Source organism: Pseudomonas sp. 43A (assembly GCF_013363935.1).
In the GTDB taxonomy this organism is placed as follows: domain Bacteria; phylum Pseudomonadota; class Gammaproteobacteria; order Pseudomonadales; family Pseudomonadaceae; genus Aquipseudomonas; species Aquipseudomonas crudilactis.
Map to the genome: position 1 here is coordinate 1,403,090 of NZ_CP054880.1, position 57,671 is coordinate 1,460,760.

Below are 57,671 nucleotides of genomic sequence, written 5' to 3' on the forward strand. Positions count from 1 at the left end.
AGAGTCAGCAAACAAATGCCGCAAGACCTCCGGACGTCGATAGGGTGTCAGGCGCAACGTACCCTCACTGCATAAGCGGCAATCCGCCCAGTCGTCACCCTGCTGAAGGCCGATCACATCGCCCTCCTGCCAATAAAACAGTGGGCGGCTTCCGATGTAGCCGTTGATCACACCGTCATTCAGCAGAAACAACTGATCAGCGGGTAGTTGCATCAGTAAATCATCCGTTGCCTGCAGCTCCAGGGGCGGGCCGCAAGGCGTCAGATCGAGCAGCCACAGCGCGGGCAAACTCTGCAAACGGTTGATCATGGCATCGGCGTACGCCGATTGTTCCCCCAATAAATACATGACGGTCAATGCCCGTTCAGTTTTTGTGGCGCGAGGAAATGGCTTCGAGTTGCTTGTTCAGAGCGTCCTTGCGCTCAGCGGGAATGTCGTTCCAATGCACGTCCATCAACGCGCCCTCGATTGCATACAGCAACACCTTCGATGCACGAAACCCGCGGGTACGCACGGCCCGGTAGGCGTCCACCGCGCCCAGGCGACGCAAGTCCGAGGCGCTGTGGATGCCCACGGCATGCAGCCATTGCGCCGACGTCTTGCCAAGATTCTTCAAGTGTTGCAGTTCATCATTCATCAAGCCTCCTTGCGACGGCCGAATGGTGCGTTGGCGAGCTTCTCAGGAGTGTAGCCATCAGTAGGAAAAGCGTGGTTGTTTGGTCGGATTCAACGCAAACGCTTCTAAGAAAGGGCGCTTGAACGGCCTGCGAACGCAGAAAGAAGGGGAAAAACACATATCAATGTAGGAGTGAGCCTGCTCGCGATGATGGACTGACGGGCAACATGCTTGTTGAATGTTGAACCGCTATCGCGAGCAGGCTCACTCCTACAGGGGAGGCGTCGTGTCAACGAGGGATATGCCTGTCAGCGAGTGCGATAACGCAACCGCGTACCGAAATTCATCGACATCAGAATCTCATCAGCACTCAACTCCGGCGGGAAATACGCCCCGGAAATCTGTGCGTGGGCCAGGCTTGCACCTTCCAGCGATGCATTGCGAAAATCGATGCCACGCAAATCGGCGGAACGGAAGTACGCGTCCCGGAAATCCACGCCATCGGCATTCAGTTCACGCAAATCCAGACCGCGAAAATCGCCACCGACCATGTCGATCGGGCCATCTTGCGGGCGCTCTTTGTTGAAGCCTGTGATGTCGTCTTTGTGCAGCAAGGCATACAGCGGGGTGTCGAGAAGTTTCGGCTGGCTCATGTCATATCACCGTTGGTTTTATGACGCCAGTATAGTGCCACTATTTGACGGCCGTGAAGCAAGCGAGGGCTTCACGGCCGAAATAGTTTCTTACAGGCCTGGCAGGCGCTGACGGATCTGCGCAACCACGGTGTCCAGGGTGCCGGATTCATTGGTCTGCACGCGTTTGCTGCGCAAAATTTCTTCCGGTGTCAGCGCTTCGCGGTTGGCCTGCTGCGCTTCGATCACGGCCAGTGTGGCGTCGGACGGATCCTGTTTGTCCGCCTGACGAATCGCCAGCCAGCTCTCGATCACCGCTTGCGGCGCGTTGCAGTCGAGGATCAGGAACGGTGTGCCGGTGGCTTCGGCGATCTTCGCCGCGTTGTCGCGCTGTTCGCGTTTGAGGTAAGTCGCGTCAATGACCACCGGGAATCCGGCGTGCAGGATCACTTCAGCGATTTCATGCAGGCGCGCATAGGTCGCGGTGCTGGCGTCGGCACTGTAAATACCGGCCTGCACGTCGTTGGCGACGGTTTGCTCACCGAACAGGCGCTTGCGCTCAACGTCCGAGCGCAGACGAATGGCGCCCAGTGCTTCGACCAGACGCATGGCCACGTGGCTCTTGCCGACCGCGGAAACGCCGTGGGTGATCGCCATGAAGCGCGAAGGAATGGTGCTGTAGCTTTCCGCCAGGTTGGCGTAGTTGCGGTACTGGCGCAGGGTGGTGGCGCGCTGCACCGGCGTCGCGTCCGCCGGCATGCTGAAGAGCGCAACCTTGGCGCGCACCAGTGCACGGTAGGCTTTATAGAAGTTCAGCACTTCCAGGCCCTGATAGTCGCCGGTCAGCTCCAGATACTGGCTGATGAAACGGCGCGCCAGGGACTTCAGGCCACGGTCTTCCAGGTCCATCGCGAGGAAGCCGGTGTCAGCCCACACGTCAGTGAAGCGGAAGGGTTCGTTGAACTCGATGCAGTCGAAGATCACCACTTTGCCGTCGATCACGGTGGCGTTGCCCAAGTGAATATCGCCGTGGCATTCACGGGTGAAACCGTCGGCCTTGCGCTTTGCGAACAGCGGCTTGAGACGCTCGAAGCTGCTTTCAGCCCAGGCCTTCAGCGCGTCGAGTTGCAGCAGATCGTTTTTGTCGCTGAGGAACGGCAGGATCTGCTCGAAGTTTTGCGAGACCGGCGCCATCACACTGTCCGGGGTGCCGGCATCGTGTTCGGCCGGGACTTTTGGCGCGGTGAGATGGAAGCGGGCGATCTGCTCGGCCATCTCATCGATGTGCTGGGTAGTCAGCTCGCCATTGGCTTGCAAGGTGCTGAGCAAACCGCTCTGCGGGAACTGGCGCATTTTCAGCACGTATTCGATCGCTACGCCGTCGCCACCCAGTTGCGGTGCTTCAACGCTGCCGGTCACTGGCAACACTTCCAGATACAAATCGTCAGTCAGACGCTGGTTCAGACGCAGCTCTTCAGCGCAGAAATGCGCGCGCGACTCGAGGCCGGTGAAGTCGAGGAAGCCGAAATTCACCGGCTTCTTCACTTTATAAGCGAACGGACCGGTGAGGATCACCCACGAGATATGCGTTTCGATGACCTGAAACCCTTCGACAGGGTGCGGGTAGAGGGCCGGGTTTTGCAGGGCAGCGATCAGTGACTGGCTCACGGGCGATCCTTCAGAGACTGGGGGAAATTCGAGGTCGCCATTATGGCCGCTCGCCAGCCTGACGCAAACCTCGGAGCGCTCCTGTTGAGGATGAATAAAGTGCGTATAATCCGCCGCCATGACTCGAACTCGATCCCCCCGTACCAAGAAAAAACCACCCTCCAAGGGCCTTAGCCCGTGGTTGAGCTGGGCCATTAAACTCAGTCTGGTCGGCCTTGTGGTGCTGGCCGGCTTCGCCGTTTACCTCGATGCCGTGGTGCAGGAGAAGTTCTCCGGCAAGCGCTGGACCATCCCGGCGAAGGTCTACGCACGGCCGCTTGAGCTGTTCGTCGGACAAAAACTCAGCAAGGACGATTTCCTTACCGAACTCGATGCCCTCGGTTATCGCCGCGAAGCCGTGAGCAATGGCCCCGGCGCCGCAGCCGTCAGCGGCAATACTGTCGATCTGAATACCCGCGGCTTCCAGTTCTATGAAGGCCTGGAGAAACCGCAGCCAGTGCGCGTGCGCTTCTCTGGCGATTATGTGGCTGAGCTGTCGGCGACCAACGGTTCGAAACTGTCTGTGGTGCGTCTTGAACCGCTGATGATCGGCGGCATTTATCCGAAAAATCTCGAAGACCGCATTCTGATCAAACTCGATCAGGTGCCGCCGTATCTGCTCGAAACTCTGGTCGCTGTCGAAGACCGTGATTTTTACAGCCACTGGGGCGTGTCGCCGAAGTCGATTGCCCGCGCAGTCTGGGTTAACACCTCTGGCGGCAAGATGACCCAGGGCGGCAGTACGCTGACCCAGCAGTTGGTGAAAAACTTCTACCTGACCAGCGAACGCAGCCTGACTCGCAAGCTCACCGAAGCAATGATGGCGATGCTGCTGGAGCTGCATTACGACAAAAAGGAAATTCTTGAGGCTTACCTCAACGAAGTCTTCGTCGGCCAGGACGGTCAGCGTGCGGTGCACGGTTTTGGTCTGGCCAGCCAGTTCTTCTTCGGCCAGCCATTGTCCGAGCTGAAACTGCATCAGGTGGCGTTGCTGGTCGGCATGGTCAAAGGCCCGTCCTACTACAACCCGCGTCGTAATCCCGAGCGTGCGCTGGAACGGCGTAACCTGGTGCTCGACGTGCTTGAGCAGCAAGGCGTGGCGACTGCCGAACAGGTCGAAGCGGCGAAGAAAATGCCGCTGGGCGTGACCACGCGCGGCAAGCTCGCCGACAGCTCGTTCCCGGGCTTTATCGATCTGGTCAAACGTCAGTTGCGTGAAGACTATCGCGACGAAGACTTGACCGAAGAAGGTCTGCGCATTTTCACCAGCTTCGACCCGATCCTGCAGATGAAAGCCGAGGCGTCGGTCAACGACACCTTTAAACGTCTGTCCGGGCGCAAAGGCTCCGATGATGTGGAAGCGGCGATGGTCGTGACCAATCCGGAAACCGGCGAAGTCCAGGCGATGATCGGCAGCCGTCAGGCCAGTTATGCCGGGTTCAACCGCGCACTGGATGCGGTGCGGCCGATCGGTTCGTTGATCAAGCCGGCGGTGTATCTGACCGCGCTGGAGAAACCGAGCCAGTACACCCTGACCAGTTGGCTGTCCGACGATCCGTTGTCGGTCAAAGGCGCGAACGGTCAGGTGTGGAAGCCGCAGAACTATGATCGCCGCTCACACGGCACCGTGTTCCTCTATCAGGGCCTGGCGCATTCCTACAACCTGTCGACCTCGCGTCTGGGTCTGGAAGTCGGTGTGCCGAATGTGCTGAAAACACTCGGTCGTCTGGGCGTAACGCGTGAGTTCCCGGCGTTCCCGTCGATGTTGCTGGGTGCTGGCGGCATGACCCCGATCGAAGTCGCGACCATGTATCAGACCCTCGCCAACGGCGGTTTCAACACGCCGATGCGCGGTATTCGCAGCGTGCTGACCGCCGAGGGCGAGCCGCTCAAGCGTTATCCGTTCCAGATCGAGCAGCGTTTCGATCCGGCGTCCATTTATCTGATCCAGAACGCCATGCAGCGCGTGATGCGTGAAGGTACCGGCAGCTCGGTTTATAACGTGCTGCCCAAGACTCTGACGCTGGCGGGCAAGACCGGTACGAGTAACGATTCCCGGGACAGCTGGTTCGCCGGTTTCAGTCAGGATCTGCTGGCGGTGGTGTGGCTGGGACGCGACGATAACGGCAAGACACCGTTTACCGGTGCCACTGGTGCGTTGCAGGTGTGGACCAGTTTCATGCGCAAGGCCGATCCGCTGCCGCTGGACATGCCGCAGCCGGACAACGTCGTGCAGGCGTGGGTCGATTCGCGTACCGGACAGGGCTCCGATGCCAACTGCCCAGGGGCAGTGCAGATGCCGTATATTCGCGGCAGCGAACCGCCACCCGGCGCCGCGTGTGCGGGCGAAACGCCCGCTTCCGGCGAGTCGGTGATGGATTGGGTCAAGGGCTGGATGAATTAAGCAAAGAGGGTTTCAAGTGAACAAGTGGTTGATTCCAGCGGTGACGGCCGTGGCTTTGCTCAGCGGCTGCTCTACCGTACAGCGTGGTTCGATTCCGGTGGTTGACTCCGGTACTGCGGTGTCCAACAGCGAACGTATTTCGGCCAATGGCGGTTTCCGCCAAACGACGGTCAAGCGTCCTGCGCAGGGCCAGACTCAGGCGATTCCGCAAGGTGATACCGGCGTGGTGGTGATGGTGCCGGGTGGCGGCGCAACAACCTCTGCACCGATCAGCTCTTCGCCGATCGTGCCGGGTCCTGCGTCCGGAGGTATCACGCCAGGCCCTTACAACCCTTCAGCGGTTGAGTCGGCGCCGATCAACACTGGCAGTTACAGCATGCCGTCGACCCCGAGCGGCATTCCTTCGGCGAGCAGTGGCGGCGGTCTGTCGGCCGACGAGCAACTGGACGGCCCGGTACTCGCTTTGCTGACCACCGCGCAACAGCAACAGGCCGGCGGCGACCTCAACGGTGCGTCGTCCAGCCTGGAGCGCGCCCAGCGTGTCGCACCGCGTGAGCCGCAAGTGCTTTATCGTCTGGCGCAGGTACGCATGGCTCAAGGCGATGCACCGCAGGCCGAGCAGTTCGCCCGTCGTGCGCTGACCATGGCCAATGGTCGTCCGGACCTGCAAGCCAGTCTGTGGGAAATCATCGCTCAGTCTCGTGAGAAACAAGGTGATTCGGCCGGCGCCGCTCAGGCCCGTCAGAAGGCCAAGGTTTCGCTGTGATGGATGCCCGTTTCCCGAAAATCGCCGATCAGTTGCTGCTGATCGAGCGTGAGCTGCGTACTCAAGGCTGGTGGGACGAGGTGCAGCCGTCGGCCGAAGCCCTGAGCAGTGTCGAGCCGTTCTCGGTCGATACACTGGACTTCGAGCAGTGGCTGCAATGGATCTTCCTGCCACGGATGAAGATGATCCTCGAACAGGATCTGCCGTTGCCGAACGCCTCGGGCATTCAGGAAATGGCTGAAATGGTCTTCGCCCAGCGCAACCTGCAGGGCAAGGATCGTCAGCTTCAGGTGCTGCTCAAAGAGTTTGACCTGCTGATCACTGCCTCGCGTTGAATTGGAAACTGCCAGTCGCTACTGGCAGTTTTCACTTATCTGTTTCTGCGCCTCGACAATGCGCTCCTGCCGCTGTGCATCATCCAGCCTTCGCAACTGTCCCTCGACCTCTTCCCTCAATCGCGGATTGTTCTGCAACTGCGCAAGGTTCGTCCGTGCCTGCTCACAAAACTGTTTGAGCTGCGCCTGCTGATCCGCAATCTGCTTCTTCACCTTGTCATCAATAGCCTTCTGATCACCGAGCGGGCCACTGCCCGGCATTGCCGCAGGCTTTGGCGGGGGCGAGGAGGGCGTTTGCAAGGTCGTCGACGGCCGGCCCGGTGGCGGCTGCGCATCGAAGTGCGTGACGCCTTGGGCATCGACCCATTTGTAGATTTGAGCGGCCGTGCACCATGGGCTGAGGCCGATCAGCAGTGTTAGGAGGAGCGTTCGCATGCTGATTCCTTGGCAAAATTGCGCAATTGACACTAACAGAGTAGCGGTTTTCAGGTTTTTTCTTGCGTTCTCATGTGCTTACCCACAATTAACCTCACAGACGACTTGACTTGGAGAGGGCGAAACAGAAGAATCCAAAGTCCGCTGTAGAGGGACTGCCAGAAGCAGACCCACTCGGTAGATCATGAGGCGCACATCCGCGCCGACCTGTTACACCCGCAACGCGTTACCTCGCGCTGGGTGGGAAAGGCCCGCAACACTTGGGACGATCCCAATACTTGCTCAGTCAGTGCTGACGTAGTCGGCGACCACCGTCGCTCATGCTCTGCCGAGAAGTAAACCTATTAAGACCCGCCCCTTTTTTGTGGACGGTATTCTGGCGTTTTAGAGGTGAACAACGTGGAGCTTTTATCTGGCGGTGAGATGCTCGTCCGCTTTTTGCGTGACGAAGGCGTCAAATATATCTACGGGTACCCGGGTGGTGCTCTCCTGCATGTTTACGATGCCCTGTTCAAAGAACCGGAAGTGACTCACATTCTGGTTCGTCACGAACAAGCGGCAACCCATATGGCTGACGGTTATGCCCGTGCCACCGGTAAAGCCGGCGTGGTATTGGTGACGTCCGGTCCTGGCGCCACAAACGCCATTACCGGTATCGCGACCGCCTATATGGACTCGATTCCAATGGTGATCATTTCCGGTCAGGTGCCAAGCACCATGGTCGGCACCGACGCGTTTCAGGAAACCGACATGATCGGTATCTCCCGGCCAATCGTGAAGCACAGCTTCATGATCAAGCACGCTTCGGAAATCCCGGAAGTCATGAAGAAGGCCTTCTACCTGGCGCAATCCGGTCGTCCGGGCCCGGTCGTGGTCGATATCCCGAAAGACATGACCAACCCGGCCGAGAAGTTCGAATACATCTTCCCGAAGAAAGCCAAGCTGCGTTCCTACAGCCCGGCCGTTCGCGGTCACTCCGGGCAAATCCGCAAGGCGGCAGAAATGCTCCTGGCGGCCAAGCGTCCGGTCATGTACTCCGGTGGCGGCGTGATCCTCGGCAACGGTTCCGCACCGCTGACTGAACTGGCGAAAATGCTCAACCTGCCAGTGACCAACACCTTGATGGGCCTGGGTGGTTTCCCTGGCACTGATCGTCAGTTCATCGGCATGCTCGGCATGCACGGCAGCTACACCGCCAACCTGGCGATGCACCATGCTGACGTGATCCTCGCGGTCGGCGCGCGTTTCGACGATCGCGTGATCAACGGCGCGGCGAAGTTCTGCCCGAACGCCAAGATCATCCACATCGACATCGACCCGGCTTCGATTTCCAAGACCATCAAGGCCGACGTACCAATCGTTGGTCCGGTCGAGAGCGTCCTGACCGAAATGGTTGCGATCCTCAAGGAAATCGGCGAGACCCCGAACAAGGAGTCCGTGGCCAGTTGGTGGAAGCAAGTTGATGAATGGCGCGGTGATCGCGGCCTTTTCCCTTACGAAAAGGGCGACGGCAGCAAGATCAAGCCGCAGACCGTGATCGAAACCCTCTGCGAAGTGACCAAGGGCGATGCCTTCATCACTTCCGACGTGGGCCAGCACCAGATGTTCGCGGCGCAGTACTACACGTTCAACAAGCCGAATCGCTGGATCAACTCCGGCGGTCTGGGCACCATGGGCTTCGGTTTCCCGGCGGCCATGGGCATCAAGTTGAGCTTCCCGGATGACGACGTTGCCTGCGTCACCGGTGAAGGCAGTATCCAGATGAACATCCAGGAACTGTCGACCTGCCTGCAATATGGCTTGCCAGTGAAAATCGTCATCCTGAACAACGGTGTTCTGGGGATGGTGCGTCAGTGGCAGGACATGAGCTACGGCAGCCGTCACTCGCACTCCTACATGGAATCGCTGCCTGACTTCGTCAAGTTGGCTGAAGCCTACGGCCACGTTGGCGTACGCATCACCGAATCGAAAGATTTGAAGTCGAAGATGGCAGAAGCGTTCGCCATGAAGGATCGCCTGGTCGTGATCGATATTTCGGTCGACACCAGCGAGCACGTCTATCCGATGCAGATCAAAGACGGCTCGATGCGCGATATGTGGCTGAGCAAGACGGAGCGTACTTAATCATGCGGCACATTATTTCCTTGCTTCTGGAAAACGAACCCGGCGCTTTGTCTCGCGTAGTCGGCCTGTTCTCGCAGCGCAACTACAACATCGAAAGCCTGACCGTGGCCCCGACCGAAGACCCGACCCTGTCGCGTCTGACGCTGACCACCGTTGGCCACGATGAAGTCATCGAGCAGATCACCAAAAACCTGAACAAGCTGATCGAAGTGGTCAAGCTGGTGGACCTGTCGGAAAGCGCTCACATCGAGCGCGAACTGATGCTGGTCAAGGTCAAGGCCACTGGCGCCCAGCGCGCCGAGATCAAACGCACCACCGATATTTACCGTGGACAGATCGTCGATGTCAGTGCCAGCGTGTATACCGTTCAACTGACCGGTACCAGCGACAAGCTCGACAGCTTCATTCAGTCCATCGGCACCGCATCGATTCTGGAAACCGTCCGTAGCGGCGTGACCGGCATTGCCCGCGGCGACAAAGTACTCAGCATCTAAACCAAATTAGCGAATGGCCTGAACGGCCTGGATATAAAGGGGAAATTCATGAAAGTTTTCTACGATAAAGACTGCGACCTGTCGATCATCCAGGGCAAGAAAGTTGCCATCATCGGTTACGGTTCCCAGGGCCACGCCCAAGCGTGCAACCTGAAAGACTCCGGTGTCGACGTTACCGTTGGTCTGCGTAAAGGTTCGGCCACTGTTGCCAAAGCTGAAGCTCACGGCCTGAAAGTGACCGACGTTGCTTCCGCTGTTGCGGCTGCCGACCTGGTCATGATCCTGACCCCGGACGAGTTCCAGTCCTCTCTGTACAAGAACGAAATCGAGCCGAACATCAAGAAAGGCGCCACCCTGGCCTTCTCCCACGGCTTCGCGATCCACTACAACCAGGTTGTTCCGCGTGCCGACCTCGACGTGATCATGATCGCGCCGAAAGCACCGGGCCACACCGTACGTTCCGAGTTCGTGAAAGGCGGCGGTATCCCTGACCTGATCGCGATCTACCAGGACGCCTCGGGCAACGCCAAAAACGTTGCACTGTCCTACGCTGCTGGCGTTGGTGGCGGTCGTACCGGCATCATCGAAACCACCTTCAAGGACGAAACCGAAACCGACCTGTTCGGCGAACAAGCCGTTCTGTGCGGCGGTACCGTTGAGCTGGTCAAAGCCGGTTTCGAAACTCTGGTTGAAGCTGGCTACGCGCCGGAAATGGCTTACTTCGAGTGCCTGCACGAACTGAAGTTGATCGTTGACCTCATGTACGAAGGCGGTATCGCCAACATGAACTACTCGATCTCCAACAACGCGGAGTACGGCGAGTACGTGACTGGTCCGGAAGTGATCAACGCCGAATCCCGTCAGGCTATGCGCAACGCCCTGAAACGTATTCAGGACGGCGAATACGCCAAAATGTTCATCAGCGAAGGCGCAACCGGCTACCCTTCGATGACCGCCAAGCGTCGTAACAACGCCGCTCACGGCATCGAAGTCATCGGCGAGCAACTGCGCTCCATGATGCCGTGGATCGGTGCCAACAAGATCGTCGACAAAGCCAAAAACTAAGTCGTTCTTCTTGTACGGAAAACGCGGCCTAGGCCGCGTTTTTTCGTTTGGGCCGGTGGTTCTGGTATAAAGCAGCAGCGTTTGTGGCCGAACTGTCGTCCCCAAGCACCTGTCGAAATTTCTCCAAACCGTTGCAAGGTAATGTCCATGAGCGAACGTCCCGAAGAGCCGAACAAGGCTTCTGACGCCGAAAGCCTGCTGCCCATCGATGAACACATCGAAGAAGGGCACGACGCAGAAGGTCGTAAAGTCCGGCATCGTGGTATCTATCTGCTGCCGAATCTGTTCACCACTGCGAACCTGTTTGCAGGCTTTTATTCCATCATCAACTCGATGAGCGCTCAGGCTGCGTTGAGTGCCGGTGATTCGGCGAATGCGAGCAAGTATTTCGCTTTCGCCGCGATCGCGATTTTCGTCGCCATGGTGCTCGACGGCCTCGACGGTCGTGTCGCGCGCATGACCAATACGCAAAGTGCCTTTGGCGCCGAGTACGACTCGCTGTCGGACATGGTCGCGTTCGGTGTCGCACCGGCGCTGCTGGCATTCGGCTGGGCACTGGGCGACATGGGCAAGGTCGGCTGGATGGTCGCCTTCATCTATGTAGCGGGCGCGGCGTTGCGTCTGGCACGTTTCAATACTCAGGTCGGCACAGCTGACAAGCGCTACTTCATTGGTCTGGCCAGCCCGGCAGCAGCCGGTGTGGTTGCGGGTATTGTCTGGGCGTTCAGCGATTACGGCATTCAGGGTTCGAAGATGTCGTTCCTGGTCGCGCTGATGGTCGCGGCTGCTGGCATGCTGATGGTCAGCAACATCAAGTACAACAGCTTTAAAGAGCTGGACTTGAAAGGACGCGTGCCGTTTGTGGCGATCCTTGCAGTGGTGCTGGTGTTCGCCGTGGTCTTCAGCGATCCGCCGCGCATTCTGCTGCTGGTGTTCCTCGCCTACGCCGCTTCTGGCCCGGTGCAGTACCTGTTGCATCTTCGTCGCCACAAAAAAGCCGAGTGATGTAATTTCCCGCATACTCCGCAGTCTATGGGTGCATCTGTCCTCCAAAGCTGCGGAGTTGTCATGCTGATCAAAATCCCCAAAGCGTCCGACTGCAACGAGTCGGATGTCACGCCTGAATCCATTTATCTCTCTCGCCGCCAATTGTTGGGGGTTACTGCTGCCGGTCTTGCCGTCAGTAGCCTGCCGCGCTGGGCCAATGCCGAGGATGCGTCTAGATACGCCGATGTCGAGCCGGGCAAGGCGCCTGCATGGTTTGCAGAAAAGCTTCCCTCTACTAAGTGGGGGGCGGTCAACGTCAAGGATGAGGCGATCACGCCTTATAAAGACGCCACCCACTACAACAACTTCTATGAGTTCGGTACCGACAAGGGTGACCCGGCGGCGAATGCTGGCTCGCTGAAAACCGAACCGTGGAGTGTGGTGGTAGACGGGGAGGTGGGCAAGCCGGGGCGGTATGCGCTGGAAGATTTCATGAAACCGTACCAGTTGGAGGAGCGCATCTATCGCTTGCGCTGCGTCGAGGCGTGGTCGATGGTCATTCCGTGGATCGGTTTTCCTATCTCGGCGCTGCTCAAGCAGGTCGAACCGACATCCAATGCCAAATATATCCGCTTTGAGACGCTGCAAGATCCCAAGAGCATGCCCGGTCAACGCTCCGGTTTTGCATTGATCGACTGGCCTTATGTAGAAGGTTTGCGACTGGATGAAGCGATGAATCCGCTGGCGATTCTGGCGGTGGGCATGTATGGCCGCGAATTGCCGAACCAGAATGGCGCGCCGCTGCGTTTGGTGGTGCCGTGGAAGTATGGCTTCAAGAGCGTCAAATCCATCGTGCGTATCAGTCTGGTCAGCGAGCAGCCGAAAACCACTTGGCAAAGCATTGCGGCAGATGAGTACGGTTTTTACGCGAACGTGAACCCGACAGTTGATCACCCGCGATGGACGCAGGCACGGGAGCGGCGTCTGCCGAACAGTCTGTTCAAGCCGAATGTGCGTGATACGCAGATGTTCAACGGCTATTCGGATGAAGTCGCTTCTTTATATACAGGGCTCGATCTGCGGAAGAACTACTGATGCGATTTCCGTACTGGCGTATAGGCGTTTTCATTGCTGCGGCTGTCTGGCCGATCTTGTGGTTGTATCAGGCGCTTGAGGATTTGCTTGGGCCGGACCCCGGCAAAGTGTTGGTCGATCGGCTGGGGTTGGGAACATTAGTATTGTTGCTTATCACCCTGAGCATGACGCCGCTACAGAAGCTCACTGGTTGGGCGGGGTGGGTTGCGGTTCGCCGGCAGTTGGGGCTTTGGTGTTTTACCTATGTGGTTTTGCATCTGTGCAGCTATATGGCGTTTATCCTGGGGTTCGATTGGTCGCAGCTGGCGGTCGAGTTGCGCAAGCGCCCCTACATAATAGTGGGGGCGTTGGGCTTTCTCGGATTGTTGGCGCTGGCGGTGACTTCGAATCGCTACAGTCAGCGTCGTTTGGGTGTGCGCTGGAAGAAGTTGCATCGTCTGGTCTACGTGATTCTCGGCTTGGGTTTGCTACATATGCTGTGGATCGTGCGTGCTGATCTCGAGGAGTGGGCGATCTATGCCTTTATAGGTGTAGTCCTTCTGGTGTTGCGTATTCCGTCAGTGACGCGTCGGATCCCGCGTTTGCTGGCAAAAAAACAGGTTTTGCAAGAAAAGCGAAATTAACGGTTGACGGCAGATTTCAGATGTCTATAATTCGCCCCACTTCCGGCGCAGTCGAAACGGAAAACTCCTTGAGATTCAATGAGTTATGTAAGTTTCGGCAGCAGGTAGCTTCAGGTCATCGAAGCCAAAAGGAAGTTGAAAAAGAGGTGTTGACAGCAGCGTGTAACGCTGTAGAATTCGCCTCCCGCTGACGAGAGATCGGAAGCGCAAGTGGTTGAAGTTGTTGAAGAATTCTTCGAAAGCTTCTGAAAATAATCACTTGACAGCAAATGAGGCTGCTGTAGAATGCGCGCCTCGGTTGAGACGAAAGATCTTAACCAACCGCTCTTTAACAACTGAATCAAGCAATTCGTGTGGGTGCTTGTGGAGTCAGACTGATAGTCAACAAGATTATCAGCATCACAAGTTACTCCGCGAGAAATCAAAGATGTAACCAACGATTGCTGAGCCAAGTTTAGGGTTTCTTAAAAACCCAAAGATGTTTGAACTGAAGAGTTTGATCATGGCTCAGATTGAACGCTGGCGGCAGGCCTAACACATGCAAGTCGAGCGGATGAGAGGAGCTTGCTCCTGGATTCAGCGGCGGACGGGTGAGTAATGCCTAGGAATCTGCCTGGTAGTGGGGGACAACGTTTCGAAAGGAACGCTAATACCGCATACGTCCTACGGGAGAAAGCAGGGGACCTTCGGGCCTTGCGCTATCAGATGAGCCTAGGTCGGATTAGCTAGTTGGTGAGGTAATGGCTCACCAAGGCGACGATCCGTAACTGGTCTGAGAGGATGATCAGTCACACTGGAACTGAGACACGGTCCAGACTCCTACGGGAGGCAGCAGTGGGGAATATTGGACAATGGGCGAAAGCCTGATCCAGCCATGCCGCGTGTGTGAAGAAGGTCTTCGGATTGTAAAGCACTTTAAGTTGGGAGGAAGGGCAGTAACTTAATACGTTGCTGTTTTGACGTTACCGACAGAATAAGCACCGGCTAACTCTGTGCCAGCAGCCGCGGTAATACAGAGGGTGCAAGCGTTAATCGGAATTACTGGGCGTAAAGCGCGCGTAGGTGGTTTGTTAAGTTGGATGTGAAATCCCCGGGCTCAACCTGGGAACTGCATTCAAAACTGACAAGCTAGAGTATGGTAGAGGGTGGTGGAATTTCCTGTGTAGCGGTGAAATGCGTAGATATAGGAAGGAACACCAGTGGCGAAGGCGACCACCTGGACTGATACTGACACTGAGGTGCGAAAGCGTGGGGAGCAAACAGGATTAGATACCCTGGTAGTCCACGCCGTAAACGATGTCAACTAGCCGTTGGGAGCCTTGAGCTCTTAGTGGCGCAGCTAACGCATTAAGTTGACCGCCTGGGGAGTACGGCCGCAAGGTTAAAACTCAAATGAATTGACGGGGGCCCGCACAAGCGGTGGAGCATGTGGTTTAATTCGAAGCAACGCGAAGAACCTTACCAGGCCTTGACATCCAATGAACTTTCCAGAGATGGATTGGTGCCTTCGGGAACATTGAGACAGGTGCTGCATGGCTGTCGTCAGCTCGTGTCGTGAGATGTTGGGTTAAGTCCCGTAACGAGCGCAACCCTTGTCCTTAGTTACCAGCACGTCATGGTGGGCACTCTAAGGAGACTGCCGGTGACAAACCGGAGGAAGGTGGGGATGACGTCAAGTCATCATGGCCCTTACGGCCTGGGCTACACACGTGCTACAATGGTCGGTACAAAGGGTTGCCAAGCCGCGAGGTGGAGCTAATCCCATAAAACCGATCGTAGTCCGGATCGCAGTCTGCAACTCGACTGCGTGAAGTCGGAATCGCTAGTAATCGTGAATCAGAATGTCACGGTGAATACGTTCCCGGGCCTTGTACACACCGCCCGTCACACCATGGGAGTGGGTTGCACCAGAAGTAGCTAGTCTAACCTTCGGGAGGACGGTTACCACGGTGTGATTCATGACTGGGGTGAAGTCGTAACAAGGTAGCCGTAGGGGAACCTGCGGCTGGATCACCTCCTTAATCGACGACATCAGCTGCTCCATAAGTTCCCACACGAATTGCTTGATTCATTGAAGAAGACGAAAGAAGCAGCCCGAAATTGGGTCTGTAGCTCAGTTGGTTAGAGCGCACCCCTGATAAGGGTGAGGTCGGCAGTTCGAATCTGCCCAGACCCACCAATTTTGTGTGGGAAATACCTGTAGAGATACGGGGCCATAGCTCAGCTGGGAGAGCGCCTGCCTTGCACGCAGGAGGTCAGCGGTTCGATCCCGCTTGGCTCCACCACTACTGCTTCTGAAGTTTGAAAGCTTAGAAATGAGCATTCCATTGTGATGATGGTGAATGTTGATTTCTAGTCTTTGACTAGTTCGTTCTTTAAAAATTTGGGTATGTGATAGAAAGATAGACTGAACGTTACTTTCACTGGTAACGGATCAGGCTAAGGTAAAATTTGTGAGTTCTCTTAGTTGAGAAATTCGAATTTTCGGCGAATGTCGTCTTCACAGTATAACCAGATTGCTTGGGGTTATATGGTCAAGTGAAGAAGCGCATACGGTGGATGCCTTGGCAGTCAGAGGCGATGAAAGACGTGGTAGCCTGCGAAAAGCTTCGGGGAGTCGGCAAACAGACTTTGATCCGGAGATGTCTGAATGGGGGAACCCAGCCATCATAAGATGGTTATCTTGTACTGAATACATAGGTGCAAGAGGCGAACCAGGGGAACTGAAACATCTAAGTACCCTGAGGAAAAGAAATCAACCGAGATTCCCTTAGTAGTGGCGAGCGAACGGGGACTAGCCCTTAAGTGGCTTTGAGATTAGCGGAACGCTCTGGAAAGTGCGGCCATAGTGGGTGATAGCCCTGTACGCGAAAATCTCTTGGTCATGAAATCGAGTAGGACGGAGCACGAGAAACTTTGTCTGAATATGGGGGACCATCCTCCAAGGCTAAATACTACTGACTGACCGATAGTGAACTAGTACCGTGAGGGAAAGGCGAAAAGAACCCCGGAGAGGGGAGTGAAATAGATCCTGAAACCGTATGCGTACAAGCAGTGGGAGCAGACTTTGTTCTGTGACTGCGTACCTTTTGTATAATGGGTCAGCGACTTATTTTCAGTGGCGAGCTTAACCGAATAGGGGAGGCGTAGCGAAAGCGAGTCTTAATAGGGCGTCTAGTCGCTGGGAATAGACCCGAAACCGGGCGATCTATCCATGGGCAGGTTGAAGGTTGGGTAACACTAACTGGAGGACCGAACCGACTACCGTTGAAAAGTTAGCGGATGACCTGTGGATCGGAGTGAAAGGCTAATCAAGCTCGGAGATAGCTGGTTCTCCTCGAAAGCTATTTAGGTAGCGCCTCATGTATCACTGTAGGGGGTAGAGCACTGTTTCGGCTAGGGGGTCATCCCGACTTACCAAACCGATGCAAACTCCGAATACCTACAAGTGCCGAGCATGGGAGACACACGGCGGGTGCTAACGTCCGTCGTGAAAAGGGAAACAACCCAGACCGTCAGCTAAGGTCCCAAAGTTATGGTTAAGTGGGAAACGATGTGGGAAGGCTTAGACAGCTAGGAGGTTGGCTTAGAAGCAGCCACCCTTTAAAGAAAGCGTAATAGCTCACTAGTCGAGTCGGCCTGCGCGGAAGATGTAACGGGGCTCAAACCATACACCGAAGCTACGGGTATCATCTTCGGATGATGCGGTAGAGGAGCGTTCTGTAAGCCTGTGAAGGTGAGTTGAGAAGCTTGCTGGAGGTATCAGAAGTGCGAATGCTGACATGAGTAACGACAATGGGTGTGAAAAACACCCACGCCGAAAGACCAAGGTTTCCTGCGCAACGTTAATCGACGCAGGGTTAGTCGGTCCCTAAGGCGAGGCTGAAAAGCGTAGTCGATGGAAAACAGGTTAATATTCCTGTACTTCTGGTTATTGCGATGGAGGGACGGAGAAGGCTAGGCCAGCTTGGCGTTGGTTGTCCAAGTTTAAGGTGGTAGGCTGAGATCTTAGGTAAATCCGGGATCTTAAGGCCGAGAGCTGATGACGAGTTACCCTTTGGGTGACGAAGTGGTTGATGCCATGCTTCCAAGAAAAGCTTCTAAGCTTCAGGTAACCAGGAACCGTACCCCAAACCGACACAGGTGGTTGGGTAGAGAATACCAAGGCGCTTGAGAGAACTCGGGTGAAGGAACTAGGCAAAATGGCACCGTAACTTCGGGAGAAGGTGCGCCGGTGAGGGTGAAGGACTTGCTCCGTAAGCTCATGCCGGTCGAAGATACCAGGCCGCTGCGACTGTTTATTAAAAACACAGCACTCTGCAAACACGAAAGTGGACGTATAGGGTGTGACGCCTGCCCGGTGCCGGAAGGTTAATTGATGGGGTTAGCTAACGCGAAGCTCTTGATCGAAGCCCCGGTAAACGGCGGCCGTAACTATAACGGTCCTAAGGTAGCGAAATTCCTTGTCGGGTAAGTTCCGACCTGCACGAATGGCGTAACGATGGCGGCGCTGTCTCCACCCGAGACTCAGTGAAATTGAAATCGCTGTGAAGATGCAGTGTATCCGCGGCTAGACGGAAAGACCCCGTGAACCTTTACTATAGCTTTGCACTGGACTTTGAATTTGCTTGTGTAGGATAGGTGGGAGGCTTTGAAGCGTGGACGCCAGTTCGCGTGGAGCCATCCTTGAAATACCACCCTGGCAACTTTGAGGTTCTAACTCAGGTCCGTTATCCGGATCGAGGACAGTGTATGGTGGGTAGTTTGACTGGGGCGGTCTCCTCCTAAAGAGTAACGGAGGAGTACGAAGGTGCGCTCAGACCGGTCGGAAATCGGTCGTAGAGTATAAAGGCAAAAGCGCGCTTGACTGCGAGACAGACACGTCGAGCAGGTACGAAAGTAGGTCTTAGTGATCCGGTGGTTCTGTATGGAAGGGCCATCGCTCAACGGATAAAAGGTACCCGGGGATAACAGGCTGATACCGCCCAAGAGTTCATATCGACGGCGGTGTTTGGCACCTCGATGTCGGCTCATCACATCCTGGGGCTGAAGCCGGTCCCAAGGGTATGGCTGTTCGCCATTTAAAGTGGTACGCGAGCTGGGTTTAGAACGTCGTGAGACAGTTCGGTCCCTATCTGCCGTGGACGTTTGAGATTTGAGAGGGGCTGCTCCTAGTACGAGAGGACCGGAGTGGACGAACCTCTGGTGTTCCGGTTGTCACGCCAGTGGCATTGCCGGGTAGCTATGTTCGGGAAAGATAACCGCTGAAAGCATCTAAGCGGGAAACTTGCCTCAAGATGAGATCTCACTGGAACCTTGAGTTCCCTGAAGGGCCGTCGAAGACTACGACGTTGATAGGTTGGGTGTGTAAGCGCTGTGAGGCGTTGAGCTAACCAATACTAATTGCCCGTGAGGCTTGACCATATAACACCCAAGCAATTTGCGCTTAAAAGCCAGATTGCGGTGTGTGAAGACGAAACGAACCGAAAGTTCGACTGCACTTAAAAAAGCAGCACAAAACACCGAAAGCCATCACATACCCAATTTGCTGAAGCGAGGCCAACTGGCCACGATTCGGTACCCGAATTTCTTGACGACCATAGAGCGTTGGAACCACCTGATCCCATCCCGAACTCAGCAGTGAAACGATGCATCGCCGATGGTAGTGTGGGGTTTCCCCATGTGAGAGTAGGTCATCGTCAAGATTAAATTCCGAAACCCCAATTGCGAAAGCAGTTGGGGTTTTGTTTTGCCCGCAGGAACGTTTTTTACTCGCGACAGCGAACAAATTTGCACAGTTATTTTCGAATCAGAACACTAGAATAGCCCCACCTTATTCGGAGCCAGAGCCTTTATGTCAGAGTCGGTTGACGCCCCCGGGCTGTCAGATTTACCGCTGGAAGACTTGGTGGCCTGTCACGAGTGCGACCTGCTGATGCGCAAGCCAATGCTTGCTCACGGAGAGAAAGCGCTCTGCCCCCGCTGCGGTTACGAACTGTACGCTCACCGTCACAACGTGGTGCAGCGCAGCCTTGCCTTGGTGATCGCAGCATTACTGCTGTACATCCCGGCAAACTTTTTACCCATCATGCAACTCAATATCCTCGGACAATCTTCGCAGGATACGGTGTGGAGCGGCGTACTCGGCCTGTTCAATACGGACATGCAGGGCGTTTCGATCGTCGTATTCCTGTGCAGCATGGCCATACCGTTGCTGAAGTTGCTGTGCCAGTTGTTGGTGTTACTGACGATCCGTTTCGATATCGGCCGCAGTTACGGCTTGCTGCTCTACCGCATTTATCACCATCTTAAAGACTGGGGAATGCTCGAGGTCTATCTCATGGGCGTGCTCGTGGCGATCGTCAAACTGGCTGACATGGCAGCGATCACCGCAGGCCTCGGCCTGGCGTGTTTTATCGGTTTGTTATTGGTACAGGTCTGGCTGGAAGTGGTGATGTCGCCGCATCAGATCTGGCAGGCGTTATCAGGAGAGGACGCTCATGCGGGCGATTGATGCGGGCATTCTGGTCTGTACCGAATGTCACGAATTGAACAAACAGGAAGCGGATACCGACGAGCAAACCTGCACCCGCTGCGGTGCGCTGGTTCACGCCCGGCGTCCGAACAGCCTCGTACGCACCTGGGCACTGCTGATCACCGCCGCGATTATCTATATCCCGGCCAATGTCTTGCCGATCATGACTGTCAGTTCTTTGGGCCAGGGTGATCCGAGCACCATCATGTCCGGTGTGATCCAATTGGTGCAGCACGGCATGATTCCGATCGCCGCCGTGGTGTTTATCGCCAGTATTCTCGTGCCCACTTTCAAACTGGTGGGTATCGCGCTGCTGTTGTTTTCGGTACAACGACGCCAGCCGTTATCCGCTCGTCAGCGCATCTGGATGTATCGTTTTATCGAGTTCATTGGCCGCTGGTCGATGCTCGATATTTTTGTGATCGCCATTCTCGTGGCGGTCGTCAACTTCGGCCGGCTTGCCAGTGTCGAAGCCAATCTTGGCGCCATCGCCTTCGCCAGTGTGGTGATTCTGACGATGCTCGCCGCAGTAACTTTCGATCCCCGACTGATTTGGGATAACACGGAGTCGGACGACGACCATGACTGATTTGCCCGTAGCGAAAACCCGACCGGCTTCGAACTGGTCTGCCATTTGGGTACTGCCTCTGATCGCGCTGATCATCGGTGGCTGGCTCGGCTGGCGTGCCTATTCCGAAACCGGTATCGAAATTCAGATCCGCTTCGAGAGTGGCGAAGGCATCCAGGCCAACAAGACCGAGGTCATGTACAAAGGCATGTCGGTCGGTAAGGTCAAGGCGCTCAAGCTCGACGATGAGGGCAACTCCAAAGGCGTGATTGCCACCGTCGAGATGAATAAAGACGTTGAGCAATACCTCAAGACCAGCACGCGTTTCTGGCTGGTCAAACCAAGCGTGACCCTGGCCGGTATCACCGGTCTGGAAACTCTGGTGTCGGGTAACTACGTGGCTATCAGCCCTGGCGAAGGCGAGCCGACGCGCAAGTTCAAGGCGTTGGCCGAAGAGCCGCCGCTGTCGGACGCCAAGCCCGGTCTGCACCTGACCATCAAGGCTGATCGTCTCGGTTCGCTGAACCGTGGCAGCCCGGTGTTCTACAAGCAGATCAAGGTCGGGCAGATCAAAAGCTATCTGCTCTCTGAAGACCAAAGCACGGTAGAACTCAAAGTCTTTATCGAGCCGACCTACGCCAAACTGGTACGCAAACACACGCGTTTCTGGAACGCCAGCGGCATCAGCATTGACGCCAACCTGTCCGGCGTAAAAGTACGCAGCGAATCGCTGGCCAGCATCGTTGCCGGCGGTATTGCCTTCGCCACGCCGGAAAACCGCAAGGACAGCCCGCCGACCGATCCGAGCCTGCCTTTCCGTCTCTACGAAGACTTCGATGCTGCCGCTGCCGGGATCCGCGTGAAGGTCAAACTCAGCGACTTCGAAGGCCTGCAGGCTGGCCGTACACCGGTGATGTACAAAGGCATTCAAGTCGGCAACATGAAGGCGCTGAAGGTTGATCCTGACCTGAACAGTGCCACAGCCGAGCTCACCCTCGATCCATTGGCTGAGGACTATCTGGTCGATGGCACGCAGTTCTGGGTAGTTAAACCGTCGATTTCTCTGGCTGGGATCACCGGTCTGGAAGCCTTGGTGAAAGGTAACTACATCGCCGTACGCCCGGGCGATAAAGGTGCGGCACCGAAACGCGAATTCGAGGCCCGGCCAAAGGCGCCGCCGCTGGATCTGCGCTCACCGGGCTTGCACCTGGTGCTGTTCACCGATGTCCTCGGCTCGATCGATGTCGGCAGTCCAATTCTGTACAAACAGGTCAAGGTCGGTTCGGTGCAGAGCTATCAGTTCTCCAAGACCAAGAAGCAATTGGTCATTGGCGTGCACATCGATAAGGAATACGAAAACCTGGTCAACGCCTCGACGCGCTTCTGGAATGTCAGTGGCATCACGTTGACCGGCGGACTGACCGGTGGCATTCAGGTCAAGAGTGAGTCGCTGCAGACCCTGATGGCCGGTGGTATCGCCTTCGAGACACCGCAAGCCAAGGCGCCGCTGCAGAAACGTATTCCGCGTTTCCGCCTGTTCGCCAACCATGATGAGGCGAATCAGAAAGGCGCGGTGGTGACAATCAAAGTCGATCGCGCTGATGGTCTGCGCAGTGGCACCCCGGTGCGCTTCAAGGGACTGGATGTCGGCAAGATTGAAAGTGTCGATCTGACTGATGACTTGCAATCGGTCATCCTCACGGCACGGATTACCGAAGTGCCGGAGAAGATCGCCCGCATTGGCAGCCAATTCTGGGTGGTCAAACCTGAGCTGGGTCTGATCAAGACAGAAAATCTGGAAACCCTGGTAACCGGAAAATACATCGAAGTACAACCAGCGGCGAAGAACCTCGGCCCGCAGAAGAACTTCGTTGCCCTGGCCAATGCGCCGGAAGTCACCAAGCAAGAGGCGGGGCTGAGTCTGGTATTGAGCGCTGCCCGTCGTGGATCGCTGAAACCGGGTGTGCCGGTGACTTACCGGGAAATTACCGTGGGTAAAGTCACCGGTTATGAACTGGGCCAGACCGCAGATCGCGTGTTGGTGCACATCCTGATCGAACCGAAATACGCGCCGTTGGTGCGCAGCGGTAGCCGGTTCTGGAACACCAGCGGTGTTGGTTTTGATATCGGTCTGTTCAATGGTTTGACGGTGCGCACCGAGTCGCTGGAGACGGCGATTCAGGGCGGAATTGCCTTCGCCACGCCGGATGGCGAGCGCATGGGCAACCCGGCGCGTGCGGAGCAGACATTCCCGTTGTTCGACAAGTTTGAGGATGAGTGGCTGACGTGGGCGCCGAAGATTTCGCTCGGTAAGTAAATCCTGCGGTGTCTGAAGTGGCGCCATCGCGAGCAGGCTCACTCCTACAGGGGAACGCATTCCAACTGTAGGAGTGAGCCTGCTCGCGATAGGGCCAGCCAATTCAGCACAAATCCCAAGCCATGAAAAAGGGCCGCGATCCAGACAGATCGCGGCCCTTTTTTTGGCCTTCAGTTAACGCTGATCAAACCGCATCCAGCTCCGGCTCATCCGCTTCAACATTGACCGTCGCCTTCACCACATCATGACGACGGATGTACTTCCAGTCCGCCTCATCAATGTAGATACCGGCCGGGCCGCTACCACCTTCCAGATCGATCGCAACACTGGCGCAGACCTGCGGCTTCACACTCGCCAGAATCGGCACGAAGCCCAGTTGCAGACTGGTTTCCAGCAACGCTGCCTGGTTCTTCTCGTCGATGTCCGCCGCCTCGTCGAGGTAGTACGGCAGACGCACGCGACCGGCCTGATCGCGATCCATCAAGTGCAGCAACAAGTACATGTTGGTCAGCGCCTTGATGGTCATGGTCGTGCCGTTGGACGCCGCGCCATCGATGTCGGTGTGAATAACCGGTTGACCGTTGACCTTGGTGATCTCGAACGCCAGCTCAAACAAGTCCTTGAGGCCGAGCTGGTTGTGGTTTGCCGCCACCAGCCGTGCCAAATATTCCTTGGCCTCTTCGTTCTTGTTGTCCTGCTCGGCGCTCTGGCTGAGATCGAACACCGACAGGGTTTCGCCTTCTTCGTACTGACCGGCGCTGTGGATGATCTGGTCGATGTGCTTGAGGGCTTCCTTGTTCGGCGCGAGGACGATGCGGAAGCTCTGCAGGTTGGACACCTGACGCTTGTTGATCTCGCGGTTGAACAACGCCAGTTGATGCTCAAGGCTGTCGTAGTCGCTGCGAATGTTGCGCAGGGTCCGAGCGATGTCGGTGACCGCCGCACGACGGGCCTTGCCCAGTGTCAGCGCTTCATCGGTGCGGTGCGCGTAAGCGTTGATCAGCAGCGACAGACGGCGCTCCATGTCATCTTCGCTGTCGAACTTGGCCACGCCTTTCAGACGCACCTGCGCGTACAGCGCTTCGATCTGGCCATCGGCGCGCAGCAGCCCTTGCCAGCTGTCCTGATAGTCGTTGAGCAGCGGTAGCAGGTTGTCCATCGAATCGTCGACCGGATCCATGAACGGCGTACCGAACGGCAGATCTGCTGGCAGCAACTGACGACGGCGCAGCGCATCGTCGAGGGTGCGTTGCTTGGCTTCCATATCGGCGATCTGGCGGCCGACCAGTTGCAGCTTGGCCGACAGTTGCTGGACGCGTTCGGTGAAGGCGTCGCTGGAGCGCTTGAGTTCGTCCTGCGCGCCTTCCATCTGCGCCAGTTGCTCAAGCTTGTCGCTTTCTTCGGCGCTCAGGGTCTGGGTGCGGCGGAAATCTTCCAGAGCTTTCTGCGCATCCAGCACTTGCTGGTACAGCGCTTCAGTCTGGGTCTTGCTTGCGGCGCGGTCAGCAGCAACGGCCTGTTGGGTCTTGAGCTGTTTCAGCTCTTTTTCCAGACGCTCTTTCTGATCGCGCAACGCGGCACGGTCAGCCAGGGCTTGCAGCGCTGGTGGCTCGATGTGCGAGATGTCGATCGACAGGCCCGGCACTTCGAAGCGTTCGCCTTTGAAGCCATCGAGAATCAGCTCAACGGATTTGACCCACGCGCCATCGTCGTCGAGGGTGATACCGTGTTCACCCAGCGGCAGGCTGAACAGGGCGCTGTTGAACAGACGCATTAGACGCTCGACGTCCTGTTGCGAGAACTCTTCGCGCAGTCGCGCGTAGCTGTTGTTGTCGGCGTGATCGAGTTGCAGTTTCACCGACTTCAGGCGTTTTTCCAGATCGCGCAGGCGCTCTTCCAGATCTTCGGCACTGAACTGGCGGGATTGCGCCAAGGCGCCGGCCAGTTCGTCGTGAGCGTCTTTAGCCGCGAGCAATTGTTGCTCGAGCACTTTGACGTCGTCGACCAGGGCAAAGCGATTCTTCAACACCGACAGCTCACCGAGCCAACGCTGGATGCCGGAAATTTCCCGCTCCAGACGCATCAGTTCCTGGGTGCCGCCGCGCTGATCGTTTTGCAGACTGTCCTGCTCGCCACGGTAATGGTCGGCCTGAATGGTCAGCTCTTCCTTGCGCGCACTGGCGTAGTCCGACCAAGTGCCGAGCAAAGAATCGAGCAGCGGCGACAGGCGATGCAGCTTGCCGCGGAGCACGTCGCGCTGTTTCACGCCGTTGGCCAAGGCTTCCACCAACGGGCCGGCCGCGACCAGCGAGTTGTAGTCCTGTTCCATGCGGCGCACGTCGCGGAAGGCTTCTTCACACGCGGCGATGTAATCGACACTGCCGGAACGCAGGCTGTGTTCGAAGGCATCGAGGAACAACTGCTTCAACTTGGCCGCAGTGATTTCGCGCATGTGCAGCAGGTTGATGAACAGTGCGCGGAAGGTCTTCAGACTCTGCTCGCTGGTGGAGCGCAGCGGGATCAGGGTCAGATCCAAAGGAATCGACGTGTGACCGCCCACCAGCAAACGGCGCAGCTCATCAGGCTTGAGTTCGTAGGCTTTCAGGCCTTCTTTTTCAAGGTTGCTGAACAGCTCTTTCTGGCGCAGGCAGGTGTCATTTTTCTGGTAGTGCGCCAGGTCGAGCTTGCCGGCGTAAGCGAAGAACTGGTGACCGAAACCACCGCCCGGGCCACGACCAACCACGCCGATCACGTGCGGGCCGTGGGGCAGGCTCACTTCGACGAGGATGTAGCTGGTGTCGGAGGCGAAGTAGAAGCGCCGCGATTGTTCGAGGCTGTACTTGCCGAAACTCATGTCCGACATGCGCGCCAGAATCGGGAACTGCAAGGCGTTGATCGACGCCGATTTACCGAGGTTGTTCGCGCCGTAAACCGACAACGGTTCTTCCAGCGGGAACAGGCCGAGGCTGTAACCGGCGGTGTTCAAAAGGGCAAAGCGGCGGATGCCGTAGCGTTCCTGGCTCATGCGTCGGACTCCTGTTCTTCGGCAATGGCGCGGGCCAGTGCGTCTTCTTCGCTTTCTTCATCGAACTCGGTGAGATCAAGCGGATCGTCGGTTTCGAGGAATTTGGCTTCAGCCGCTTCGTCGATCAGCACCGGCGCTGGCAGCGGCAATACGCTGTGCACGCTGGCCGCCAGATCGCGGTCTTGCTGTACCGACAGGCACACGTCGAGGAAACGGTGCATCGGCGGCAGGAAGCGGTACACGCCGTTTTCTTCGCTGGCGAAACCGAGTTGAGTCATGCGGCGCATGATCTTTTCTTCGAGTTCTTCCACGGTCTGCACTTCGGCCTGAATGAACAGGTCGCGGTATTTTTCCAGCAGTGATGGCAACTCTTCGCGGCCGAGGCTGCCGCCATCAAGCACGGCGATCGGGTCGCGACCCTGATCGGCCAGATGCTCGACGAGAATGAAGGTGAACAGGGCCAGACGCTGGGCGGTCTTGTTCACCGCCGCAGCGGCCATGTCCGGCACAAAGTAGTAGAAACCACGGGTATCGCAGACCAGTTCAAAACCCAGCGCCTTGAACAGCGTGCGGTATTGATCCTGGAAGTTCGACAGTTGCGCGTACAGCTCCGGGTCGCGGCGGCTGACGTGGTAACCCTTGAACAGCTCGCGGAAGATCGGCGCGAGTTGCGACAGTTCGGAAAGATCAAGATGCATTGGGGATGCTCGCAGAATTCTCGGCGGCGTTATCGCTGGCCGAGAGCAGGGCGAAGGAGCGCAGGCTGACCTGGTGCTCGTGAGTGTGGTATTCGCGGCGTTCCAGACGCTCGCGCTTGAAGCGTTTTTCCCGCGACAGGCGCGAGAACCAGTAGAGCAATTCGTCGGTGGCGCCGTCCGGTTCCTGCTCCAGCAGCCAGGTCATCAGATCCGGCATCGGCAGGGCTTCTTCGCAACGGTCGACCATCTCGCGCACGGTGCGTGGCGCGCGGGGGGCTTCGCCTTTCTGGGTCTTGTGCGCTTTCGGGAAACGCGCCGGTTTCGGCTCGAAACGCGCCAACGCATACACGTAGGCTTCGACCTGACTGGCGCTGCCGAGGAAGGTGCTTTGCGGGCGGGTGAACAGCGGCATCGCCGCTTGCGGCACGGCGTCGATGCCTTTGCGGCGAATCGCTGCCAGAGCCAACGCGGCACCACGGGTCACGGCGTTGTGCCGGCGCGCTTCTTCACGCAGCGGCAGCAGCAGTTCGCGGGCATGACGCAAAGTCAGCTGGGCACTGGTCTGCATTTCGAGGATGCGCGCGTGGGTGCGCAGCAGCATGTCGTCGTCGACCAGATGACCGAGGCGCTGCTGTTCGCTGAGCATCTTCAGCAGCACGGTTTCGACCTTGCGCACGCCTTGTTCGAAGGCGCCGTCGGCGTTCACCAGATCGATCATCGGCTCGACGTATTCGTCCCAGGTCGCCAGTACCTCGGCGTAACGCTGACGCAATGGAATCTGTCGATCGCTGGTCTTCGCCCGTTCGGCCACGGCGACCAGGGCCTGTTCGTCGTTGTCGAGCTTCTTCAGCACGTCGCGGACACGCATGTCGAGCAGGCGCAACTGGCGGGCGAGGTCGTGGCCATCGCGGACTTCGAATGCGTCCTGGATGTAACCGGCCAGACGTTCGAGGTGACGCAGATAGGCTTCGATTTCCAGGCACAGGCCCAAGCGGTGTTCACGACGCAAGTAGGCGAGGAAGTCGTGAATCTGCGCGTTCAGCTCGAAACGATTCGGGCTTTTTGCCACCGGAATCAGAATATCGAGACGAATCCACACGTCGAGCAGGCTGGTAATGTCCTGTGGCGTGCTGTCCAGTTGTTGGGCGGCGAGTTGCGTGCGCAGTTCGTTGAGGCTCAATGTGCCTTGGTCGAAATGCTCACACAGTGGCTCAAGCAGTGCCCAGTGTTCAGCGAGGGCGCGCAAGACGCGCTTGGGTTCGATCATCGGAATGCCCGGCTGGTTGGCAATGAAAAGCGGCGATTGTACTGCATCACGAAGGATGCAATTCACTCTCGGGACGGGCTGTCGAGTTTTCTAAGGCAGAGAGCTTAGGTAAAGGCTATCGATCAACAGCAAGCGATCTTGAGCGAAGGGCGGTAGAATCAGCCCACTTCAGTTATCCACAAGTGGCCGACCCTTGCTAATCGAGTCCCGCCGCCGCGCCTATTTGAACGCCATGCAGGTGGTCAATTGGCTGCCGCGCACCGAATTGCCTTTTGCCGCGCCTTCACGGCCCGAGCTGCTGGACATGCCCGAGCCGGAGGTAGAGGCGCCGGTTGTGCCCGCGCCGCAAGCCGAAGCGCCGCTGCAAACGGCTGCCGCTCGTCCGGTCGAACGGACGAAAATCGAGGTGCCGCGGCCGTCGTTGGCGAGTACCCGCACCGGTGCCAAACCGGTAGAAGAGGCCGACGACACGCCAGTCGTCGCCAAACCGACACCGGTGCCGCCACCGCGTTTCGCCCTGCAATTACTGCGCGCCGGACGTTGCCTGCTGCTGGTCGAGTTACCCACAGGCGAACCGTTCCAGAGCCGTGATCCTGCTTATCTGTTGCTCAAAGACATGCTGCGCGCCGCCGGTCTGCCGGATGCACCGCAAATCGTCGGCGAGCCTGTGCGCTGGCCGTGGCTCAATCGCGGCACTATGGATCAAGGCCCGGAAGCGGCGCGCGACTTCGTCCAGGGTTTCCTTTCCGTGCAAATGGAAGCCGCTCCGTGCGCCTGCCTGTGGCTGATCGGCCTGCCGGCTGTGCGTTTTGCCGGTGAAGCGGATGCCGAAGCATTCAATCGTGAATTGCAGATCGAAGGTCTGGGCTCGGCCTGGGCCATTCCCGGTCTGGAATTGTTAATGGAAGAGCCACAGCGCAAGGCCGCTGTGTGGCAAGCCATGCGTCGGCTGATGGCGCGTTGGAAAGAATCGAATGAGTGACGCTGTATCGTTCCGCCCGATGACCGAGGCGGATCTGGAAACCGTGCTGAAAATCGAGTACGCCGCTTACAGCCATCCGTGGACTCGCGGGATCTTTCTCGACGGGCTGGGCAAGTACCAGATCTGGCTGATGTTCGAAGGTGAGCAACAGGTCGGCCATGGCGTGGTGCAGATCATTCTGGATGAGGCGCATCTGCTCAATATCACCGTCAAACCGGAGAATCAGGGGCGCGGGCTGGGTTTGACGCTGCTTGAGCACCTGATGTCTCGGGCGTATGCGGCTTCGGCGCGGGAATGTTTTCTGGAAGTGCGTGACAGCAATACGGGCGCGTTCAAGTTGTATGAGCGTTATGGCTTCAATGAGATTGGCCGGCGTCGGGATTATTATCCGGCGGTGGGTGGGCGTGAAGATGCCGTGGTCATGGCCTGCACCCTGGTTGACTGACCTTCCTCAAAAAGCTTCGCGAGCAAGCTCGCTCCCACATGGATTTTGGGTAGATCACAATATTTGTGAACGACTTAATTCAATGTGGGAGCGAGCTTGCTCGCGAAGGCGTCCTCTAAGGCACGGATGATCAGCGGTTGCCATCCAGCGGATCGCGCCGCGCCAGTTCCGCCTCATCCAGCCCGTTGCCTCCGCCAATGTCATCCTCATCGACAATGCTCAGATCCCAATCGGCCTGATTGCCTTCCCCCGCCTCTTCGGCATCCCGCGCTCCGTCTTCATGAATCAACGTTTCCGGACTCAGGTCATCGTCGGTCGGCTCGTGATCGCTCACTGAAGCCCCGGTCATTCCTGCCTCGCGCACCCGTTCACGCGGCATCAGCTGCTCGCGCTCACGCTCCGGAATCTCATCTCCAATCTTCGCGCTCGGCTCGTCTTCATCGAAATCCAGCTCATGCACCGAACCCATGCGGTCTTCGTTATCATCGATGGGCTCCGGTTGCACGGCATCGTAAGGGCGTCGTGAATCAGTCATGGCAATTCCTCATACTGTGGGCCTTACTTAGGTGGACTCACCGGGCACACGAGAATTCCAATGAAATCACTTGCGGTGACGGCGTGACCCCGACGGGTGGTCGTCTGTCATACCAGCGCATCTTTCTTGAGGCCTTACAGCATGCATGACTTACAAGACCTGATTGATAACAACGAGCGTTGGGCTGACGCGATCACCAAGGAAGACCCGGATTTCTTCGCCAAACTGGCGCGCCAGCAAACGCCGGAATATCTGTGGATCGGTTGTTCCGACGCACGCGTACCGGCCAACGAAATCGTCGGCATGTTGCCAGGCGATCTGTTCGTTCACCGCAACGTCGCCAACGTCGTGCTGCACACCGACCTCAATTGCCTGTCGGTGATCCAGTACGCGGTCGACGTACTCAAGGTCAAACACATCCTCGTCACCGGCCACTACGGCTGTGGCGGTGTGCGCGCGTCGATGCAGGATCGGCAGTTCGGCCTGATCGACGGCTGGCTGCGCTCGATCCGCGACCTGTACTACGAAAAGCGCGAAGAGCTGGCCAAGCTGCCGACCGAAGAAGAGCAGGTTGATCGGATGTGCGAACTCAACGTGATCCAGCAAGTGGCCAATGTCGCTCACACCAGCATCATCCAGAACGCCTGGCATCGCGGGCAGAGCCTGTCGATCCACGGATGCATCTACGGCATCAAGGATGGTCGCTGGAAAAGTCTCAACACCACCATCAGTGGTTTCGAGCAGTTGCCACCGCAATATCGTCTGCGTCCGGTTGGCGCGTTGTAATCCGCCTGTCAGCGCAAACCCGAGTGCCGCCAGCGTTGTAAAAAGTGTTGGCCTTCGAGGCTGGGTGGGTCGTCATAACCGGTGATCCACCCTCGACAGCGTTTGGCCCCGCAGCCACAGGCGAACTGGTGCAGCAGTTTGTCTTCAGTGGCGGCGTAATCCATGGTCAGCCGTTCACCTCTGTGGATATCTTTCAACGCCCACAGCCATAACTCGCTCATGTCGAGAAACACGTTAGGGTCGCAAGCGTGTTCGATCAATCCGCAAAAGCGCGGGTCGTAGAGGTGGATGCCCGTCAACAGTTGTCGGGTCTGTCGGCAGCGATAGGGCAATAATTGTCCGGACACCCGGCACATCCGATGGGTTTGCGGGAATTCACGGCGCGTCGCCACCGCCGTTGGGGTGCCGTACTCATCCTGAAGAATTTCGAAGTCGGCGCTGGAGGGAAACCCCAGACGCACGGGCAGGCCCGCGAAGGGATAGATGCCTTCAGTGTCGCGTGGCGCCGATTGCGCCATGGCGTGGCTATTCATAACAGTCCTTGTCGCAAGGTTTCGCGACTCCTCGGGTTGACGTCCTGTCAATACAACAGTACTGCCGTTTGGATCCAATCGTGTCTTATTAGGTATAGCCGGTCTACTGTCAGATCTGACAGGCGATTTAGACGCTTTCCCGCGTCAGCATTGGCTGACACGGGAATGTCACAGGCAATTACAGGTGTGGGGCGGGAATAGCGGTGGCCGGCAGCGGCGCTTTCAATTGCTTCAGTTGCGATTTGATCGCAGTGGTTGCGCACTTGGCAGCTGCCTGCTCCGGGGTCAGGTTGCGAATCGAGGTGTAGAACAGCTCGCAGGTTTTGACTTTCTGTGTGACCTGCCACGTCTGCGTGCAACTGCTGAGAGTGGTCTGCGCGTCGCTGCCCGGTTTGCTGCCCATGCCAGCCTGCCAGCAGGCGGCGCTCAAATCCTGCCCCATGACTTTCAGACCAGCAGCATCAGCCTTGGCCTGTGCATCGTCGCCGGTGTAGCTCTTCGGGTCGGCGGCGTACCAGATATAACTTGGGTGGTTCGAGCCCAGCACCGGCACTTTCACGCCTTCGCTCGGGCTGATGGTCGCCAGCCCCAATACATTCACGGTTGGCCCGTATTGCTGCTTGATCCAGTTGCGCACCGGCGCGCCGAACGCGACCATCGGCAGCGTCGTGCCGCTGCTGGTCTGGCTGAACTGCTTGACCAGTGTGGTCTGGTAATCCTTGAAGTAGTCATAGACGCCTTCCAGATCGCTACCGGCGTTGGACGGCGCAGCGATCGGGGCAATGTCGATGATGGTCTGGAAGGCGGGCGTCTGATTGGCGGGAATGCCGTTGTCGGTCAGCAGCGTTGCCCAGCGATCGGTGGTATTGGAACGTAAATAATCCTGCGCCTGAGTCAGCGAGTAATCCGGCGGGAAGTGCAGCAACTCGACACTTTTACGATTTTCCAGGGCCATGCCCAGCGGCAGGAACAGATACCAGCTGTAGGCCCATTTGCCGTCGGCGTTGAGCTTGCTGGCGCCGGTGTAGGCCAGATCCCCCGCATCCAGCAGCGCCGACAAGGGTTTGTCGTAATCCTTCGGCACGCCGGTGATTTCGGCGTAGAGCTGACCGTTGTCGGTTTTTACCAGCACCTTGGCATCGGCATAACCATCGCGTTGCACGCTCTGGCTCAGGTAATGGGTGACGGTCTGCTCCAGCGTCCAGTTGCGGTAGCAGATCACATTGCAGTTGTTGGGGTAGGCGAAGAGACGGGTGACGCGTTCAGTGCTGCCCAGTTTCAGATCGACATCGGCGTGGGCGGCCGCGCTCAGTGTGAGGGCGGCGAGTGTGAGTCCTGCGAGTTTGAACATGCTCAGATCCTTTTCAGCGTGGGTTCCCCCGCGTGTCGGGGGCGTCTCATAGTGGATCAGCCGCGTTTGACAGAGAAGCCGTCATCGGCAGATTTTTGCGCAAACTCACTGGGCTGGTTTTCACGCCGGAAAATGCAAGGCGTTGGTCAAATCGCCCATGGGTTTCTGACCCCGGGCAATCATGGCGTCGTCACGTTGTTTGAGGCCGTCGAGGGTCTCCAGCTGGAACACTCGGCTGATCAACCGCAGAATCGATGCCGTGTCGTAGACCGTGTGATCCACTGTGCCCTTGCGCGCAAACGGTGACACCACCAGCGCTGGCACTCGCGAACCCGGCCCCCAGCGGTCGCCCTTGGGCGGTGCGACGTGATCCCACCAGCCGCCGTTCTCGTCGACCGTGACGATCACCACCATGTTTTGCCACTGCGGGCTTTCGCGCAGCACTTTCAGCGCACGGACGATGTGCCGGTCACCGGAGGCCACGTCGGCATAACCGGCGTGCATGTTCAGGTTGCCTTGGGGTTTGTAGAAACTCACCGCCGGCAACTTGCCCGCTTCGGCATCGGCGAAGAATTTGTTGCTGCTCGACTCATCCCCCAGGCCGGCATCGCGCAGGCGTTTACTGCGCTCGTCGGGATTCTCCGGGCCTTGCTGCTTGAAGTAGTTGAACGGCTGATGGTGATACTGGAAATTGGGGATTTTCGGAATGCCGCCGGAATCCTTGTACTGCTCCAGCGTCGCCTGCCACGCGCCGGCGTACCAGGCCCAATCGATGTTCTTTTTCGACAGCTTGTCGCCGATGTGTTCGTGGGTCTGCGGCACCATGACGTTGGGCAGATCCGCTTTGGAGTACGCCGGGCGCTCGGGGTCGCGAATCCAGGTGGGCCAGTAGGGCGGGGCGAGGGTGTTGACGCCGAAGCCGTCCGGGGTCAGCGCACTCGGGCCGAACTGCGGCGGGCCGGTCATCGCGCTGGCGGGGGATTGTTCCAGCGGCTTGAGGCGTGGATCGGCGGGATCGTCGCTTTGCAGTGCGGCGATCTGCGACTTGGCCACCGAATTGGCTGCGTCTGGATAGAACGGCGCTGTGGCGCTGATCAGGTATTGGTGATTGAGGAACGAGCCACCGAAGGCACCCTGGAAGAAGTTGTCGCACAGCACAAACTCCTGAGCCACGTCCCATAGACGCAGAGAATAGCGGCTCTGCGCGTAGTGACCCATGGTCAAGCCACCGGAGTCGGCCCAGGCCACGAAGCCGTCATTCTTGCCGCCGTTGATCTGCATCTGGTTCTGATAGAACACGTGCCACAAGTCGCGGGTCACCAGACCGAACGGCAAGTCCTCGCCATTCGGGCCTTTGAGAGCGAAGGGCGCGTTGGGCAGGTTTTCCTGAAACTGTGTGGCGCTGGGGTAGGTCACGCCATCGAGGGTTTGCGGGCCGATCTGCAGGACGCCGCCCCATACGGGCGGCAGGGTTTGCAGCAGCGAGCCGTCGCGATCGCGTTGTTGATAGTCGCCGGGCTTGAGCGCTGACAGCGGTTTTTCGACACCGGGGAAATCACCGAACAGATTGTTGAAACTGCGGTTCTCGGCGTAGATCACCACCACGGTTTTCACTTGATCGCGCAGGGCCTTGTCCAGCTCGGCTGGCGTCAGTGGGCGCTCCACCGGTTTGCCCGGCTTATCGCCCGCGCTGCCACAGCCGGCCAGTGTTGCACCGACACCCAGTACCGCAACGCCGCCGAGGAAGCGGCGGCGACTGGTGTCAACGGAGTTATTGGAATCAGTGGAGGGTGCGTCGGTGCCGTCTGTGTCGTCGCTCATGTCTCAGCCCGTTTTGCTTAAATGTTTCAGTATGTTTCGGGCGGACGCTAGCAAGGGGATGTGACGGTTGGGTTACAAATGGAGCGGTGTCTAGCGTCCTTTGGCACTGCTAGACTGCTGCATTAATGAATCTGGTTACGGTGATCCATGAAGCCTTCCACTGCTCTTGATTTGCAACGCGTTGCCATCCGTGAGGTTGTCGGAAGATTTCGTGTGGCAAATCCCCGTGTATTTGGCTCCGCCGCACTGGGGACTGATCTGGATGGCAGTGATCTGGATTTGTTGGTCGATCCACTTCCCGGTACCACGTTGTTCGATCTCGGTGGGCTGCAAGTGGAACTCGAGGACCTGTTAGGCGTGACTGTCGATCTGCTGACACCAGGAGATCTACCGCTGAAGTTTCGGCAGCAGGTTCTGGATCAGGCTCGTCCCGTATGATCGAAAACCGGCTCGGCGATTACCTCGAACATATGCGGCAGGCCGCGAGCGATGCGTTGATATTTATCGAAGGCCTGAATAAGGAAGAGTTCGCCGAAGACAAGCGAACGCAGCAAGCAGTCATTATGAGTCTGGTCATCATTGGCGAGGCGGCTACCAAGGTGATGGATCGTTATCCCGAGTTCACTGCTCAGAACACGCAAATTCCATGGCGGAGCATGCGCGGAATGCGTAATCGAATCGCTCATGGCTACTTCGATATCAATCTGGATGTAGTGTGGGAAACGGTTCAGGTCGCTTTGCCCGAGCTATTAACGGTACTCCCTACCGAACAGAACTGATCGCACCTGCACTAAGGCAGGTGCAACCTCTTCAAATTACGGCATCACCGGCGGCGTATACGCCAATGTCGTCCCCAGCGCCCACAGCAACAGCAGCACCAGCGGCGTGTGCACCAGCAATTGCACGAACGAGAAACCGATCAGATCCCGCGCCTTCAGCCCCAGTACGCCCAGCAACGGCAGCATGTAGAAGGGGTTGATCAGGTTCGGCAGTGCTTCGGCGGCGTTGTAGATTTGCACCGCCCAGCCGAGGTGGTATTGCAGGTCATTGGCGACTTGCATCACATACGGCGCCTCGATGATCCATTTGCCGCCACCGGACGGGATGAAGAAGCCAAGAATCGCCGAGTACACGCCCATCAACAGCGCATAGGTGTCGTGGGAGGCGATGCTGACGAAGAAGGTCGAAATGTGGTGCGCCAAGGTCTGCGCATCGGCACCTTTGACCGTGGTCATCAGCGCGGCAATCGAACCGTACAGCGGGAATTGAATCAGCACGCCCGTGGTGGTCGGCACCGCACGGGCGACGGCATCGAGGAAGCTGCGCGGACGCCAGTGCAGCAACGCGCCGAGCATGATGAACAGGAAGTTGTAGGTGTTCAGTCCGGAAATCGCGGTGATCGCCGGTTTGGTCGAGAACTCATGGAACAGCCATCCCGCCGCCAGCAGCACCAGCACGATGATCAGCAGCGGACTGTGTTCAAGCCATTCACCTGGACGGGTGCGCGGTTGCAGCGGTGGCAGATTGAAGGCCGGGTCGATGCCGCAGGCCTTGGCGTCACGCGCCGAGTTCGGCCCGGGGGCGGTGGCGTAGGCGATGATGATCGAGATCACGATCAGCGCCAGCAGCATGACACCGGACTGCCAGAGGAAAATCGTTTCGGTGAACGGAATCACCCCGGTGATCGACAGAATCGACGGCGGCAGGCTGCCGGGGTTGGCTTGCAACTGCGCGGCCGACGACGACAGACCCAACGCCCATACCGCGCCAAGGCCCAGATAAGCCGCAGCACCGGCGGCGCGGTAATCCATTTTCAGATCGGTGCGGCGGGCGAGGGCGCGTACCAGCAAACCACCGAACACCAGCGACAGGCCCCAGTTGAGCAAGGACGCGACCATCGAAATCAACGCCACCCACGCTACAGCGGAGCGGCCGTTTTTCGGGATGCGCGCCAATCGGTCGATCAGTTTCACGGCGGGTGGCGAGCTGGCGACTACGTAGCCACCAATCACCACGAAGGCCATCTGCATGGTGAACGGAATCAGGCTCCAGAAGCCGTCACCGAACGCCATCGCCGCATCGGTGGGTTTGGCGCCCATGGCCAGTGTGGCCAGGGCGACAATGATCACGGCGAGCGCAGCGAACACCCAGGAGTCGGGAAACCAGCGTTCGGCGAAGCTTGAACAGCGCAGGGCAAAGCGTGCGGAGCGGCTATCTTCGATATCAACGGCCACAGGGAGTACCTCGGATTTTTATGGTTATTGTGGTCCGCGGGTTTCCGATTTCTCTAAACACACCCTACCTGTGGGAGCGAGCTTGCTCGCGAAGGCGGCAGGTCAGTCGACATAGATCCTGAATGTACCGGCCTCTTCGCGAGCAAGCTCGCTCCCACAGGTGTTTCTTCGGTTGTCGGAGACAGGGACTAACCCGCTGGACAGGCAATAACAGTAATTCAACTGCCGATGCTTTGTGAGCAGGTTTTGCAAAACCGGGACTATGGTCTAACGGGTTGTCCATCCGCCCATTTGCGTAGACCATGGGCGCCTTGGTTTTTTGCCTGTTTCCGAGTTCTTTGCCATGACTGCCCACTTCCCGGCCAAACCTGCGCCGTTCAGCCGTTCCGACTACAAGACCCTCGGCCTCGCGGCCCTTGGCGGCGCGCTGGAGATTTACGATTTCATCATTTTCGTATTCTTCGCCCTGACCCTCAGCCAGTTGTTCTTCCCGCCGGAAATGCCCGAATGGCTGCGCCTGCTGCAGAGCTTCGGGATTTTCGTCACCGGTTACCTGGCGCGGCCACTGGGCGGAATTCTGATGGCGCATTTCGCCGACCGAATGGGGCGCAAGAAAGTCTTCAGCCTGAGCATCCTGATGATGGCGCTGCCGTGTCTGCTGATCGGGATCATGCCGACTTATGCACAGATCGGTTATTTCGCGCCGCTGCTGTTGCTGGCGCTGCGCATCCTGCAAGGTGCGGCGGTGGGCGGTGAGGTGCCGAGCGCCTGGGTGTTCGTCGCCGAGCACGCGCCCACCGGGCATCGCGGTTACGCCTTGGGCTTTTTGCAGGCCGGGCTGACCTTCGGTTACCTGATCGGCGCATTGACCGCGACGTTTCTCGCACAAGTCTTCACCCCGGCGGAAATCCTCGATTACGCCTGGCGCTACCCGTTCCTGCTCGGTGGTGTATTCGGCGTGATTGGCGTTTACCTGCGTCGCTGGTTGAGCGAAACCCCGGTGTTCATGGCCATGGAAGCGCAGCGTGAAGCGCGGGTCGAACTGCCGTTGCGCACAGTACTGCGTGAGCATCGATTGGCGATGTTGCCGGCGATGTTGCTGACCTGCGTATTGACCTCGGCAGTGGTGGTGTTCGTAGTGATCACCCCGACCATGATGCAGAAAACCTTCGGCATGACCGCCAGCCACACCTTCGCCCTCAGTGCATTGGGCATCGTGTTTCTCAATATAGGCTGCGTGATTGCCGGATTGCTGGTCGACCGAATTGGCGCGTGGCGCACGGTCATGCTGTATAGCCTGCTGCTGCCTTTGGGCATCGGTGTGCTTTACGGCTGCCTGATCAGCGGTGGCGAGTGGATTGGTATGGCGTACGCGATTGCTGGTCTGGCGTGCGGAGTGGTCGGTGCGGTGCCCTCGGTGATGGTCGGCTTGTTCCCGGCGCGTATTCGCGTGTCAGGCATTTCCTTCACCTACAACATCGCCTACGCCGCCTGGGCAAGCATCACACCGCTGCTGCTGATCGGTCTGATGCCGTGGAGCCCGTGGATTTGTGTGATGTTCTGCGCGGTGATGGGCATGGTCGGCATCGTCAGCGCGGCGTATTTTGGCGCGCGCATGCCCCGAGTCGGCAACCAATCCGTGGCGCCCTGTTCCTGAAGGCGAGTTAACGGCCTCAGCGCAAACTCGCCGAGGCCGTCACGTCAACCAGTGCCACCACAGCAACGTCCCCACCAGACCCACCACCGAGACGATGGTCTGCAGGATCGACCAGACCCAGATCGTCTGTTTCAGCTGCAAGCCAAAGTACTCGCGAACCATCCAGAAACCGGCGTCGTTGACGTGGCAGAAGAACACCGAGCCGGCGCCAATCGCCAGCGCCACCAACGAACTCTGCGTTGCGGCGAGACCCGCCATCATCGGCGCCAGAATCCCCGCCGTCGTCGTGGTCGCGACCGTCGCCGAGCCTGTAGCCTGACGCAAGGCCACAGCGATCAGCCACGCCAGCAACAGGTACGGCATGTGCGCGCCTTCAGCGACTTTGCTGATGGTCTGACTGACGCCGGCATCCAGCAAGGTCTGCTTCAAGCCGCCGCCAGCGCCGATGGTCAGCAACAGCACGGCAATCGGCGCGAGGCTTTTGCGCAGGGTGCCGCCGACGTCTTCACGTGGCATGCCGTTGGCCCAGCCGAGGCAGATCACCGCCGCCATCACTGCAATGCCCAGCGCCACCAACGGTTCGCCAAGGAACTTCAGGCTCAGGGCGATGCTGCTTTCCGGGCTCATCGCGACTTTCGCCAGGGTGCTGCCGAGCATCAGCAGCACCGGCAACAGAATGATCAGCAGCGACATGCCGAAACTCGGCTGGCGCGGCGCTTTCGGCGGCGCACTGAACAGGGCGCCGAGCTCTGCCGGCTCATCGACGTGCATGCGTTTCGACAACCAGTTGCCGTACAGCGGCCCGGCCAGAATCACCGCTGGAATGGCGATGCTGAAACCGAGCAACATGGTCAGCCCAAGATCGGCATGCAACGCGCTGACGGCGATCAACGGCCCGGGATGCGGTGGCATCAAGGCATGCAGCGTGGTCATCCCGGCCAGCGCCGGAATCGCGATTCTCAACAGCGGCTGACCCGAACGGCGAGCCATGACGAAGATGATCGGCACCATCATCACCAGACCCACTTCAAAAAACAGCGGCAGGCCAATCACCATCGCCACCAGCGCCATCACCCACGGCAGCGACTTGCCTTTGCCCAGCCCGAGCAAGGTCGAGGCAATACGGTCAGCGGCACCGGATTCGGCCATCAGTGCACCGAGCATCGAACCCAGCGCAATGATGATCCCGGCCTCGCCGAGAATCGCCCCGGCGCCTTTGCTGAAGGCCTTGGCCACGTCTTCGGGCGGTAAACCGGCGCCGACACCGGCGATGAAAGTGCCAATCAGGATCGATAGAAACGGCGGAAGTTTGGTGGCGCTGATCAACACGATGATCGTCGCAATGGCCAGCAGGCAGCAGAGAATCAGGCGGGTGTCGTGAACCATCCAGGCAGCGGTCGATAAATCCAAAACGGGACTCCTTATCGGGCGGATACCTGCAACATGTTGTTGCAATTTTCCTTGAGAATACCTGAAATGGCCGGGCCAGAGCGTTGGGTTTTGTACCTTCCCGGTAGGTGAGTAGAGAGGGGTGATGGCCTATCGAGATTATTTTTGACTGACCGGTCGCGAGCGCTCTTCAGAAAAGATTTTCAAGGCCGATGGTTAGGCTGCATCCCGCTTTCTATCCTGCCCATCGGTACTTCCCCATGTTCAACAAACGCTTGAAGCAAGAGCTGGCCGCTCTTCGTGAAGAACTCTCCAGCCTTGTGCAAGTGAAGGAAAGCCTGGAAAGCGAGATGCTGGTGCTGACCCTTGAGCCCGACGGGCGCATTCAGTCGGTCAACCAGAACTTCCTCACCGAGATGCTCTACAAGAGCCAGGACCTGATCGGTCGGGCGATTGAAGACATCGTCCCGGCCCACGTTAAAACCGATGAATTCCATCACCGCTTCAAAAACGCCATGAACCGCGGCGAACATTTCGCCGGTGCCGTGCGCCTGCTGCGTGGCAATGGTGAAGAAGCGTGGCTGCGTTCGATCGTGCAACCGGTGCGTTCTTCGGATGGGCGGATCAAGCACATTTCGCTGTTCGCCAGCGACCTGACCCGCACCATTGAAGCTTCTCGTGAACATGAAAACCTGATCGGTGCGTTGGTGCGTTCGACCGCTGTGATCGAATTCGACCTCAACGGCAACGTGCTGAACGCCAACGATCGCTTCCTCAGCGGCATGGGATACAGCCTGGCGCAGATCAAGGGCAAACATCACCGGACGTTCTGCGCTCCGGAAGAATACAACAGCGCCGAGTACCAGAATTTCTGGCGTCGTCTGAACAATGGCGAGTTCGTCGCTGACCGCTTCAAGCGTGTCGACAGCCATGGTCGTACGGTGTGGCTGGAGGCGTCCTACAACCCTGTGGTCGATGCCAACAACAAACTGTACAAAGTGGTGAAGTTCGCCACGGTGATCACCGATCAGGTCAACCGCGAGCAAGCCGTCGCCGACGCGGCGAGCATCGCCTACAGCACCTCGCAGCAAACCGACAGCACCGCGCAACGTGGCACCACCGTGGTCACCGAGGCGGTGAATGTGATGCGTGATCTGTCGCGGCACATGCAGGCTGCCGGTGAGGGTATCGAGGCACTGAACGAGCAGTCGCAGGTGATCGGTACCATCGTCAAAACCATCAGCGGCATCGCCGAACAGACCAACCTGCTGGCGCTCAACGCTGCCATTGAGGCGGCGCGCGCCGGTGAGCAGGGCCGGGGTTTTGCCGTGGTGGCCGACGAAGTGCGACAGCTGGCCTCGCGCACCAGCCAGGCGACCGAAGAGATCGTCACCGTGGTGCGGCAGAACCAGGAAATGGCGCGCAACGCCGTGGCCCTGATGACCGATGGCAAGCTTCAGGCCGAACAGGGTCTGGCGCTGGCGGCCGAGGCGGGCACGGTGATTGTCGAGATTCAGGATGGTGCGCAGAAAGTCGTGAATGCGGTCGGCCAGTTCGCCAATCAACTCTCCCACTAATCTCCACTGATCCATTGTGGGAGCGAGCCTGCTCGCGAAGGCGTCAGTTCACTTAGCAGTGCTGTTGACTGACACACCGCTTTCGCGAGCAAGCTCGCTCCCACAGGTTCTGTGTTTCTTCAGTGGCAGCGCTACAATCGGCTCCTTTTCCCCCGGAGCAGACCCCATGAGCGCTTCCCACCGCCGCCCGGTGCCCTTGAACAAAGCCTATCGTTTGCTCAATCACGGGCCGACCGTACTGGTCAGCGCCGCCTACGATGGCCAGCGCAACATCATGGCCGCCGCCTGGGCCATGCCGCTGGATTTCGAACCGCCGAAAGTCGCCGTCGTCCTCGATAAATCCACCTGGACCCGCCAATTGCTCGAAGCGTCCGGCACCTTTGTGCTCAACGTCCCTTGCGTCGATCAGGCCGACATCGTGCAAACCGTCGGCAATACCTCTGGCCTGGACATCACCCAAACCCAAGGGCAAGACAAGTTTCAGGCTTACGGCCTGCAAACCTTTGCCGGCGAACAAGTCGAAGCGCCGCTGCTCGACGGCTGCGTCGCCTGGCTTGAATGCCGTTTGCTCCCAGAGCCGCGCAATCACGAGCAATACGACCTGTTTCTCGCCGAAGTCATCGCTGCCCACGCCGATGAGCGCGTGTTCAGCGACGGACGCTGGCATTTCGAAGGGCACGATGGTTTACGCACCTTGCACCACGTGGCGGGCGGGCATTTTCTGAAAATTGGCGATACGGTGGATGGCAAGACGCTAGCGGTGTGAATAGCGGCTGATGGCAAAACATTGCCGGATGTTGCAAGGTAGAGGGCATCGTCGAACCGATCAGGCGCATGCCCCATGGATCTTTCCCTTTCAAGTTATCTGGCGCCGCTGCTGTCGTTGGCCCTGTTGTGGACGGTGGCCGTGGTCACGCCCGGCCCGAACTTCTTCAACATCGCGCAACTCGCGGTCAGCCGTTCCCGCCGCCACGGTGTCGTCGCGGCGCTCGGCGTGGCCAGCGGAACCGTGTTGTGGGGGCTGGCGGGTGGCCTGGGCATTCAGTCCTTGTTCAGCGCCGCGCCGACGCTGTACCTGAGCTTCAAGATTGCCGGTGGCTGCTACCTGATCTACCTCGGGCTCAAGCAGTTCAAGCCCAAGGCGCCGATCGTCGCGGGCACGCTGGATGACTCGCAGCAAACGTTGCTCGGCGCTTATGGCCGCGGCTTTCTGGGCAACATGACCAATCCCAAGTCGGCACTGTTCGTCGCCACCATCTTCGCCACCGCCATGCCGGCTCACATCCCACCGCTGTTGCTGGCGCTGGCAGTCATGACCATGGCGACGCTGTCGTTCAGTTGGTATTGCTGCGTCGCGTTGTTCTTCGCCAGTCGCCGGATCGCTGGTGTGTATGAGCGTTCGCGGCAATGGCTGGATCGGTTCGCGGGTGGATACTATCTGCTGTTCGGTGCGCATCTGGTGGCGAATCGCTGATATCGGGTGATCTTCCGGGTTAAATCCGCTGCATGAAAAAAGGCCTACCTCGCGGTAAGCCTTTTTTGTTTTGCGTCCTAGCCTCAATCCCCCAACGCTTCGCCTTCACGCCGTGGATCCGCGCCACCCTCCAACGACGCTTTCCCCTGTGCATCCTTGACCCGCACGATGGCCTGGGTGCCGCTGGTCATGTCGATTTCATTGACCGCATGCCCTTTGTCTTTCAGTACCTGAATCAGCGCCGGGCTGAACTGGCCTTGTTCCAGTTCGGTCGGGCCGTTGCGGCTGCCGAAGTTGGGCAGGCTGATGGCGCTTTGCGGGTCGAGGTTCCAGTCGAGCAGGCCGACGGTGGTTTTGGCCACGTATTCGATGATTTGCGAACCGCCGGGCGAGCCGACCGTGGCGACGAATTCGCCGCTGTGGCGATCAAAGATCAGCGTTGGCGCCATCGACGAGCGCGGACGTTTGCCAGGTTCGACGCGGTTGGCAACTTTCTGGCCATTCTCTTCGGGGATGAACGAGAAGTCGGTCATCTGATTGTTCAGCAAGAAGCCCTGAACCATCAGGTGCGAACCGAACGCGGCTTCGATGGTGGTGGTCATCGACACGGCGCCGCCGAGGTCATCCACCGCGACCACTTGCGAGGTGGAGATGCGCAGCGGCGAACGGTCCGGGGCGTAGGCAACCTGCACACCCGGTGGCGTGCCCGGTTTGGCGCTGCCCATGCTGCGTTCGCCGATCAGGCTGGCGCGGCTGGCGAGATATCCGGGATCGACCAGGCCTTTGACCGGCACCGGCACGAAGTCGGTGTCGGCGACGTATTGCGCGCGGTCGGCGTAGGCCAGACGTTCGGCTTCGGCGATCAGATGCACGGCTTGCGGATCCGGTTCGATCCCGGCCGGTTTGTCGGTCTTCTGCGGTTTCAGTGGCGTCAGGGAAAGACGTGGGTCGCGAGTTTCCAGCGCCTGCAATGTGCCGAGAATCTGCGCCACGGCGATGCCGCCCGACGACGGTGGCGGCATGCCGCAGACCTGCCAGCGCTTGTAATCGGTGCACAGCGGCGCACGTTCCTTGGCCTGATAGCGCTGCAGATCGTTCAACGACAGGCTGCCGGGGTTGGCGTGGCCCTGCACCTTGGCGACGATTTCTTCGGCGATCGGGCCTTTGTACAGCGCGTCCGCGCCTTCGCTGGCGATGCGTTTGAGCACTGTTGCCAGCGCCGGGTTTTGCAGACGTGTGCCGACGGCTTTGACGCTGCCATCGGCGTTGAGGAAATACTTGGCCATATCAGGCGACTGGCGGATGACTGGATCTGATTCCAGCAGCGAGTGCAAACGCGCAGAGATCGCAAAGCCTTGCTCGGACAGTTTGATCGCTGGATCAAACAGCTTCGCCCACGGCAGGCGACCGTGTTGTTGATGCGCCATCTCCAGTGCGCGCAACACGCCCGGCGTGCCGACCGAGCGACCGCCGATCTGCGCCTGCGGGAACGACATCGGTTGCCCATCGGCGCGCAAGAACAGCTTCTCGGTGGCGCCGGCCGGCGCGGTTTCGCGGCCGTCATACGTGCGCACCTGTTTGCCATCCCACAACACGATCATTGCGCCGCCGCCGATCCCGGAAGATTGCGGCTCAACCAGGGTCAACACCGCTTGCATCGCAATCGCCGCATCAATCGCCGAACCGCCCTGACGCAGCATCTCGCGCCCGGCTTCAGCAGCCAAGGGATTGGCAGCGGCGGCCATGTGTTGGCTGGCGTGACGGGTTTGCAGATCGGTGCGGAAACCGGAAGCAGCTTCCGGTGCCAGCGGCAAGGTCGAGGAGGGCGGGGCGTTGCATGCGGTGAGGGTCAGGGCGCTGATGATCAGCGTCAGGGCTGGCAGGCGAAAGCGTCTCAAGGGCAAGGCTGAAAACACGCGGGCTCTCCGTCCGTGGGATAAAAGTCTGAGGGACTTTATCGACCGCTCGGTCGCGACGCAAACCGATGGGCATTTTTGTCTTTCTTTTCAGGGCGGATGTTCGCTAGGGTCAATCGCAAATCCGTTGAGCTGCACTGAGCACCTGTGGGAGCGAGCTTGCTCGCGAATGCGCAGTATCAGTCGGCAGAAATGTTGAATGTCCAACCGCTTTCGCGAGCAAGCTCGCTCCCACAATTACAAGATCAACAAGAGGCTGATATGCACAGCGAGTTCCCCACCGAATCCAGCTACCGCGATCAACGCGAACAGTTCATCGCCGCCGCCAATGCCGCCGGCGCCACGCTCACCTCGTACGCCCATCCGCGTTGCGGGCCATTCGGCGAACCCCTGAGTACCGACGTCGCCGTGCTCGGCGATCCGCAGGCAAAACGTCGTCTGGTAGCGCTCAGCGGTACGCACGGCGTCGAGGGTTATTACGGCTCGGATTGCCAGATCGATTGGCTGAAAACCTTCGAACCCGGCTCATTGCCCAAGGATGTCGCGGTGGTGATGGTGCACCTGATCAACCCATGGGGCACGGCGTGGTTACGCCGGGTCAACGAAGACAACATCGACCTCAACCGCAATCACCTGGATTTCACCGGGCCGCTACCGGATAACCGCGCGTACGCCGCACTGCATGAAATCTACGCCTGCACCGATTTGCACGGCCCCGAGCGCCAACGCGCCGATGCCTTGCTCGATGCGCAGATCAACGAACACGGCTGGCCGGCGGTGATGTCGATTGTCGAGGGCGGCCAGCACAGCCATCCCGACGGACTGTTTTACGGTGGTCGTGCGCCGAACTGGTCGAATCGCACTTTGCATCAAATCATCGAAAAGCATCTGGCTGGCGCTGAAACCGTGATGTGTTTCGACCTGCACACCGGCGCTGGCGAATACGGCCATCCGATGTTGCTGACCATCACCCAGGCGCCTTACCCGGCACTCGCGCAGGCCCAGGCAATTTATGGCCCATGGCTTTACACCCTGCACACCGGCGCCGACACCTTGAGCGAAACCGGTGTCGCGGCGACGGCTACCGGGTACACCTCGCAGGCGTTGCTCAATGCTTTACCGGACGTGCAGTTGATGCCGTTCGTGATCGAGTGCGGGACGTATCCGGGGCCGGATGTGCATCGGCATCTGCGCGATGACCATTGGCTGCATTTGTATGGTGATCCGCTGGATGCCACGGGGCGGGCGATCAAGTTGAATCTGCTGGAGCAGTTTTATCCGGCTGATCCGGATTGGCGTGCAATGGTCGGTTTGCGCACGCGGCAGATCTGGGTTAAAGGGTTGTCGGCGTTGGAAAACTGCTCGCAATAAATCATCAGTCTCTTTGCTGTCGGCACTTTCCTCACAGGCACAAAAAACGGCTCACTTTGCGGTAAGCCGTTTTTTGTATTTGTGGTGCGCGATCTAATTCATACCTGGATCGAACCCGTTTCCTACAGCGTTTTTTCAACCTGATCGCTCGGTACCGATTCAGTCGAATGAAAAGGCATTTCGCGCCTGTAGTACTTCGCTCCAGCTTGGTGGTTGCTCCGCATTTCTCCTACAGACTTTTCAGGTCGACAACTTACGCGCCTTTACCTGAGGATGTTTTCTGTTGTTTTTTCCAGGATGGATTTCAGATGAAAGGGATAAGTCCGTTGCCATTCAATTCTATTTTCAGTCGGCCATTGTCATGAGTGTTTCCAATGAGGACCGCGATTTTCTGGTGGCGATGGGCAGTCGCATTGCTCACTTACGCACAGTGCACGAGATCACGCAGACTCGGTTTGCACGGGCTTTAGGTCTTTCCCGGCAAACCTTTCAGGGTTACGAGGAGGGCACGCGCAGTATGCCGGTCACGACGCTGGTGAAGATGGCGTTTGCGCTTCGCGTGCCTGTTGAGGACCTGCTCGGGGTTCCCTCGTACACGGAGACGCCCAGACGCAGCTTGACCTCGACGTGGTATCGACGGCTGCAGTCCATCAATGAGCTTTCGAAGGTCCAGCAGAAGGTCATTGCGCAGATGCTCGACGCACTGATCGCACAGGCAGCGACCAAAGGGAGCAACGAAGAGAAGGATATTTTGAAGTGACAGATTACCGAGACTTTTCTCGAGGCATAAAAAAACGGCCTACCTTTCGGTAAGCCGTTTTTAGTACTTGGTGGCTACACAGGGACTTGAACCCCGGACCCCAGCATTATGAATGCTATGCTCTAACCAACTGAGCTATGTAGCCAAGTGGCGCGCATTATTCCCCTGAAATGGAAAAGCGTCAAGCGTAAATTTAAAATATTTCTTCTTATTTTCAACCGCTTATCCTCCAGCCCGGAAAATCCGGGCCGGGCAGGGCCTCAACGCAGCTGAAATCTTGCCGTATTGGCGCTCAAGGCATGGCTGCCCTGACTCAGGGTGTCCGCTGCGAGGTTCACCGCCCGTGCGCCTTCAAGCAAACGCACGGCTGCCTGATCGACCTGCTGAATATTGCCGCTGACTTCATCTGCGGTACTCGCTTGCTCTTCAACCGCTGTGGCGATCTGCGCCAAGGTGTCGGTGACGCTCTGCACGGCGCTGGCGATTTCGCCCAGGCGTTCACCGAGACCGGTCACCGACTCGGCATCGGTTTGCGCCTGGCCGCATGCAGCTTCCATCAGGCTCACGGCTTCGTTGACCGTCGCGCGCAGGCTGTCGACGGTGCCGGCAATCTGCGCTGTCGAAGATTGTGTGCGCTGTGACAGGCTGCGCACTTCGTCGGCGACCACGGCAAAACCGCGACCTTGTTCACCCGCGCGTGCGGCTTCGATAGCTGCGTTGAGCGCGAGCAAATTGGTCTGTTCGGCAACACCGCGAATGGTGTCGACCACCAATTGAATCTGCTGACCTTGCTCGCTGACCCGACCCAACGCCGCAGCCGTTTCATTCAAACGCTGATTGAGCTGCTGAATACTCGCCGTGGTGCGCTGGCTGTCACGGCTGCTGTCGGCGGCGATGCGCCGGGTGTGCTGGGCGCTGCCGGAGGCCTGTTCGCAACTCTGCGCCACGCCTTGCGACGTCGCGGCCAGCTGCGTGGCAGCTGCGGCGATCTGGCTGATCTGCAACTGCTGCGCCTCGACTTCACCAAGGGCGCCACTGGAGTGCTCGTTGAGGCTGCGCACGGCGTGACTCAGTTGTGAGGTTTCGTGATCAACGCCGAGCATGCTCGTGCGCAGTTGCACCACGGCAACGTTGAGTGCGGTGCTGATCGCCGCCAATTCATCTCGGCCCACGACGGGCACTTGCAGACTGAGGTTGCCATCGCGCAGGGCCTCAGCGAGCAGGGTGATGCCGCTGGCGCTGCGGCGGATCGAGGCTTGCAGGCAGATAAACAGATACAGCGCCGCGAGCAGCAGGCAGCCGAAAATGGCTGCAACGATAATGAACTGACGGATCGCCGAGCTGTGGTAGGCATCCAGTCGTTGGTCCAGCGACACCAGCGACTGCTGGCGCAGGGCGGCGAGGTCGGTCAGCAGGGCATCGAGGTTGCGTTCAAAGTCGTCCGGTTTGAGCGTGATGCTGCCGCCGAACACGCCGTCATCCAGCACCTTCAGGCCGCTATCAAGTCGTTTCAGGCTGTCATGATATTGGCTGGCCCAGTTCTGCTGATCTTTCGGCAGGCGTGCTTCGAGCAGCGTGGCGGTTTTGACCAGTTGCTCGCGGGCATCGCCGATGCGGCTGCGCAGATCGCGCAACTGCAAACGGCTTTGCAGGGTGAATTGGCCAGAGACGACCGAGGCCTGACCGACCGCAGCGAGGCGGCCGACGCGTTCGATCAGGTCCGGCGCGTGCTGCGTGGAGATTTGCGTCAGCAGGTAGGTTTCCAGCCACGGCGCGAGGGTCAGGCGGTTGTCCATGACGATCTGCTCGCGCAACGCTTGCAGGGCGCTCAGCGCATTGGTGAAACGATCGTAACCGTCCGGCCACCAACCGACACCGCTGAGGCTTTTCGAGTCCAGACCGTTCAATGCAGTTTGCAGCGCTTGAAAGCGGGTGAGGGTTTCGCCTTCGGCACCTTCGTTTTTCAGCGCGTTGCCCAAATCTGTGGTGGCTTGCAGAACTGCCGGTTGCACTGCGTCAAACGCGCCCATCGCGGCGAGGGTAGCCGGCGTCGGTTGTCGATTGGTTTCCGTAGCGCGCCAACGGGCGGCGCGGTCACGTTGGGCGGCGAGCAGGTTGTCCAGCGCATCCAGCGCGAGCAACTGGCGGACACCGGCACGTTCGCCGGAAATCAGATTGAGTTTGTCGCGATAGTCCTGGCCGATCATCAACAGGCTACCCGCCAACGGCAGAATGAACAGCAGAAACAACAACTGAAATTTACCTGCGAAGCCAAACCGCCCCAGCAATTTGATCCCCGGTGAAAGGAAAGCCTGCATGCCCCATGACTCCTCTGGACACCACGCACCAATGGCGTGCATCGCGGTCGTGCGACCTGGATGTTGTGCCCTGCTAAAAGGCCTCGAAAGTTCACTCTCGCCCGCTCTGTAGGCCGGCTCTGTAGCGAAACTTCCCATTGTCGGTGCCCTTTGTAAGGACGCCGCGTTCAAGGGATAGAGCAAGGCAAGATTCAGACCATGGCGTTGCGCTATCACCTTGCTGTCGACGGTCAGTCAGTTAGTTAGCTGGCTAAGGGGATGGCGCTGACGCACTGAAAAATGGCACATTGACGCACCTGCCTGTGTGCACCCATCTGCTGTCCGGAAACTTCCATGGCTATCAGCAACGTTCAGAACGCCGCTGCCTCGGCGCCCGCTCCTCCGCAAAGCAGCCCATTGGTGATGCGTATCATCGGCGCGGTGGCGCTGGCGCATTTGATCAACGACCTGATTCAGTCGGTTTTGCCATCGATCTATCCGATGCTCAAGGCCAATTACGGCCTGACGTTTACTCAGGTCGGCCTGATCACCCTGACCTTTCAATTGACCGCCTCGCTGCTGCAGCCGTGGGTCGGTTACCACACCGATCGGCACCCGAAACCGTGGCTGTTGCCGGCCGGTTCGATCTGTACGCTGATTGGCATCGTGATGATGTCGATGGTCGGCAGTTTCCCGTTGATTCTACTGGCGGCGGCGCTGATCGGTATTGGTTCCTCGACGTTCCACCCTGAAGCCTCGCGGATTGCCCGGCTGGCCTCGGGCGGACGCTTTGGTCTGGCGCAATCGACTTTCCAGGTGGGCGGTAACGCCGGTTCCGCGTTCGGCCCGTTGCTGGCGGCGGCGATCATCATTCCGTTCGGTCAAGCCAATGTGGCGTGGTTCGGCTTGTTCGCAGTGTTTGCGCTGTTCGTGCTGTACCGCATCAGTCGCTGGTATGCCCATCACTTGAACCTGTTCAAGCTCAAGGCCGGTCAGGCCGCGACTCACGGGCTGTCGAAGGGCAGGGTGACCAGTGCGTTGGTGGTGTTGGGGCTGTTGGTGTTTTCGAAGTATTTCTACATGGCCAGTCTGACCAGTTACTTCACGTTCTACCTGATCGAGAAGTTCGACCTGTCGGTGGCCAGTTCGCAGTTGCACCTGTTCCTGTTCCTCGGTGCAGTGGCGGCGGGGACGTTCTTCGGCGGGCCGATCGGTGACAAGATCGGCCGTAAAGCGGTGATCTGGTTTTCGATCCTCGGCGTGGCACCGTTCACGCTGCTGATGCCTCACGTCGATCTGTTCTGGACCAGCGTCCTCAGCGTGGTGATCGGCTTCATTCTGGCCTCGGCGTTCTCGGCGATTGTGGTGTACGCGCAGGAACTGGTGCCGGGCAATGTCGGGATGATTGCCGGGGTGTTCTTCGGTTTGATGTTTGGTTTTGGCGGGATTGGCGCGGCGCTGCTGGGGCATCTGGCGGATGTGCACGGAATCGAGTACGTGTATTTCCTGTGCTCGTTCTTGCCGTTGTTTGGGGTGTTGGCGATCTTCTTGCCGCGCACCAAAAAGGCCTGATTCACACATTTCCCATTGTAGGAGTGAGCCTGCTCGCGATAGCGGTGTGTCAGTCAGCACATCTGTAGCTGATAGAACGCTATCGCGAGCAGGCTCACTCCTACAGGGGGTTGGTGGTGCGGCGGAAAATATTTCAGGCACAAAAAAGCCGCGTATCAAACGCGGCTTTTTCTTGGGCGCAACGCTTACACGTTGAAGCGGAAGTGCATCACGTCGCCGTCCTTGACGATGTAATCCTTGCCTTCCAGACGCCATTTACCGGCTTCTTTGGTACCGGCTTCGCCCTTGTACTGGATGAAGTCGTTGTAGGCGATCACTTCGGCGCGGATGAAGCCTTTCTCGAAGTCGGTGTGGATCACGCCAGCAGCTTGTGGTGCGGTGGCACCGACTTTGACGGTCCAGGCGCGGACTTCTTCGACACCGGCGGTGAAGTAGGTCTGCAGGTGCAGCATTTCGTAGCCGGCGCGGATCACGCGGTTCAGGCCAGGCTCTTCCAGGCCCAGGGCCTCGAGGAACATGTCCTTCTCTTCACCGTCATCGAGCTCGGCGATTTCTGCTTCGATCTTGTTGCAGACCGGAACAACCATGGCGCCTTCTTCTTCGGCGATGGCGCGAACCACGTCCAGGTGCGGGTTGTTCTCGAAACCGTCTTCAGCGACGTTGGCGATGTACATGACCGGTTTGGTGGTCAGCAGGTGAAAGCCCTTGATCACCGCTTTTTCGTCGGCGCTCATGTTCTTCATCAGGCTGCGCGCCGGCTTGGCTTCGGTGAAGTGCGCGATCAATTGCTCCAGCAGAGCTTTCTGAACGACTGCGTCCTTGTCACCGCCCTTGGCATTGCGCGCGACTTTTTGCAGTTGTTTCTCGCAGCTGTCGAGGTCGGCGAAGATCAGTTCCAGGTCGATGATTTCGATATCGCGCTTCGGGTCGACGCTGTTGGAAACGTGGATCACGTTTTCGTCTTCGAAGCAGCGCACGACGTGAGCGATCGCGTCGGTTTCGCGGATGTTGGCGAGGAACTTGTTGCCCAGGCCTTCACCTTTCGAGGCGCCGGCAACCAGGCCAGCGATGTCGACGAATTCCATGGTGGTCGGCAGGATGCGCTTTGGATTGACAATGGCCGCCAGAGCGTCCAGACGCGGATCCGGCATCGGCACGATGCCGCTGTTCGGCTCGATGGTGCAGAAGGGGAAGTTCTCGGCCGCGATACCGGATTTGGTCAGGGCGTTGAACAGGGTGGACTTGCCGACGTTAGGCAGGCCGACGATGCCGCAATTGAATCCCATGGTGTTTCCCCTCGGAGTAGAGTCAGGCCTTCTGGCTGTGCAGGTTTTTCATCGCGCGGTTCCATTCACCGGCGAGGATATCCGGCAGCACGCCGAGGGCAAAGTCGATGCTGGCATCGAGTTTTTCCTGTTCGGCGCGTGGCGCACGACCCAGGACGAAATTTGAAACCATACTGGCGACGCCCGGGTGGCCAATGCCAAGCCGCAGGCGGTAGAACGTATTCTGATTGCCCAGTTGCGCAATGATGTCGCGCAACCCGTTGTGACCGCCATGGCCGCCGCCCTGCTTGAGCTTGGCAACGCCCGGAGGCAAGTCGAGTTCGTCATGCGCCACGAGGATTTCTTCAGGCTTGATGCGGAAGAATCCGGCGAGTGCCGCCACGGCCTGGCCGCTGCGGTTCATGTAAGTGGTGGGAATCAGCAGACGAACATCCTGACCCTGATGCGAATAGCGCCCGGTCAGGCCAAAATATTTGCGATCGGCCACAAGATTCACATTATGTGCGTGGGCGATGCGCTCAACAAAAAGGGCCCCTGCGTTATGCCGGGTCTGGTCGTATTCGGCGCCTGGATTTCCCAGGCCAACGATCAGTTTGATGGCAGTCACGATAGGGGCCCTTCCTTTGAGTGGTGAGTAACATCGCCGCGATCAGGGAAAGCGGCGAAAGTGGACGAAAAATGCTCATTTACCATGGATGTAAACTCCGCGTTCTCGCCCGCTTTCTCGCTACGTTCCAGTCCGCGATGTTACTTGCTCACTCAGGCTGAACAGAGTGAATTACTCTGCTGCGCCTTCTTCGGTAGCTTCTGGAGCAACGCGTGGAGCGTGTACGTTTGCAACAGCTTTGTCGTCACCGTGAGCCAGTGCAACGAACTCAACGCCTTTAGGGGCTTTGAGGTCGGACAGGTGGACGATTGCGCCGATTTCCAGAGCCGACAGGTCGACTTCGATGAACTCAGGCAGATCTTTCGGCAGGCAAGTTACTTCGATTTCGTTCAGGACGTGCGAGATCTCGCCGCCTTTCTTGACCGGAGCTTCTTCACCGACAAAGTGCACAGGCACGATAGCGGTCAGTTTCTGACCGGCTACGACGCGTACGAAGTCAGCGTGCAGAACGTGACCCTTGGACGGGTGACGTTGCAGGGCTTTGATGATGACGTTCTGCTTTTTGCCGCCAACGTTCAGTTCGATAACGTGGCTGTAAGCCGCTTCGTTTTCGAGCAGTTTGGCAACTTCTTTGGCCAGCATGCTGATGGATTCAGGGGCTTTTTCGCCACCGTAAACAACAGCTGGAACCAGAGCGGCGAGACGACGCAGGCGGCGGCTCGCACCTTTCCCCAGGTCGGAACGCACTTCAGCATTCAGAGTAAAATCGTTCATTTTGTATCTCCAAAATAGCCATGACCGGAGTGGCGTTTGCGACCAGCGCCAAACACGGTATGGGCAAAAAAGCCCCGCCCCGGCAGGAATGCCGGGGCGGGGCGCTTTTCGTCAACGAGACATTTCGCGAAGGGCAGGGCCCTTAACGGAACATCGCGCTGATCGATTCTTCATTGCTGATGCGGCGAACCGCTTCGGCAACAACCGGTGCGATATCCAGTTGACGGATACGTGCACAGGCTTGTGCTGCAGCGGACAGCGGGATGGTGTTAGTTACCACCAACTCGTCCAGCACGGAATTTTCGATATTCTCGATGGCCCGACCCGACAGCACAGGGTGTGTGCAGTAGGCAAAGACCTTGGCTGCGCCATGCTCTTTCAAGGCCTTGGCCGCGTGGCACAGAGTGCCGGCGGTATCGACCATGTCATCAACCAGAATACAGGTACGCCCTTCGACATCACCGATGATATGCATCACTTCAGAGTGATTGGCTTTCTCACGGCGTTTGTCGATGATCCCGAGGTCCACGCCCAGGGATTTGGCAACAGCACGTGCACGCACGACGCCGCCAATGTCCGGGGACACGATCATCAGGTTTTCGAAGCGCTGATCTTCAATGTCATCCACCAGAACCGGGGAGCCGTAGATGTTATCTACCGGAATATCGAAGAAACCCTGAATCTGGTCAGCATGCAGATCAACCGTGAGAACACGGTCGATGCCGACTACGGTAAGCATGTCAGCAACGACTTTCGCGCTGATAGCCACACGTGCGGAACGCGGACGGCGATCCTGACGGGCATAACCAAAATAAGGAATAACAGCAGTGATACGAGTAGCCGAGGAGCGGCGGAAGGCATCAGCCATCACTACCAGTTCCATCAGGTTATCGTTGGTCGGAGCGCAAGTCGGCTGAATAATGAAAACGTCTTTACCGCGAACGTTTTCATTGATCTCGGCAGTAATTTCGCCGTCGGAGAACTTACCGACAGAGATGTCACCGAGAGGGATATGCAGCTGACGTACAACACGCCGAGCCAGATCGGGGTTAGCGTTCCCCGTAAAGACCATCATCTTGGACACGCGCAGTACCTAGAGGCTGAGGGTAACCTGGATGAGTATAGAAAATGGCAGGGGCGGCTGGATTCGAACCAACGCATGGCAGGATCAAAACCTGCTGCCTTACCGCTTGGCGACGCCCCTGTATCTGTTGCATCAAGTGCCGAGCACTTGGTTCCTTTAGAGCAGACTTTGCAACTTGCGGTGCAACATCGAAACGTTGCTGCCTTTGGCTACAAACCCTGTAAGGGTCTCTGTCAGAAGGGCCGAGACTTTATCAGCTTCAGCTTTGCTTGGGAAGCCCCCAAACACACAACTTCCAGTTCCGGTGAGCTTTGCTTCGGTAAATTTACCTAACAAATCCAATGCGTTACGTACTTCTGGATAACGCCTTGCAACCACCGGCAAGCAGTCATTTCGACTGTTTCCCTCGGGAACGGGGCGCACTTTAATGGGCGGCGTGTTACGTGTCAACAAAGGATCTGAAAAAATTTCTGCCGTACTTACAGAGACTTGCGGCACGAGCACCAGATACCACGGTTCTTCGGGATCGACCGGGGTCAGTTTTTCGCCCACACCCTCGGCGAAAGCCGCATGGCCACGGACGAAAACCGGTACGTCGGCACCCAGGGATAAACCCAGCGTGGCCAGGCGATCCTCGTCCCAGCCCAACTGCCACAAATGGTTCAGACCGAGCAAAGTCGTCGCCGCATTCGAACTGCCGCCACCGATACCGCCGCCCATGGGCAGCACTTTATCAATCCAGATATCGATGCCGAGCGAACAGCCAGACTGTTGCTGAAGCATTTTCGCCGCGCGCACGATCAGGTTGCTGTCATGCGGCACGCCAGCGAATTCGGTGTGCAGTTGAATCACACCGTCATCACGCACGGCAAAAGTGATTTCATCGCCGTAATCGACAAACTGAAACAGCGTCTGCAACTCGTGATAACCGTCTTCACGGCGACCGAGAATGTGCAGCATCAGGTTGAGTTTGGCTGGCGAAGGCAGGGTCAGGCGTGCAGCGGTCATGCGTTATTGCCCCAACTTGCGCGGTTGCCAGGTCTTGATCACCAGCGTTACGTCCAGGTCAGTGCCGTGCAGCTTGATGCGTTCCGGCAACCAGTAACCGTTCTGTTCGGTGTAAGCGGTGTATTCGACTTTCCAGCCATCCTGTTCCAGGTTGGCCAGACGGCTGTCGGCGTCCAGGTTCAGGCGACTTTTGCTGTCCGGAGCGGGCAGGCCACGTACCCACCAGGCCAGATTCGACACGGGCAGTTTCCAGCCAAGCTGTTCTTCGAGCAGGGCTTCCGGGGACTGCGATTCATAGCGGCCCTGATTGGCGACTTCCAGCGAGACCTTGCCCGGACGCCCGGTCAGTCGCGCGGCGCCGCGACCCAGCGGGCCGGACAAGCGGATGTCGTAGTAATCCTGACGTTGCAGCCAGAACAGCGTGCCGCTACCGGAATCTTTCGGTGCGCGGATGCCGATCTTGCCGTCGATCTGCCAGCCGTCGAGGCCGCTCAGCTGTTGTTTGTTCGCGGCCCATTGAGCCGGACTGCCGTGGCCCTCGACCGATTCACGAGTGCCAAAACCCGAGCAGCCAGCGAGCAGGGCGATGAAGCTGAAAACAATAACGTGGCGCAAAAACATGAGTTAAAGAGTCTCGGATCCGGTCAGGCGCTTGATGGTGCTGCGCAGAATGGTACTGTCGGGCTGATCCTTGAGGAATTTGCCCCAGATTTGTTTGGCTTCACGCTGCTTGCCCTTGGTCCACAACACTTCGCCCAGGTGCGCGGCGACTTCGTGATCAGGGAAGCGCTCCAGCGCCTGACGCAGATATTTCTCGGCGTCATCCAGATTGCCCAGGCGGTAATTCACCCAGCCGAGGCTGTCGAGTACGGCCGGGTCTTCCGGGTTGATCTGGTGCGCCTGCTCGATCAGCGCTTTGGCTTCAGCGTAGCGAGTGGTGCGGTCGGACAGGGTGTAGCCCAAAGCGTTGAGCGCCATGGCGTTGTCCGGATCACGCTTGATGATCAGGCGCAGGTCTTTTTCCATTTGCGCCAGGTCATTGCGTTTTTCCGCGAGCATGGCCCGGGTGTACAGCAGATTCAGATCGTCCGGGTATTGCAGCAAGGCTTGCTGCAATACTTTCCAGGCTTTGTCGTCCTGTTTATTGGCCGACAGGGTTTCCGATTCGATGAGGTACAACTGAATCGCGTAGTCCGGTTGTTCGTCGCGTTGAGCGGCGAGTTTGCTTTGCGCTTCAGCGGTCTTGCCGTTGTTCATCAGAATATCGGCCTGACGCAACTGCGCCGGCAGATAGTCGTTGCCCGGGCCGACCTGGGCGTATTCGATAAGGGCGCCTTGCGGGTCGTTGCGTTCTTCGGCAATGCGCCCCAGGTTCAGGTGCGCCGAATCGACGTGGCTTTCGCGAGCAATCAGGTCTTCCAGGTAACCCTTGGCCTCATCCCAGGCCTTGGCTTCCAGGCAGACCAATGCCAGCGAGTAACGCAGTTCGTCGTCTTCCGGGTATTGCTGCACAAGGCTGGAGAACTCGGCTTTGGCGTCGTCCATGCGATCCTGTTCGACCAGCATGCGCGCATAAGTCAGGCGCAGGCGTTTGTCGTCCGGGTACTTCTTGATGCTTTTTTGCAGGAGCGGCAGTGCTTCGTCGCCACGGTTGAGAATTTGCAGCAGGCGTGCGCGCAGCAGAATCGGCGCGATCTCGCCGTCATCCGGCGGATTGTCTTCGAGCAGGGTCAATGCGGCTTTGTTGTCGCCGTCCTGCTGCAAGAGCAGGGCCTTGCCGAAGATCAACTGGCTGTTATTCGGATGGCGTTGCAACAACCGGTCAAAACTTTTCATCAGACCGTTGCGGGTTTCCTGATCGGTATCTGCCGCCGACAGCGCGAGGAAGTCGAAGTGAGTATCGCCCTTGCCCTGCAGAACCTTCTCCATATAGACCATCGAGTCGTCATAACGCCCGGCGCGCGCCAGTTGCACGGCGGCGGCGCGTTGCGCTTCGAGGTCGTCCGGGGCGTTTTTCGCCCAGATCAGCGCGGTATCAAGGGCCGGTTGATCGGCGCCCAGATATTCGGCGATACGGAACGCACGCTCGGACACACCCGGATCCTGGGTGTTGATGGCCTGGGTCACGTAGTTGTCCAGGGCAATGTCGAAACGATTGCGCTGGCCGGCGAGTTCGGCGCTCAACAGGCTGAAAACGGTTTCCTCGCTGAACGAGCTGTAAACCTTGGGCTTTTCAGGCGCGGGCGTGGTGTCTTCAACCGACGGCGTACCGTCCGGCGAAACGGGAGCCAAGGCCTGGCAGCCGCTGAGGAAGACAAAAGCGAGGAGCAACGCGGAAGATCTATTCATATAGGAAGAGGACGACTAACCTGCGGTCGGATCATCATGACACAAGCTTTCGGCCAAACATAACCGAGACTCAATTGTGCCCATTATAGGGGCTGACGATTGGGACAATAGTCAGCGGTAGTTGTTCTGAATCTTTCGAAGTAGGACAATTGCCGGCTTCACGTCACCAT

Annotated in this window: 46 protein-coding genes, 4 tRNA genes, 3 rRNA genes and 2 pseudogenes (1 of these 55 cut by a window edge); 30 read left to right on the forward strand and 25 right to left on the reverse strand. The window is 58.2% G+C overall.

What is annotated here, in order from left to right:
• The 4 genes from HUW52_RS06210 to HUW52_RS06225 form a co-directional block, all read right to left on the reverse strand.
• Window positions 1-348, reverse strand: the start of a protein-coding gene (locus HUW52_RS06210; protein WP_175555646.1) for a Crp/Fnr family transcriptional regulator. It extends 447 nt beyond the left edge of the window; only the first 348 of its 795 coding nucleotides appear in the window; it begins with the start codon at window positions 346-348; its stop codon lies off the left edge, out of view.
• 16 nt (window positions 349-364) lie between these two features.
• Complete coding sequence (locus HUW52_RS06215) at window positions 365-637, reverse strand: TfoX/Sxy family protein (RefSeq protein WP_003228231.1); 273 nt, start codon at window positions 635-637, stop codon at window positions 365-367.
• 287 nt (window positions 638-924) lie between these two features.
• Complete coding sequence (locus HUW52_RS06220; protein WP_007909940.1) at window positions 925-1,269, reverse strand: pentapeptide repeat-containing protein; 345 nt, start codon at window positions 1,267-1,269, stop codon at window positions 925-927.
• A gap of 90 nt (window positions 1,270-1,359) precedes the next feature.
• The gene (locus HUW52_RS06225) at window positions 1,360-2,916 is read right to left on the reverse strand and encodes a bifunctional aminoglycoside phosphotransferase/ATP-binding protein (protein ID WP_175553199.1); all 1,557 of its coding nucleotides are present in this window, start codon (window positions 2,914-2,916) and stop codon (window positions 1,360-1,362) included.
• Window positions 2,917-3,034: 118 nt separating this feature from the next.
• Here HUW52_RS06225 and mrcB point away from each other — a divergent pair, with 118 nt between their 5' ends.
• Genes mrcB through HUW52_RS06240 form a run of 3 tightly spaced genes read left to right on the forward strand, consistent with a single transcriptional unit; the run spans window position 3,035 to window position 6,460 of the window.
• On the forward strand, window positions 3,035-5,359 hold the full coding sequence (mrcB, locus tag HUW52_RS06230) for a penicillin-binding protein 1B (protein WP_175553200.1): 2,325 nt from the start codon (window positions 3,035-3,037) through the stop codon (window positions 5,357-5,359).
• A gap of 16 nt (window positions 5,360-5,375) precedes the next feature.
• Window positions 5,376-6,125 carry a hypothetical protein gene (locus HUW52_RS06235; protein WP_016983481.1) on the forward strand — a complete coding sequence of 250 codons (750 nt, stop codon included), beginning with the start codon at window positions 5,376-5,378 and terminating at the stop codon, window positions 6,123-6,125.
• Complete coding sequence (locus HUW52_RS06240) at window positions 6,125-6,460, forward strand: YqcC family protein (RefSeq protein ID WP_077574549.1); 336 nt, start codon at window positions 6,125-6,127, stop codon at window positions 6,458-6,460. The genes HUW52_RS06235 and HUW52_RS06240 overlap by 1 nt, the downstream gene beginning before the upstream one ends.
• An 18-nt stretch (window positions 6,461-6,478) precedes the next feature.
• On the opposite strand, the gene HUW52_RS06245 is transcribed toward HUW52_RS06240, so the two are convergent.
• Window positions 6,479-6,895, reverse strand: coding sequence for a DUF4124 domain-containing protein (locus HUW52_RS06245; protein WP_175553201.1), 417 nt, complete (start codon window positions 6,893-6,895; stop codon window positions 6,479-6,481).
• Between the two features lie 399 nt (window positions 6,896-7,294).
• Here HUW52_RS06245 and HUW52_RS06250 point away from each other — a divergent pair, with 399 nt between their 5' ends.
• From HUW52_RS06250 to HUW52_RS06315, 14 genes are all read left to right on the forward strand, one after another.
• Entirely contained in the window at window positions 7,295-9,019 is a 1,725-nt protein-coding gene (locus HUW52_RS06250) for an acetolactate synthase 3 large subunit (RefSeq protein ID WP_026000476.1), read from the forward strand.
• 2 nt (window positions 9,020-9,021) lie between these two features.
• Complete coding sequence (gene ilvN / locus HUW52_RS06255; protein ID WP_003176102.1) at window positions 9,022-9,513, forward strand: acetolactate synthase small subunit; 492 nt, start codon at window positions 9,022-9,024, stop codon at window positions 9,511-9,513.
• 48 nt (window positions 9,514-9,561) lie between these two features.
• Window positions 9,562-10,578 (forward strand): ketol-acid reductoisomerase, encoded by a 1,017-nt coding sequence (gene ilvC / locus HUW52_RS06260; RefSeq protein ID WP_007909969.1) that lies wholly within the window; start codon window positions 9,562-9,564, stop codon window positions 10,576-10,578.
• 147 nt (window positions 10,579-10,725) lie between these two features.
• The gene (gene pssA / locus HUW52_RS06265) at window positions 10,726-11,583 is read left to right on the forward strand and encodes a CDP-diacylglycerol--serine O-phosphatidyltransferase (protein WP_016983477.1); all 858 of its coding nucleotides are present in this window, start codon (window positions 10,726-10,728) and stop codon (window positions 11,581-11,583) included.
• Window positions 11,584-11,646: 63 nt separating this feature from the next.
• The gene (gene msrP, locus HUW52_RS06270) at window positions 11,647-12,660 is read left to right on the forward strand and encodes a protein-methionine-sulfoxide reductase catalytic subunit MsrP (RefSeq protein ID WP_016983476.1); all 1,014 of its coding nucleotides are present in this window, start codon (window positions 11,647-11,649) and stop codon (window positions 12,658-12,660) included.
• Entirely contained in the window at window positions 12,660-13,283 is a 624-nt protein-coding gene (gene msrQ / locus HUW52_RS06275; RefSeq protein ID WP_175553202.1) for a protein-methionine-sulfoxide reductase heme-binding subunit MsrQ, read from the forward strand. The genes msrP and msrQ overlap by 1 nt, the downstream gene beginning before the upstream one ends.
• 484 nt (window positions 13,284-13,767) lie before the next feature.
• Window positions 13,768-15,304: ribosomal RNA gene (locus tag HUW52_RS06280) — 16S ribosomal RNA — on the forward strand.
• A gap of 81 nt (window positions 15,305-15,385) precedes the next feature.
• Window positions 15,386-15,462, forward strand: a tRNA-Ile gene (locus tag HUW52_RS06285).
• A 30-nt stretch (window positions 15,463-15,492) separates the two neighbouring features.
• Window positions 15,493-15,568: transfer RNA gene (locus tag HUW52_RS06290), tRNA-Ala, on the forward strand.
• A gap of 247 nt (window positions 15,569-15,815) precedes the next feature.
• Window positions 15,816-18,707, forward strand: a 23S ribosomal RNA gene (locus tag HUW52_RS06295).
• A 165-nt stretch (window positions 18,708-18,872) separates the two neighbouring features.
• Window positions 18,873-18,988, forward strand: a 5S ribosomal RNA gene (gene rrf, locus HUW52_RS06300).
• Together the 16S, 23S and 5S rRNA genes with 2 tRNA genes alongside form the textbook arrangement of a ribosomal RNA operon.
• A 149-nt stretch (window positions 18,989-19,137) precedes the next feature.
• Window positions 19,138-19,797 carry a paraquat-inducible protein A gene (locus HUW52_RS06305; RefSeq protein WP_175553203.1) on the forward strand — a complete coding sequence of 220 codons (660 nt, stop codon included), beginning with the start codon at window positions 19,138-19,140 and terminating at the stop codon, window positions 19,795-19,797.
• A complete protein-coding gene (locus tag HUW52_RS06310; protein WP_016983584.1) occupies window positions 19,784-20,407 on the forward strand; it encodes a paraquat-inducible protein A in 624 nt (207 codons plus the stop codon). Before HUW52_RS06305 ends, HUW52_RS06310 begins: the two co-directional genes overlap by 14 nt.
• The gene (locus tag HUW52_RS06315) at window positions 20,400-22,703 is read left to right on the forward strand and encodes a PqiB family protein (RefSeq protein WP_175553204.1); all 2,304 of its coding nucleotides are present in this window, start codon (window positions 20,400-20,402) and stop codon (window positions 22,701-22,703) included. Before HUW52_RS06310 ends, HUW52_RS06315 begins: the two co-directional genes overlap by 8 nt.
• Before the next feature lie 184 nt (window positions 22,704-22,887).
• Here the strand turns inward: HUW52_RS06315 and mksF are convergent, their stop codons facing one another.
• The 3 genes from mksF to mksB are packed head-to-tail and all read right to left on the reverse strand — an operon-like array spanning window position 22,888 to window position 27,693.
• A complete protein-coding gene (mksF, locus tag HUW52_RS06320) occupies window positions 22,888-25,728 on the reverse strand; it encodes an Mks condensin complex protein MksF (protein ID WP_175553205.1) in 2,841 nt (946 codons plus the stop codon).
• Window positions 25,725-26,426, reverse strand: coding sequence for an Mks condensin complex protein MksE (gene mksE / locus HUW52_RS06325; RefSeq protein WP_016983587.1), 702 nt, complete (start codon window positions 26,424-26,426; stop codon window positions 25,725-25,727). The genes mksF and mksE overlap by 4 nt, the downstream gene beginning before the upstream one ends.
• Window positions 26,416-27,693 (reverse strand): Mks condensin complex protein MksB, encoded by a 1,278-nt coding sequence (mksB, locus tag HUW52_RS06330; RefSeq protein ID WP_175553206.1) that lies wholly within the window; start codon window positions 27,691-27,693, stop codon window positions 26,416-26,418. Before mksB ends, mksE begins: the two co-directional genes overlap by 11 nt.
• Before the next feature lie 232 nt (window positions 27,694-27,925).
• Here mksB and HUW52_RS06335 point away from each other — a divergent pair, with 232 nt between their 5' ends.
• Entirely contained in the window at window positions 27,926-28,675 is a 750-nt protein-coding gene (locus HUW52_RS06335; RefSeq protein WP_026000485.1) for a hypothetical protein, read from the forward strand.
• Complete coding sequence (gene rimI, locus HUW52_RS06340) at window positions 28,668-29,120, forward strand: ribosomal protein S18-alanine N-acetyltransferase (protein WP_007912963.1); 453 nt, start codon at window positions 28,668-28,670, stop codon at window positions 29,118-29,120. The genes HUW52_RS06335 and rimI overlap by 8 nt, the downstream gene beginning before the upstream one ends.
• Window positions 29,121-29,250: 130 nt before the next feature.
• On the opposite strand, the gene HUW52_RS06345 is transcribed toward rimI, so the two are convergent.
• Complete coding sequence (locus HUW52_RS06345) at window positions 29,251-29,655, reverse strand: hypothetical protein (RefSeq protein WP_016983591.1); 405 nt, start codon at window positions 29,653-29,655, stop codon at window positions 29,251-29,253.
• Between the two features lie 141 nt (window positions 29,656-29,796).
• Between HUW52_RS06345 and can the strand changes: the two genes are divergently transcribed.
• On the forward strand, window positions 29,797-30,441 hold the full coding sequence (gene can / locus HUW52_RS06350) for a carbonate dehydratase (RefSeq protein WP_007912954.1): 645 nt from the start codon (window positions 29,797-29,799) through the stop codon (window positions 30,439-30,441).
• An 8-nt stretch (window positions 30,442-30,449) separates the two neighbouring features.
• Here can and HUW52_RS06355 read toward each other — a convergent pair whose 3' ends face one another.
• The 3 genes from HUW52_RS06355 to acpA form a co-directional block, all read right to left on the reverse strand.
• The gene (locus HUW52_RS06355; protein WP_026000486.1) at window positions 30,450-30,974 is read right to left on the reverse strand and encodes an SET domain-containing protein-lysine N-methyltransferase; all 525 of its coding nucleotides are present in this window, start codon (window positions 30,972-30,974) and stop codon (window positions 30,450-30,452) included.
• Between the two features lie 178 nt (window positions 30,975-31,152).
• A complete protein-coding gene (locus HUW52_RS06360; RefSeq protein ID WP_175553207.1) occupies window positions 31,153-32,325 on the reverse strand; it encodes a hypothetical protein in 1,173 nt (390 codons plus the stop codon).
• 120 nt (window positions 32,326-32,445) lie between these two features.
• A complete protein-coding gene (acpA, locus tag HUW52_RS06365; protein WP_016983594.1) occupies window positions 32,446-34,146 on the reverse strand; it encodes an acid phosphatase in 1,701 nt (566 codons plus the stop codon).
• Window positions 34,147-34,293: 147 nt separating this feature from the next.
• On the opposite strand from acpA, the gene HUW52_RS06370 reads away from it, so the two are divergent.
• Entirely contained in the window at window positions 34,294-34,584 is a 291-nt protein-coding gene (locus tag HUW52_RS06370; protein WP_175553208.1) for a nucleotidyltransferase family protein, read from the forward strand.
• Window positions 34,581-34,925 carry a DUF86 domain-containing protein gene (locus HUW52_RS06375; protein ID WP_175553209.1) on the forward strand — a complete coding sequence of 115 codons (345 nt, stop codon included), beginning with the start codon at window positions 34,581-34,583 and terminating at the stop codon, window positions 34,923-34,925. The genes HUW52_RS06370 and HUW52_RS06375 overlap by 4 nt, the downstream gene beginning before the upstream one ends.
• 36 nt (window positions 34,926-34,961) lie before the next feature.
• On the opposite strand, the gene HUW52_RS06380 is transcribed toward HUW52_RS06375, so the two are convergent.
• A complete protein-coding gene (locus tag HUW52_RS06380) occupies window positions 34,962-36,380 on the reverse strand; it encodes a short-chain fatty acid transporter (RefSeq protein ID WP_175553210.1) in 1,419 nt (472 codons plus the stop codon).
• 343 nt (window positions 36,381-36,723) lie between these two features.
• Here HUW52_RS06380 and HUW52_RS06385 point away from each other — a divergent pair, with 343 nt between their 5' ends.
• Window positions 36,724-38,037 (forward strand): MFS transporter, encoded by a 1,314-nt coding sequence (locus HUW52_RS06385; RefSeq protein WP_175553211.1) that lies wholly within the window; start codon window positions 36,724-36,726, stop codon window positions 38,035-38,037.
• A gap of 39 nt (window positions 38,038-38,076) precedes the next feature.
• On the opposite strand, the gene HUW52_RS06390 is transcribed toward HUW52_RS06385, so the two are convergent.
• Complete coding sequence (locus tag HUW52_RS06390; RefSeq protein ID WP_175553212.1) at window positions 38,077-39,447, reverse strand: gluconate:H+ symporter; 1,371 nt, start codon at window positions 39,445-39,447, stop codon at window positions 38,077-38,079.
• Between the two features lie 329 nt (window positions 39,448-39,776).
• Between HUW52_RS06390 and HUW52_RS30670 the strand changes: the two are divergent.
• The 4 genes and pseudogenes from HUW52_RS30670 to HUW52_RS06405 form a co-directional block, all read left to right on the forward strand.
• Window positions 39,777-40,463, forward strand: a pseudogene (locus HUW52_RS30670) (PAS domain-containing protein); the annotation flags it as partial.
• A gap of 102 nt (window positions 40,464-40,565) precedes the next feature.
• Window positions 40,566-41,003: pseudogene (locus HUW52_RS30675) on the forward strand (methyl-accepting chemotaxis protein); the annotation flags it as partial.
• Between the two features lie 166 nt (window positions 41,004-41,169).
• Window positions 41,170-41,769, forward strand: a complete 600-nt coding sequence (locus HUW52_RS06400) for a flavin reductase family protein (protein ID WP_175553213.1) — start codon at window positions 41,170-41,172, stop codon at window positions 41,767-41,769.
• Window positions 41,770-41,844: 75 nt separating this feature from the next.
• A complete protein-coding gene (locus HUW52_RS06405; protein ID WP_175553214.1) occupies window positions 41,845-42,477 on the forward strand; it encodes a LysE family translocator in 633 nt (210 codons plus the stop codon).
• A gap of 83 nt (window positions 42,478-42,560) precedes the next feature.
• Here HUW52_RS06405 and ggt read toward each other — a convergent pair whose 3' ends face one another.
• Window positions 42,561-44,393, reverse strand: a complete 1,833-nt coding sequence (gene ggt / locus HUW52_RS06410; RefSeq protein ID WP_175553215.1) for a gamma-glutamyltransferase — start codon at window positions 44,391-44,393, stop codon at window positions 42,561-42,563.
• A 261-nt stretch (window positions 44,394-44,654) separates the two neighbouring features.
• Between ggt and HUW52_RS06415 the strand changes: the two genes are divergently transcribed.
• Together HUW52_RS06415 and HUW52_RS06420 are read left to right on the forward strand one after the other, a co-directional pair.
• Entirely contained in the window at window positions 44,655-45,764 is a 1,110-nt protein-coding gene (locus HUW52_RS06415; RefSeq protein WP_175553216.1) for a DUF2817 domain-containing protein, read from the forward strand.
• A gap of 283 nt (window positions 45,765-46,047) precedes the next feature.
• Window positions 46,048-46,524, forward strand: coding sequence for a helix-turn-helix domain-containing protein (locus tag HUW52_RS06420; RefSeq protein WP_175553217.1), 477 nt, complete (start codon window positions 46,048-46,050; stop codon window positions 46,522-46,524).
• A gap of 68 nt (window positions 46,525-46,592) precedes the next feature.
• On the opposite strand, the gene HUW52_RS06425 is transcribed toward HUW52_RS06420, so the two are convergent.
• Together HUW52_RS06425 and HUW52_RS06430 are read right to left on the reverse strand one after the other, a co-directional pair.
• Window positions 46,593-46,669 (reverse strand) — tRNA-Met (locus tag HUW52_RS06425).
• A 115-nt stretch (window positions 46,670-46,784) separates the two neighbouring features.
• Window positions 46,785-48,842: a methyl-accepting chemotaxis protein gene (locus tag HUW52_RS06430; RefSeq protein ID WP_175553218.1), complete on the reverse strand. Its 2,058-nt coding sequence runs from the start codon at window positions 48,840-48,842 to the stop codon at window positions 46,785-46,787.
• Between the two features lie 333 nt (window positions 48,843-49,175).
• On the opposite strand from HUW52_RS06430, the gene HUW52_RS06435 reads away from it, so the two are divergent.
• Complete coding sequence (locus HUW52_RS06435) at window positions 49,176-50,393, forward strand: MFS transporter (protein ID WP_175553219.1); 1,218 nt, start codon at window positions 49,176-49,178, stop codon at window positions 50,391-50,393.
• A 185-nt stretch (window positions 50,394-50,578) separates the two neighbouring features.
• Here the strand turns inward: HUW52_RS06435 and ychF are convergent, their stop codons facing one another.
• The 8 genes from ychF to HUW52_RS06475 all read right to left on the reverse strand — a co-directional run bounded on the left by ychF (window position 50,579) and on the right by HUW52_RS06475 (window position 57,501).
• Window positions 50,579-51,679 carry a redox-regulated ATPase YchF gene (gene ychF, locus HUW52_RS06440; RefSeq protein WP_016987222.1) on the reverse strand — a complete coding sequence of 367 codons (1,101 nt, stop codon included), beginning with the start codon at window positions 51,677-51,679 and terminating at the stop codon, window positions 50,579-50,581.
• A gap of 22 nt (window positions 51,680-51,701) precedes the next feature.
• A complete protein-coding gene (gene pth, locus HUW52_RS06445) occupies window positions 51,702-52,286 on the reverse strand; it encodes an aminoacyl-tRNA hydrolase (RefSeq protein WP_175553220.1) in 585 nt (194 codons plus the stop codon).
• A 171-nt stretch (window positions 52,287-52,457) separates the two neighbouring features.
• Window positions 52,458-53,060 (reverse strand): 50S ribosomal protein L25/general stress protein Ctc, encoded by a 603-nt coding sequence (locus HUW52_RS06450; protein WP_016987221.1) that lies wholly within the window; start codon window positions 53,058-53,060, stop codon window positions 52,458-52,460.
• Between the two features lie 142 nt (window positions 53,061-53,202).
• On the reverse strand, window positions 53,203-54,144 hold the full coding sequence (locus tag HUW52_RS06455; protein WP_003171603.1) for a ribose-phosphate pyrophosphokinase: 942 nt from the start codon (window positions 54,142-54,144) through the stop codon (window positions 53,203-53,205).
• A gap of 45 nt (window positions 54,145-54,189) precedes the next feature.
• Window positions 54,190-54,264: transfer RNA gene (locus HUW52_RS06460), tRNA-Gln, on the reverse strand.
• 36 nt (window positions 54,265-54,300) lie between these two features.
• A complete protein-coding gene (gene ispE, locus HUW52_RS06465; protein ID WP_016987220.1) occupies window positions 54,301-55,152 on the reverse strand; it encodes a 4-(cytidine 5'-diphospho)-2-C-methyl-D-erythritol kinase in 852 nt (283 codons plus the stop codon).
• A gap of 3 nt (window positions 55,153-55,155) precedes the next feature.
• Complete coding sequence (lolB, locus tag HUW52_RS06470) at window positions 55,156-55,773, reverse strand: lipoprotein insertase outer membrane protein LolB (RefSeq protein WP_141127536.1); 618 nt, start codon at window positions 55,771-55,773, stop codon at window positions 55,156-55,158.
• Window positions 55,774-55,776: 3 nt separating this feature from the next.
• Window positions 55,777-57,501, reverse strand: a complete 1,725-nt coding sequence (locus tag HUW52_RS06475; protein ID WP_016987218.1) for a tetratricopeptide repeat protein — start codon at window positions 57,499-57,501, stop codon at window positions 55,777-55,779.
• Between the last annotated feature and the right edge of the window lie 170 nt (window positions 57,502-57,671).

What these genes read in the sequence shown, in the direction of transcription:
- HUW52_RS06215 (WP_003228231.1), bottom strand. Translation starts at nt 637, where the DNA reads ATGAATGATGAACTGCAACACTTGAAGAATCTTGGCAAGACGTCGGCG.
- HUW52_RS06220 (WP_007909940.1), bottom strand. Translation starts at nt 1,269, where the DNA reads ATGAGCCAGCCGAAACTTCTCGACACCCCGCTGTATGCCTTGCTGCAC.
- mrcB (WP_175553200.1), top strand. Translation starts at nt 3,035, where the DNA reads ATGACTCGAACTCGATCCCCCCGTACCAAGAAAAAACCACCCTCCAAG.
- HUW52_RS06240 (WP_077574549.1), top strand. Translation starts at nt 6,125, where the DNA reads ATGGATGCCCGTTTCCCGAAAATCGCCGATCAGTTGCTGCTGATCGAG.
- HUW52_RS06245 (WP_175553201.1), bottom strand. Translation starts at nt 6,895, where the DNA reads ATGCGAACGCTCCTCCTAACACTGCTGATCGGCCTCAGCCCATGGTGC.
- ilvN (WP_003176102.1), top strand. Translation starts at nt 9,022, where the DNA reads ATGCGGCACATTATTTCCTTGCTTCTGGAAAACGAACCCGGCGCTTTG.
- ilvC (WP_007909969.1), top strand. Translation starts at nt 9,562, where the DNA reads ATGAAAGTTTTCTACGATAAAGACTGCGACCTGTCGATCATCCAGGGC.
- pssA (WP_016983477.1), top strand. Translation starts at nt 10,726, where the DNA reads ATGAGCGAACGTCCCGAAGAGCCGAACAAGGCTTCTGACGCCGAAAGC.
- msrP (WP_016983476.1), top strand. Translation starts at nt 11,647, where the DNA reads ATGCTGATCAAAATCCCCAAAGCGTCCGACTGCAACGAGTCGGATGTC.
- msrQ (WP_175553202.1), top strand. Translation starts at nt 12,660, where the DNA reads ATGCGATTTCCGTACTGGCGTATAGGCGTTTTCATTGCTGCGGCTGTC.
- HUW52_RS06305 (WP_175553203.1), top strand. Translation starts at nt 19,138, where the DNA reads ATGTCAGAGTCGGTTGACGCCCCCGGGCTGTCAGATTTACCGCTGGAA.
- HUW52_RS06310 (WP_016983584.1), top strand. Translation starts at nt 19,784, where the DNA reads ATGCGGGCGATTGATGCGGGCATTCTGGTCTGTACCGAATGTCACGAA.
- HUW52_RS06315 (WP_175553204.1), top strand. Translation starts at nt 20,400, where the DNA reads ATGACTGATTTGCCCGTAGCGAAAACCCGACCGGCTTCGAACTGGTCT.
- mksF (WP_175553205.1), bottom strand. Translation starts at nt 25,728, where the DNA reads ATGAGCCAGGAACGCTACGGCATCCGCCGCTTTGCCCTTTTGAACACC.
- mksE (WP_016983587.1), bottom strand. Translation starts at nt 26,426, where the DNA reads ATGCATCTTGATCTTTCCGAACTGTCGCAACTCGCGCCGATCTTCCGC.
- mksB (WP_175553206.1), bottom strand. Translation starts at nt 27,693, where the DNA reads ATGATCGAACCCAAGCGCGTCTTGCGCGCCCTCGCTGAACACTGGGCA.
- HUW52_RS06335 (WP_026000485.1), top strand. Translation starts at nt 27,926, where the DNA reads ATGCAGGTGGTCAATTGGCTGCCGCGCACCGAATTGCCTTTTGCCGCG.
- rimI (WP_007912963.1), top strand. Translation starts at nt 28,668, where the DNA reads ATGAGTGACGCTGTATCGTTCCGCCCGATGACCGAGGCGGATCTGGAA.
- HUW52_RS06345 (WP_016983591.1), bottom strand. Translation starts at nt 29,655, where the DNA reads ATGACTGATTCACGACGCCCTTACGATGCCGTGCAACCGGAGCCCATC.
- can (WP_007912954.1), top strand. Translation starts at nt 29,797, where the DNA reads ATGCATGACTTACAAGACCTGATTGATAACAACGAGCGTTGGGCTGAC.
- HUW52_RS06355 (WP_026000486.1), bottom strand. Translation starts at nt 30,974, where the DNA reads ATGAATAGCCACGCCATGGCGCAATCGGCGCCACGCGACACTGAAGGC.
- HUW52_RS06360 (WP_175553207.1), bottom strand. Translation starts at nt 32,325, where the DNA reads ATGTTCAAACTCGCAGGACTCACACTCGCCGCCCTCACACTGAGCGCG.
- acpA (WP_016983594.1), bottom strand. Translation starts at nt 34,146, where the DNA reads ATGAGCGACGACACAGACGGCACCGACGCACCCTCCACTGATTCCAAT.
- HUW52_RS06370 (WP_175553208.1), top strand. Translation starts at nt 34,294, where the DNA reads ATGAAGCCTTCCACTGCTCTTGATTTGCAACGCGTTGCCATCCGTGAG.
- HUW52_RS06375 (WP_175553209.1), top strand. Translation starts at nt 34,581, where the DNA reads ATGATCGAAAACCGGCTCGGCGATTACCTCGAACATATGCGGCAGGCC.
- HUW52_RS06385 (WP_175553211.1), top strand. Translation starts at nt 36,724, where the DNA reads ATGACTGCCCACTTCCCGGCCAAACCTGCGCCGTTCAGCCGTTCCGAC.
- HUW52_RS06400 (WP_175553213.1), top strand. Translation starts at nt 41,170, where the DNA reads ATGAGCGCTTCCCACCGCCGCCCGGTGCCCTTGAACAAAGCCTATCGT.
- HUW52_RS06405 (WP_175553214.1), top strand. Translation starts at nt 41,845, where the DNA reads ATGGATCTTTCCCTTTCAAGTTATCTGGCGCCGCTGCTGTCGTTGGCC.
- HUW52_RS06415 (WP_175553216.1), top strand. Translation starts at nt 44,655, where the DNA reads ATGCACAGCGAGTTCCCCACCGAATCCAGCTACCGCGATCAACGCGAA.
- HUW52_RS06430 (WP_175553218.1), bottom strand. Translation starts at nt 48,842, where the DNA reads ATGCAGGCTTTCCTTTCACCGGGGATCAAATTGCTGGGGCGGTTTGGC.
- HUW52_RS06435 (WP_175553219.1), top strand. Translation starts at nt 49,176, where the DNA reads ATGGCTATCAGCAACGTTCAGAACGCCGCTGCCTCGGCGCCCGCTCCT.
- ychF (WP_016987222.1), bottom strand. Translation starts at nt 51,679, where the DNA reads ATGGGATTCAATTGCGGCATCGTCGGCCTGCCTAACGTCGGCAAGTCC.
- HUW52_RS06450 (WP_016987221.1), bottom strand. Translation starts at nt 53,060, where the DNA reads ATGAACGATTTTACTCTGAATGCTGAAGTGCGTTCCGACCTGGGGAAA.
- ispE (WP_016987220.1), bottom strand. Translation starts at nt 55,152, where the DNA reads ATGACCGCTGCACGCCTGACCCTGCCTTCGCCAGCCAAACTCAACCTG.
- lolB (WP_141127536.1), bottom strand. Translation starts at nt 55,773, where the DNA reads ATGTTTTTGCGCCACGTTATTGTTTTCAGCTTCATCGCCCTGCTCGCT.
- HUW52_RS06475 (WP_016987218.1), bottom strand. Translation starts at nt 57,501, where the DNA reads ATGAATAGATCTTCCGCGTTGCTCCTCGCTTTTGTCTTCCTCAGCGGC.